This window comes from Alteromonas confluentis, from assembly GCF_001757105.1.
In the GTDB taxonomy this organism is placed as follows: domain Bacteria; phylum Pseudomonadota; class Gammaproteobacteria; order Enterobacterales; family Alteromonadaceae; genus Alteromonas; species Alteromonas confluentis.
Map to the genome: position 1 here is coordinate 1 of NZ_MDHN01000043.1, position 57,671 is coordinate 57,671.

Below are 57,671 nucleotides of genomic sequence, written 5' to 3' on the forward strand. Positions count from 1 at the left end.
AATTAAATTCACGCACAGCTAGTAGACAGCGTTTACGGTGTGGACTACCAGGGTATCTAATCCTGTTCGCTACCCACACTTTCGCACATGAGCGTCAGTCTTTGGCCAGGGAGTCGCCTTCGCCACTGATGTTCCTCCAGATATCTACGCATTTCACCGCTACACCTGGAATTCCACTCCCCTCTCCAAGACTCTAGTCTGCCAGTTCTAAATGACCATCCCAGGTTGAGCCCGGGGCTTTCACATCTAGCTTAACAAACCGCCTGCGTGCGCTTTACGCCCAGTAATTCCGATTAACGCTCGCACCCTCCGTATTACCGCGGCTGCTGGCACGGAGTTAGCCGGTGCTTCTTCTGTTGTTAACGTCACAGCTGGCAGGTATTAACTACCAACCTTTCCTCACAACTGAAAGTGCTTTACAACCCGAAGGCCTTCTTCACACACGCGGCATGGCTGCATCAGGGTTTCCCCCATTGTGCAATATTCCCCACTGCTGCCTCCCGTAGGAGTCTGGGCCGTGTCTCAGTCCCAGTGTGGCTGATCTTCCTCTCAGAACAGCTAGAGATCGTCGCCTTGGTGAGCCTTTACCTCACCAACTAGCTAATCTCACTTGGGCCTCTCTTTGCGCCGGAGCCGAAGCCCCGTTTGGTCCGTAGACATTATGCGGTATTAGCAGTCGTTTCCAACTGTTATCCCCCTCGCAAAGGCAAGTTCCCAAGCATTACTCACCCGTCCGCCACTCGTCAGCGATGTGCAAGCACATCCTGCTACCGTTCGACTTGCATGTGTTAGGCCTGCCGCCAGCGTTCAATCTGAGCCATGATCAAACTCTTCAATTAAATATATCGAAAAACTTTTATGAATCGTCGGTTGACACTCTTAACGAGTGCCCACACAGATTGTCTTGTTATACATTTTTAAAGAACAATGCTAAGTGCTTATTAAAAGCTTTGCTTAGCTGCTTCGAAGCTTTACCCCGAAGCGGGACGCGCATTTTACGCGCTTCGTTTTCAGTGTCAACATCTTTTTGAAAGTTTATTTCACAAGTTGTTTTCGTTGAAAACCGTCATTTGAGGTTAAGATAACTTCCTATAACGACTTCTTCGTGGTCCGTTTGACGTTCCCCGTCGAAGTGGGGCGCATTCTACGCTCCAGAGGTTTTTCGTCAACCCCTTTTTTAACTTTTTATCGGTTTTTCTCGAAACTCGCATTCAAACGCCTAGTTTTCCAACAAAAGTCTGATTTTCATTGGTCTTTCGTCTACTATTTCAACAGACCATTGTCCAAATTGTTACAAATGAGTAAACTGTAAGCAGCCTCCACGAGTTTCACTAAAATAATTAAAGGTAGGTTTATGAAAGTAGGCTTTATTCAATGCGCAATTATTAGCGCGGTATTTGCAATTGCTGGGTATATTGTTTTCTCTTCCGGTTCTCTGGAAGCGAGTTTACCCGTGACAGTTGCAGCTTCTCTATTAATCAGCGGTATCGTTACACCTTGGCTTGCATCGTTTCTAAGTAAGTCTTCGACTTCAGCTTCGGCTAGCTCTGATGTTGAAACTAAGACATCCGAAGAAACGGCCACTTTATATGTTGGTAACTTGCCATATAAAGCGAACGAAGATGCAGTTAAGGATTATTTCAAAGGTTTTATTGAGGTCCAGAGTGTTCGCTTAATGAAAGATCGTCGAACGGGTAAACGTAAAGGCTATGGTTTTATTGAAGTCATTACCCAGGATGTCGACCAGGCAATTATCGAACTCAATGATAAGGTGTTTTTGGATCGTACGTTAAAAGTACGTGCTGCCAGAGAAAAGGGTGAGACTGAATAACTGTCTCCGATTTTTAGCTTAATCTGTATTAAACAAGAAAGGCACTCAATGAGTGCCTTTCTTTTTATTACTTACTCTTGGTATCCGGCTCTACCGGTTGAATTGTTTCCCGACCACCTGATTTCAGTGGTTCTGCTGGCTGAATGGTTTGACGATCATCCGGTTGGATTCGTTCACGTTCATTCGGCATCGCTTCTAACACGCGCTGGTTAAACGTATGAAAACGGTTAATCGCAGACAGCAAATCAGGAACCTGCACTTCCTTCATTTCATTAATGAGACCGCTAATCAATTCATTAAAGTCCTCACCTGATGCCAGTTGCTGTGTTGCTGATTCAAACACGTTAAGCATTTTATCCAAATACTGAGCAACCGGACGGGCTTCGTCTCCATGTGCAGCCCCGGTGTCATTTTCCCTGTAATGCTGTATCGCACCATAAGTCTTAACGACTTCTGTTTGCTGAACTCTATTAAGTTGTAACGCATAGCCGGTCAGTTCCTGATCATCGAAGCCAAGCTCTAGCGCTTTCTCAAAAGCCTTATCAATGTCACCGCCAAAAAAGGTATCAGCCAGATCATTTACCGATCCTACCAAATCTGCAATCGCCGTTAACTCACCGTCATCAAGTTCACCTTTAAGTGAGAAACTGATCCCCTGCCGGTCAAAATACGCATAGGATTCCGTTTTTTCGGCAGCCAACGAAATAGATTGCTCATCGCTATCCCCTATTCCAGGCATGACTGTCGCACTGTAACTTTGCTGGTTCTGGTACTGAAACTGCCGCAAACTTTCAAAGCTTAGCGTTACTTCATCACCGTCCCGGGTGCGTATCATTAAACTCGCTGATTCAGAATTCGAACTTCTCATCTCCATTGATGACTCGAGCGCTGATAACTGTGCTGGGTCTTGAGTTTGCCCCAGTAAGTTAGACTCTAACTCATCAATTCGATTAGAAATTAGATCCCGGCTGCGTCCGATGCCAGTCGCGATCTCGTCATTTAGCATTCCACCAAGATCACGCTCAGCCATCGCTATTCCGCGAGCAACGCCTTCCCGAGCCTGTGAAAACAGACTGTTAAGCTTGTCATCATCAGCACCGCCCCTGGCTGCGCCTTGAATAACGCCACCCACAAATTTCATAACGTTTTTTGCCACTTCTTCAAAATCAAATAACGATGCTTGCTTTTGCTCGCCCTTGTCATCGCTTTTTCTGGCAAATTTTCCACGTTGACCATCAACAGAAACTTCCTGCTCCATTGACGAACTATAGACTTTGAGACCAATGGTGGTTTGCGAGCTGCTCACACTCACCATCGCCGTATTGCGCTGCTGAAATTCTGCAGCTTGACGGAGTCCTTCTTGCTGTAACTGCTTTTGAATAGCTTTATTCGGATCTTCAACGCCTGTTGATTCAGAAACGGTTGGTTTCTGCTCTTTTACAGGTGGCGTCTTGTCACTAACAAATGCCTTAATTTCACCCACGTTCATAATAATGTCCTCACTAACCTCAATTCTTTATCGGCAGCTTTTCGAATTTGTTTAATTTTAATACGATCTCAGAACAGTGATTGCACTATATTGCAGAGACACTACAATGCGCAGCCCGGAAACAAATGAAGTATTAACCAATGAGTACGATTATGCACAGCCACGAATACCTGACACAGCTTGAAGAAAAGAAAGCCAGATTAGGTCATCTTTTGAATGAGTTCGGCAACCATGAGTTGGTTGTAATCCCTTCAAAAGAAACAGGCTACCGCATGCGTGCTGAATTCCGGGTATGGCACGAAGGCGACGACCTTTTTCACATCATGTTTAACAGTGAAACAAAGGAGAAGTATCGGGTTGATAGTTTTGCTCCAGCATCGCAAACCATTAATGAGGCAATGGACATACTGATCAGTCAGCTGCGTCCGTCGAAGACTCTTAGAAAGAAGTTGTTCCAAATTGATTACCTCACTGGGTTATCTGGAGAACTGGTGCTCAGCCTTTTATACCACCGTCAATTAGACGAAGAATGGGAAGCTGCCGCTGAAAACCTCCGCTCGTTATTATCTAAGCGCTTTGGCACTGTAAATATTATTGGCCGAGCCAGAAAACAGAAGAAGATTCTAGGTAATGATTTTATTATCGAAGAGTTACCGGTAAATGCGCGCACTTATCAGTTCAAACACATAGAGAATAGCTTCACTCAACCTAACGCTGAAGTTAATTGCAAGATGATCGAGTGGGCAATGTCGCAATGTGGAAGCAGTGACGGTGATTTACTGGAAATGTACTGCGGTGCTGGTAATTTCTCCTTGCCCATGGCCAGTAAGTTCAGACGAGTGATTGGCACCGAAATCGCTAAGCCATCGGTTAATGCAGCGCAATTTAATATTGATGTGAACGAAATCGAGAATGTGGATATTGTGCGCTTGTCGGCAGAAGAATTTACCGAAGCTTTGAAGACGGGGAGAACATTTTCGCGCCTCAACGGTATCGACTTACAAGCTTATAACTTCACTACGGTACTGGTAGACCCACCACGCGCAGGCTTAGATGAAGATTCATTGAAGATGATTCAGGACTACCCTGAAATTATTTACATTTCATGCAACCCTGAAACACTGGCGGAGAATTTGAAAATGCTGACGCAAACCCACGAACTGGTTGCGACCGCCCTGTTTGACCAATTCCCTTTTACCCACCACATTGAAGCTGGCGTAAAACTGGTTAAAAAGCCGGTCTAGGCTTTACTTCTTTCACCTCTGGGGCGAAACACCTTCGCTCCAAGTTGCACAAATCTTAATTGCGCTTTTACCCTGTTTCCAATTTCCTGACGCAAAGCGACATCCACTTCGAGGGCTTCTGCACCAGCGCTGAAAACCAACCGTACCATGGCTTCTGCCTGCAAACTCGCAAGGTGATGCTCTACGTTCTGACTTTCTACAATGTAGTCAGAAAGTTCCTCGATAAAATGCTGGATCTCACGTAATACGGCCATGCGGTATGCCGTTGAAGTACCGGTATGTTCACGCAAAAGCAAACGAAACACGTTGGTATTGCCGGTAATAAATTCCATAAAGGTATCGACGGAAGTATCGATAACCCCGCCTCCAGACGCGATTCTGCGACGGGCCTGACGCATAAGTTGCCGCAGTGCTAAACCGGCTTCATCGACGAGAGTAAGTCCTAACTCATCCATGTCTTTAAAATGACGATAGAAAGAGGTGGGCGCGATACCAGCTGCCCGGGAAACTTCCCGCAGACTGATGGCCGACAGGCTGCGCTGTTCATCCAGCAATCCGAATGCCGCATCGATAATGCTCTGGCGGGTTTTTAGCTTTTGCTCCTGACGATTCAACGTCAACTCCTTTATGCGCGTGCAACTTTCCATGGGTAGTGTAACCGAATCAGCCTGGCAGCGAGAAATGCTGATTAAAAATATTCCAAGTAAAAACAAATAGACCGCCGATCCTTGCCTTACAAAAGCAGCAACTCATGCATTGTGCACTATACTTAATGCTTAAAATATTGGTTTTCCCTTGCCTGTGGTATGGGAAAAAGCTAAATTAGCGTACAGTTGTAAGCCGAGTTGTTAAGATGAAGAAACCACCTATTATCCTCACCAATATTCTTGTTTTCGTAGTCACCGGCGCGATCGCTCTACTGGCGGTGCCTCTGTGGGCGGTCACCATGGGATTCGACACTGTTGAAATCGTTACGGCTATTGTACTTTTTTATTTTACAGGGATGTCGATTACTGCGGGATACCACCGCCTGTGGTCACATAAAACTTACGATGCCCATATTTCGGTAAGAATCATTCTGGCCATTGGTGGTGCGATGGCACTACAAAACAGTATTCTGCACTGGTCGTCTGATCACCGTGTGCACCACCGTCATGTCGATGACAACGATAAAGACCCCTACTCTGCCAGAAAAGGATTGTGGTTTGCTCACATGGGTTGGATGCTCCGGGAATACCAAAAGCATCGCTATGACGACTACAGCAATTGCCGGGATTTACAAAAAGATCCAGTGGTGATGTGGCAGCACAAATACTATTTGCCGATTGTCTTGGTTGCAAACTTTGGCATAACCGGACTATTAGGCTGGATAAACGGTGACGTGCTGAGCATGATTTTGTTCGCCGGTGTATTCCGTTTGTTCATGGTGCACCATGTCACTTTCTTTATAAATTCTCTGGCCCATTTTTGGGGTAATCAGCCATACACCGATAAAAACACCGCCCGTGATAACGGCATTTTGGCCTTCTTCACATTTGGTGAGGGCTACCACAACTATCACCATATCTTTGAATACGACTACAGAAACGGCATTTATTGGTGGCAGTTTGATCCAACAAAATGGCTTATTCGCGGCTTATCTTTTGTAGGGCTAACTACTAACTTGCGCCGCGTGCCTGAAGAGCGAATTGAAAAGGCCCGGGCAGCAATGCAATTGCAGGAAGCCAGCCAGCGACTTTCCGCGTTACCTGATGCAGATGAACTGCTACAAAAAGTGCAGGCGGAATACGACTTACTAGTGCAAAAAATGTCTGCCTACTACGCGGCGAAAAAACGCCTTATGAATGTTCGTAAACGGTGTTTAAAACGCAGCGTTGAGCGCCTTGAGATCGACTTTCATTATAAAGAACTGAAGCATGCCTTAGCGCTTCAGAAAGAAAAGTGGCTCCAGTTACAGACACTTGCGCCACAACTTGCATAGCTTTAACTTAAAACGCCGCTTCTTGCGGCGTTTTTATCTTCTGACTGTTGCAAAATCAATAATATAAGCAACAATTAGGTAATGAGTCACTCTTGCGGTTTTCTGCATTTAATAGCGGAATTAAGAGTCCAGGCAATTAAGATATTTGTACGGATTATGCATGACCGAAGAACAACTCTTTACCTTCACACCTGAAGCAGAAGACACATCAAACACGTCTAGCCAATCAGCGGAATGGCTTGTACTCAGCGTTGAAGATGACCCTGGTTATCAGCAATCTTTGAAGTTAGGTCTCAACGGATTAACCGTGCGAGGTCGCCCCATTCGATTTCTCACTGCCAACTCAGCAACGCAGGCTTCCTCTGTGCTTGCCGAGAACGATGGTATCGCGGTAATACTGCTCGATGTCGTGATGGAGCAGGACAATGCGGGCCTTTTTCTGGTTAACACCATTCGCACTATATTGGGAAACTCCCGGGTAAGAATTATTCTATTGACCGGTCAACCCGGTATGGCGCCACGTCAGGACACGCTGAAAGAATATGATATTGATGAGTACTGGAATAAAGTTGATTTAACCGAAGAGAAACTTCGCGGAATCGTTTCAAGCAATATCAAAACCTGGTCGAATCTGACTGAGCTTTTTATTGCAAAACGTGGTTTGCAGATGATTGTCGACGCATCCCGCGCGCTCACATCGAAGCAGGATGTCAGCGATTTCACCTACACGGTATTAAAAGAAGTGTCGCGAGTAATAGGCATTCCCGACACGGGTGGCATGGTGTGCGCCAGTAGGCCGTCGATGGCATCCCTTGAGCAATGTGAGGTGGTTGCAACGTCTGGGGAGTTCTCGCAGTCAAATTCGCCGTTACTGGCAAACTTGCTAGAAGAGCAACAATACAGTGAACAAACAGGGCTCATCGAGGCTATTAATGAAGCGTTAGCCCATCATGAGCATCAATTTTTCGAAAACTGGTCGATTCTTTATTTCGATACAGCAGACGTAGACAACAACCAGTATCTTATCGTTGTAAAGTCACCTAAACCTCTTGAGCCCAGCCATATCACGCTGCTTATGGTTTTCAGTGAAAACATCAGCAATGGATTCGTTAACCTGGCGCTCATGAACAAACTTTCTATGCTGGCCTATTATGATGAAGCGCTTGGTGTACCCAATAAACACTGGTTGGAGCGCGAAATTAGCAGCATGTCTACTTATGACAGATCGTCAACCTCTCTGGTTTTCTTAAGTATCCTTGATTTTTCTACCACTGAAATCACGCTCGGAACCAATTTCAGTTCATTGATTGTGTCTACGGTGTTGGAAAAAATTAAAGCCACTTGCCAAAAAGCCATGACGATATGTTATCTGGAGGATGGACGTTTTGCGATCCTCTATCGAACAGATCGCCTGACCCAGGAAAGTAATCTGGACAGATTGGCCTCTCAGACGGTTGTCATAGATGGAGTTGTGCAGCGTATATCAAATAACATCAGCCATGTTGGCGTTCAGGATCTCGATGCGCTGGATCTGAAAAAATCGATTAAAACCGCCCAGCTTGTGCACAACAGCCCACGGCTTAAATTGGGCGCCGTTTATGCCATTACGAAAGCACATATTGACGATATAAACGCTCGTCATACATTGCTCAAGTCTCTTTCAGACGCACTGGATGATGGCTCCGCATTCTTCCTCGAGTTTCAACCTAAAGTAAACTTACACGACGGCCGCCCTGTGGGGGTTGAAGCACTTCTACGCTGGCAATTCCGAGAAGGCGAAGTGTTGCCTCCAGGTGCATTCATCCCCCTTGCAGAAGCCTCTGGTCTTATCACCAAACTCGACAGCTTGGTGATGGAATTAGCAGTAAGTGCAGCAAGAGAACTTGCCGAGTTGGGCAACCACTTTGCGGTAGCATTTAATGTTACCCATGCGGATGTGATGTCTCCCTCTTTTATTCCTCACTTGGAACAACTTCTAAAAAGACACCAGGTAAAGCCTGAGCAGATAGAAATAGAAATTACCGAAACGCAGGCGATGGCTGATTATGAGGGCATAAACCCTATACTGGAAACTTTGATTAATATGGGAATCACCATAAGCATTGATGATTTCGGAACAGGCTACTCATCACTTGCTCACTTAAGCACGCTTTCTGCATCGACGTTGAAAGTTGACAAGAGCTTCGTTGATACCCTGATGTTGGGCGAAAGTAATTCGAATACGCATATCCTGGATATGGTTTATCGTTTGTCGCGCCAGTGTCATTTCAAGATCATTGCAGAAGGGATTGAGACCGAGACTCAACGAGACGCACTAATTAATAAAGGCTATGAAACAGGACAGGGCTTTCTCTTCAGCAAACCACTGCCGCTGCCAGCATTAATTGATTGGCTGAAAAAGGCAGGTTAAATGAATCGTTCTCTTTGGCGGAGAGCCAGTCTTTTTTACGTTGCCAATTTATTTCTGTCTCTATCAACTGGCTACATTGTTTATCAATGGTTTCATAGTGAATCTATGGAGCAGTTGTCAGCCGATCACACGGCAATGATTTCGTCGGTTAACACCGCGATTAGTCAGGAAATGGGCGACATCACAAACATCATTCGGCTTGCCAATGAACACCTTATGGAAGCTATCGATAATGACAGTGATGACGATTCGAGGGCAGAAATTTTTCTGCGCATAGGCAGTGTTTTAAGCAATGTTTCGCAAATACGATGGATAGATTTAACCGGGAAAGAAACCATACGAGTTAACTTTACTGAGAATGGCGGCCAGATAGTGCCGGAGAACGAACTGCAAGATAAATCATCCCGTTATTATTTTATTCAGGCAAAAGAAACGTCGCCCGGCGGTATCAGTTTGTCCTCTATCGACTTGAACATCGAAAATGGCCGACTTACCTTACCTTACCAGCCTACTATTCGGGTTAGCCTACATACTTTCCCGAGACATCCGTTGGGAGAAGGTTTTCTGGTCTTTAACTTCGACATGACCGAGCTGTTCCAACGTTTGCGTAATTTTGAAGAGCCACAAAGCCAGCTACTCATCGCTGCCGGTGAAACGCAGTGGCTCATTAACCCTGACAGTAGCCTTGAATGGTCATCAAGTAAAAACAGCGAGCCAGCAAGCCTCAAAGTAGCGCAACCGGAACTCTATGAAAGATTGGCTGAGTACCATGTACTGTCACTGCAACGAGGTGAAAATGATGCCATCTTTAGCGCCGCGTTATTACCCATTCGCATGAAACACACGTTCAGCAGTGAAGAGCTGTATATCCTTGCCCGTACGCCGGGACAATACTATACCCTGCTGATGAAAGATGCGTTGCTGCCAGCCATACTCACATTTTTGGGTACATTTGCGTTAGTCGCATTATTTATTCTGCGAGATATTCGTCATCAGGAGCACGTAAACGTATTAAACAAGCAGCTTCTGGCAGAAAAAACAGAATTAAAGACTGCCCTTGAGCGTCAAACCCAATTAAGAGACGAGCTGGTAGAATCTGAGAAGATGGCATCTCTGGGCATGCTGGTTGCGGGCGTCGCCCATGAGTTAAGTACGCCTGTGGGCGGCACAACAATGTGTATCAGCACATTGGAAAATAAACTTGAGCGGCTAGAGCAGCAAATTTCGTCCGGGCTTACCCGCTCGGAGTTAGATAATTACCTGTCAGCGACAAAAGAATCCCTCACGATATCGCGGCATAACCTGGAGCGCATTACAGACCTGATAAAACGGTTCAAACGTTTAGCCGTAGACCGGGGCAGTGAATCGCCCGTTAGATTTAACCTCATGCAGGTGATTACTGATCTGATTCGAACGCTGGAATCGCAAGCGAGTAGCCGTCGAGTATCCATCACCCACAACATTCCCGGGGACATTCAGCTAAATAGTTTCCCAGGCTTGTTCTCTCAAATTCTGCAGAACCTGATTACCAATGCAATTCATCACGCCTTTTCCGATATGCCGAGAGGGGAAGTCGTGGTAAGTGCCATTAATAAAGAAGACAGCATTGAAATTAGAGTAAAGGACAACGGCAGCGGTATTGCTGAAGAGGTACAAGACCATCTGTTTGACCCCTTCGTAACCACCGCAAGAAATGATGGTAACACCGGCCTAGGCATGCACCTCGTACATCAGTGGGTGAGCGTGCTTGATGGTCGTATTGTGTTCACAACAAAGCAGAATGAAGGCACCGAATTTGTGATGACGTTTCCAGTTACTTCCGCACCACAACACGAGGTGCCCGATAACCAGGATTGATGCGCTGAAACTTTGTCTTTCGTATCAAAATGTTGCTAGACTTTGTAAGACTCCAACCGTACCAGCAACGTACCTTCCGGAATTCATCGGGATCCAGACACAGTGAGCACAATAAATTATGACTAAAAAAGCAGCCAAAGCGGCAGACCCCAGTTATCAGTTTGATGCAATCGTAATAGGCACGGGCCCTGGCGGCGAAGGTGTGGCGATGCAACTGGCCAAAGCAGGCAAAAAAGTCGCGGTAATCGAGCGATATGAAGCCGTTGGCGGTGGTTGTACGCACTGGGGAACCATTCCATCCAAAGCATTGCGTCACTCGGTTAGCCGTTTAATTGAATATAATACAACCTCATTATTTTCTGAAAATCAGGTTGCTCGCCATGTCACCTTTCAGGACATCATGAAACACGCAAGTGGTGTGGTGAAAAAGCAGTCTCGATTACGTACGTCGTTTTATGACAGAAACCGGGTTAGCTTGATCCACGGTGAAGCCAGTTTTGTTGACGCCCACACTTTGCAAATCATTCGCCCAGACGGGTCGAAAGACACGATTACTGCACATCAGATTGTTATCGCAACGGGTTCTCGCCCTTACACACCGAAAGACATCGATTTCGATCATCCGCGCATTTATAACTCCGATACCATTTTGTCACTCAAACATGAGCCACAGAACATCATCATTTATGGTGCCGGTGTAATCGGTTCTGAGTACGCCAGTATCTTCCGCGGTATGGGCGTAAAAGTCGACCTGGTCAACATGCGCGATCGATTGCTATCGTTTCTCGACGCCGAGATCTCTGACGCACTGAGCTACCACCTTTGGAACAACGGTGTTGTGATTCGACACACTGAGACCTACAAGTCGGTAGTGGGCCATGACGACTGTGTCGTGATGGAACTTGAATCAGGCAAGCGCATGAAAGCGGATTGCCTGTTGTTCGCTAACGGTCGAACAGGTAATACCGATATGCTTAACCTCGACGCGATTGGCCTTAAAGCCGACTCTCGCGGTCAGTTACGGGTAGACGAGAATTACCGCACTGACATTGAGAACGTATTCGCGGTAGGTGATGTTATCGGGTATCCCAGCCTGGCATCTGCGGCATACAACCAAGGACGTTCTGCAGCGGAAGCGATGCTTTCTGGCAAAGCAAACTCCGGGTTGGTTGAAGATATCCCTACCGGCATTTATACCATTCCAGAAATCAGTTCTGTAGGCAAAACTGAACAAGAGCTAACCGCAATGAAAGTGCCGTACGAAGTGGGACGCGCGCAGTTCAAACATCTGGCCAGAGCGCAGATTGCATCGACAACGGTTGGTAGTTTGAAGATTTTGTTCCATCGCGAAACCAAGGAACTGTTGGGTATTCACTGCTTTGGTGAACGTGCCTCAGAAATTGTACACATTGGCCAGGCCATTATGCAGCAGAAGAATGGTGGCAATACGCTGGACTATTTCGTTAATACTACCTTTAACTACCCTACCATGGCGGAAGCATACCGGGTAGCAGCCCTTAACGGTCTGAATCGTATTTTCTGATCTCAGCTTTAATCAGGCACAAAAAAACCGGCTTTATTGAGCCGGTTTTCTTTTATCTGGATAAATCTTACTGATTCATCGCAAGATTGTTTTTTGCCTGCAGTGCGTCTCTGTGCGCAACGATATCGATTTGCATTTTTTCAGCATCGAAAGTCATTGTTGCAATAGCATAGTCGCCAAAGTTTTCGCTCGCCTGCTCTGTTACTTGTTGTTGTGCATCGCGGTAACGAATGTTGTTGCTGATTTTATCAGACATACATTGGTTATTCATTTCGAAAGATTTCGCATCCATACATTCGAAAAGCTGGCTGTTACCAGACTCCGCATGCGCAACGCCAAACGACATTAAAAGCGACAGGCCAATAAGTGATTTACGCATGTGATTACTCCTGTGTTACAGTGGATACTACTGTTATGATTCAGCATACTGTAAAAACGTAAATTCGTCAAATTTGGATCACGCGAATATTACAGGAATATGACAAAGTGTCACATAAGCTAGAAAATCGATAAGAAGCCTGACAATCGTGCGCTTACGGTACCTTAACAGCCAGTTAGAGTTAGGAAAAAGCGTTATAATTTACACATTTATAACACTGCCAATTTCCTAAAAACAAGCGTCTATTGCGTTAATCCTACATTGAAATCTTGAGCAGATTAGCGATCCGGTCTTAAAAATACCAAATTATCCCGCCACTAAAGTATAAATACGCATACTGTTGAATTAAGCACCATACCTGTTTAGTGCGACGCGTTTTCAGCTTGTTTACTAAGCAAATACTGGTGTAAATCGTCGAACGGCATAGGCCGGGCAAACAGGTAACCCTGCGCTTCATCACAGCCCAGTTTTATCATGAAGCTGGCCTGCTCACGCTTCTCTACGCCTTCGGCTATTGTAATTAAACCGAGTTTGTTTCCTAGCGTTACGATTGTTTCAGCGATCACTGCGTTTTCTTTGGGCTTAAGATCCATAACAAATGAACGATCTACTTTTAGCCTATCTAAGGGCAGCTTCTGCAGATAACTCATGGAAGAAAAGCCGGTTCCAAAATCGTCAATGGCTGTGGCAACACCATAAGCTTTCAGTTCGGTAAGCGCGTCAATGACAATCTGCGGCTCATCCATTACCACACTCTCAGTAATTTCAAGCTCAAGGCGATGCGGCGCACAACCGTACTTAGTCAACGTTGCTTTGATTTGATCAACAAAATGACGATCACGGAACTGCGGAATAGATACATTGATCGCCATGCGTACCTTGTCAAAACCCAACTCTGTTAGCGAGTTAATACGCCTACAGGCTTCTTCTAACACCCAGTAGCCAATATCGACGATGAGACCGGAATATTCTGCCAAGGGAACAAACTCAGCCGGAGAAACATATCCGCCCTGCCCGTCAGGCCAGCGAAGTAAACCTTCCACACCGATAACCTCTTCGCTCACTAAATCGACCTGTGGCTGAAACCACAACTCCAGTAATCGAGCCTGAAAGTCGCTACGCAATTTTCTGATCATAGCTAATTGACGGGTAGTATTTCGCTCAAACTCTAATTGGTAATATTCGTAATTGTCTGACGTGCTCTTCTTAGCCCGATTAAGCGCTATGTTGGTACGTTTTAGAATTTCAATACCCGCACATTTCTGCGGACCCGAGCGATACATACCAATGGTGATATTTACCGGTAGCACGTTGTCTCCGGCGACGAAGCTTTCTGCGAACACCGCATTTATTGTCTGAGGCGAAACCTGCGTATCAGAACCAATTAATCCGAAGACATCGCCGCCAATACGGCTCTTAATAACTCGCTCATCAAAACTTGCTTCCAGACGTTCAGCGATGGCTTTGAGTAACTGGTTACCCGCTTCCTGACCCAAACCATCATTGATATCGGAGAAGTGGTTAATATCGATAAATGCCACACACAAATCGGCGGCCCCAAGGATAGAGGGGCGATCTAACAGGTTGATAAATTCATTGCGATTGGGCAAACGGGTTAGCCAATCTCGGAAAGCAGCATTGCGGAGTTCATGAAACAGGTTTACGTTTTCATAGCCCACCGAAATACTGGATAGAAAGACCTCAAGTAATTGGCGATCTACCGCTGTGAGCTCTTTGCTCATACTCATAAACACAGCGGCTTCAAACCCAGAACTGCTTAAATAGAGTATTGAGTTTCCGTCTTCAATAATGTGGCGCTTTAAGCGCAGGCAACGGCTGATGTTTTCGACAATAAGCGGATCGGAAATTACGTCAACTGGCTCATTGATATAGGATGCATAGTCGCCTGCGGCACCCAGAATATACACACCATTATCATCTCTATCGAGAACGGACCCGGCTCTTGCGCAAACCAACCCTTCTGCATCTAAACCAAGAAGCGAACTAATTTGCGTGACTACACCTTCACAAAACCCTTTAACCGAATGCTCTTCAAGCAAGTTCGCCGCAGACGCAACGATTTTCTGTAAACCTAACCGACTTTGGTTAATGGTGAGAATTTGTTGATATGAACGCAGCGAGGCATAAACGGTAGTCAGTAATTTGCTGCGCGTTAACTCCGTTTTAGTTTTGTAATCGTTAATGTCGTAATTGCGAATGACAAATTCTTCAGGGGCATAGCCCGGCTGCCCGGTACGCAGAATAATTCTTGGTTCAGACAGGCCTAGCTCCTCTCGCATGTATTGCACCACGAGGAAACCGGCATCGTCAGATTCCATAACCACATCAAGCAGAATAATCGCAATATCGCGGCCATTTTCTTTGAGGATTTGCTTGGCCTGCTCACCTGAGTAGGCATGCATGAAGTGCAACTTCCGTTCGCTAATGATCAAGTCGGCAAGTGCAAGCTTGGTTACCGTATGAATTTCTTCGTCGTCATCGACGATCAGAACATTCCATTCCTTATGAATTTGAGGCTCGAGCTCTGGATGCGCTCCCTCATCTAAAAAAACCAGTTCATCATTGTCGTAACTTGCCGATGACATTCATTATCCATCTTTTTTTACCACCTAACTTAAGCCTACTCGGTAGTTGCATATTTGCAAGTTTATGGGCGATTTGCTTAGTAAGAATGTGAAGCGTAAAGTTAATATTCGTCTTAACCTAATTCTTAGCTATGAAAGTCACTGATTCGGGTAATTCCTCCGCCGCTGTTCCCTTAAGTACAGCGACGCTAAAACAAGCGCCACAGAGCAGCGCATCAGAGAATGTGAAACGCAGCAGCTCTGCTTCGCGTTCTGCAACAGACAATGTTCAGCGCATCCAGTCGCTGTTCGCCAGAGTTGGGATTAGCCCCTCGATGATCATGCCGGATGAAGACACCCGGCAGCGAGCAATTAAACGTAGAAACGACATTCAGGCATTAGCAAAAATCCGTAATCTGCAAGCCGTAATGGAAGCGGCAATGGGGGTCAGCCTCACCGAGACAAGCGAAGAAATGGTGGACCCAGACTGGTTCTACGCCTTCTCGCAACTCGCTGAAAATATTTACTCACCCGCAATGCAGACCTTATGGGGCAAAATATTCGCGGTGGAAGTGAGTAAGCCGGGTTCATTCTCCCTGCGAAGTTTGGAAACGCTGAAGGCCCTTACTCAACGAGATGCTGCCATATTCTCAAGAGCAGCTTCGCTGTCTTGCGTTCGACAAGGCGACAGTGAACCCCGTATTCTCACCGGTTACCATCAGAAACCCGGATTCTGGGCGTTTCTCGGCCAGCGACAGCCCGAATCGCTGAATTTGGCCAGTTATGGTGTGAGTTATCCTGACTTACTGGCCCTTACCGATATGAAATTGATTTTTGCCAGTGAAATTGAAAGTGGTGAATTAGAACAAGGCCAGAGCATTAAATGGCGATGTGGCCAAGAAACGTTTCATCTTGTGCCAAACCGCCAAGGATTAGCATTGGTGTATTATAAGTTCACCAGTACAGGGGCTGAACTCGCTCGACTCATCTCCAGACAGAGCGCAGCGGCGTATGTAAATGCATTGAAAGAGCGCTTTAGTGGCCCTTTTACTATCGAATAGCCAATAAATGAAAGGCAATAAAAAAGCGACCGTAGAAAGGTCGCTTTTTTATTCGCTTAGAGAAGGTTAAATACCGTCACCAAATTCGTGCAATCCACACTCACGTTTCAGGCCAAAGAAGCGCGTATCTTGTTCGCTCATGCCTTCTTGTAATGACTGGGTAGTATGCCAGTCACCAATCGACACGTAGCCTTCGTCCCAAAGCGGGTGATACGGCAACTCATGCTCTTTCAGGTAGTAGTGCAAGTCTTTGTTAGACCAATCGATGATTGGATAAACCTTAAATTGTTTTCCTACCTTTTGCAGCACCGGCAATCTTTCGCGGGTGTCAGACTGGCTGCGGCGTAAACCCGCAAACCAAGTGCCCACTTCCAGATCTTTCAGCGCCCGTTGCATGGGCTCAACCTTATTCATGCGGTTGTATTTCTCAATCCCTTCAACACCCTGTTCCCAAAGTCGACCAAACCGTGCTTCCTGCCAGGCCGCAGACATCTCTGACTGGTACACTTTCAGGTTAAGGTTGAGTCTTTCCGTTAGTTCATCAATAAACTTGTAGGTTTCCGGAAACAGATAACCGGTATCGGTCAGCACTACCGGAATATCCGGCTTAGCTGACACCAGAAGTTTCAGCATAACGGCAGACTGCGCGCCGAAGCTAGAGGACATCATGGGTTTACCGGGCAGCATTTTCAGTGCCCAGGCAATACGGCCAGCCGCGTCCATGCCCTCCAGCTCTGCGTTAATGTCTGCAATCTCTGCTGCGCTGGTGTCCAGCGTCAGCTTCGATGTGGTGTCGGTCAGGATATCACTCATAGAAGTCTCTTGCTGAGTCAACCACAGGGGCAATGACGCCCGCGCGAATGACGAAGTCACCGAACGCTTCACCGCTTTCGCGTTCTTTTGCCCAACGGCCAATTAAGGTATCGAGTTCAGAAAAGATTTCGTCTTCACTGATATTTTCCTGATACATCTTAGGAATGCGGGTACCTTCACGATTACCGCCAAGGTGCAGGTTGTATTTACCCGGGCCTTTACCTACCAGGCCAATTTCAGCCAGCATGGCGCGACCACATCCATTCGGACAGCCGGTGATACGGAAAATAATGCTGTCGTCGGCTACGCCGTGAGATGCCAGTAACCCTTCCATACGGCCTACCGCTTCTGGTAGATAACGCTCTGCTTCTGCCATTGCCAGCGGACACGTTGGCAGTGATACGCAGGCCATGGAATCGAGTTTCTGATTCGATGTATCGTCTTCGATCAGTTTGTGATCACGGGCAATTTTTTCAATCGCCGCTTTCTGATCAGCAGGTACGCCCGCGATGATCAGGTTCTGGTTGGCGGTTAATCGGAAATCACCTTTGTGGATCTTGGCGATTTCAGCACAACCTGTCTTCAGCGGACGACCCGGGAAGTCCAGAATACGACCGTTCTCGATGAACAGTGTCAGGTGGTAGTTACCATCGATACCTTCAACCCAGCCGAAGCTGTCGCCACGGGTAGTAAATTCGTATGGACGTGATTCAGCAAAGCTCACACCAGCACGTTTTTCTACTTCGGCTTTGAAGTTATCAGCACCTACACGCTCAAGGGTGTATTTGGTTTTCGCATTTTTACGATTAACCCGGTTACCCCAGTCACGCTGTGTGGTGACAACAGCAGCGGCAACATCCAGCGTATTTTCCAGCGGGATAAAACCAAAGTCAGTCGCTTTACGCGGATACGTAGATTTATCACCGTGGGTCATAGCTAGACCACCGCCCACCAGCACGTTAAAGCCTACCAACTTGCCGTCTTCAGCAATGGCAACGAAGTTCAGATCGTTAGCGTGTAAGTCAACATCATTCTGCGGCGGAATGACCACGGTAGTTTTAAACTTACGTGGCAGATAGTTATCACCTAAGATCGGCTCAACCGGCTTCTCGGTGGTTTCTACTTTTTCGCCGTCCAGCCAGATTTCGGCATAAGCACGGGTTTTCGGCAGCAGATGCTCAGAAATTTTCTTCGCCCATTCGTAAGCTTCAGCATGCAACTGAGACTGAATCGGGTTACTGGTACACAACACGTTACGGTTTACGTCACCGGCAGTGGCGATAGAATCGATACCGGTTTTATTCAGCGTCTGGTGCATCAGTTTAATGTGTGGCTTAAGCACACCGTGGAACTGGAACGTTTGACGCGTTGTTAAGCGGATACTGCCGTACATGGTGTGCTCTTCAGCAAACTTGTCGATAACCAGCCATTGCTCAGGGGTCATCACACCGCCCGGAAGACGGGCACGCAGCATCACATTGTGCAGTGGTTCAAGCTTTTGCTTACCACGTTCTGCACGAATATCGCGGTCATCCTGCTGATACATACCGTGGAAACGGATCAGCTGGAAGTTATCTGCTGTGAAACCACCGGTTAAATCGTCTTTCAGATCTTGCTCGATAGTACCGCGCAGGTTATTACTTTCGCGTTTCAGGCGCTCGTTGTCAGCCAGTTTGCCTTCAACGATAAATGGCGATTTTTCGTTACTCATTAATAGACATCCTTCTGATAACGTTTGGCTTTGCGCAGGGCAACAATGTAGGCTTTGGCGTCTTCTTCAGACTTGCCACCGTGCTCCTGGATGATGGAAACCAGTGCAGCTTCAACATCTTTTGCCATGTGTGTTGCATCACCACACACATAGAAGTGAGCACCGGCTTCAAGCCACTCCCACACTTCTTTACCGTTTTCAGTTAAACGATGCTGAACATAAATTTTTTCTTTCTGATCGCGGGAGAATGCCAGCGTGATCTTGTCAACCAGACCAGATTTCACGTAGCCCTGCCACTCAACCTGATAGAGGAAATCCTGAGTGAAGTTAGGGTTGCCGAAGAACAGCCAGTTTTTACCTTCTGCGCCCTGGGCATCTCGTTCCTGCATGAATGCACGGAATGGCGCGATACCCGTACCCGGTCCCACCATGATCACAGGCGTATCGGTATTTTCAGGCAGACGGAAGTGATCATTCTTCTCGATATACACTTCAACTTCGGCGCCTTCCTCTAATCGTTCACAAAGGAAGCTAGATGCGCCACCCTGGTGACGTTTACCAAAGGCTTCGTAGTCAACGTGTGCCACGGTCAGATGCACTTCTTCTTCTACTTCATCCTGACTGGAGGCAATAGAGTAAAGACGCGGCGTTAACGGGCGGAACGCATCAGCAAATGCCTGAGCATCGATTTTCGCCGGGTGTTCACGCACGATGTCGATAAGCTGGCGTTCGGACAGATAAGTACGCAGTTGCGCTTTATCTTCCATCAGCGCAGCCAGACCTTCTGAGCCTGTTGCTTCCTGATACGCTTTTACAAACGTTGGATAGCTTAGTGTTAACTCCAGTTTACTGGTCAGCGCTTCAGATAATGAAACGGTGGTATCGCCCACTTTCACTTCTTCAGAGCCAGACAAACCTGTGAGTTCCAGGAATTCAGCAACCAGTTCGGCAGAATTCTTAAACCAGATACCCAGAGCATCACCGGCACGATACTGAATGCCTGAATCTTCCAGGCTGATTTCGATGTGACGGATATCTTTTACCGAATCTCGGCCAGTGATTTTCTGCGATTCAATCAACGTGGCTTTAAACGGTGACTTTTTGGTGTACATCTGTTCTGCGCCAGATGGTGCAGCAACGCCAGACTGAACAGTCACCACGTCATGAGTACCGGCAGACGCAAAATCGTCTTTCAGGGCCGCAACCAATTGCTCGCCCCAGGCTTTGGCAGCGTCTTCGTAATCGACGTCGCAATCAAGGCGAGGCACGATGGCCTTTCCGCCAAGCTTACCTAAACGCTCATCGAAGTCTTTACCGGTTTGGCAGAAGAACTCGTAGCTGCTGTCACCAAGACCCAGTACCGCGAACTTCAAGCCATCCAATTTAGGTGCTTTCTTGCCGCCAAGGAATTCATGGAATTCAATTGCATCATCAGGCGCATCACCTTCACCATGCGTACTCACGAATACCGCAACGTGCGTCTCGCCTTTAATACTACGCGGCTTATAGTCGGCCATACTGACTAGCTTACTGGTGTAACCCGCAGCTTCAGCCTGCGCCTGGAAACCTTTTGCCACGCCCATGGCGTTGCCGGTTTGCGAACCTACCAAAATAGTAAGCGTTGGTGTATTCGCCGGTGCAGCTGCTACCGGCGCCGCGGCTGCGGGAGCAACCGCTCCGCCCTGCGCTGCTGCCATACCAGCAACATAACCACTTACCCAGGTAAGCTGATCGCGGTTTAAGCCTGCAATGGCCTGCGTAATCGCATTCCACTGTTGCTCATTGAGCACCGCACCGGGTGCTCCGTTCTGATTAGAATTCACTGACATAGTTAATTAACCTTTTTAATATGCCGTCAAAGGTATCGATTTTTATTGAGAAGAGAAAAGAATAAATAACACTTTTTTATGCTCTAAAGTTTCTAAAACTGTGAAATTTACGCTCTCTGGAATATAAAAAGAGCCGTAAGCGATACTTACGGCTCTTATAGATTTGAAGATTTACCGCTGATGCAAAAAACATCAGCGGCATTTTAATCATCAGAAATGAATTTCTACACCTGCAAACGCACCATCGAACTCCATATCGGCGTATACGCCATCGAGATCATCAATATCGACAGACACATTGCGGTAGCCTGCCTGAATCGTCATATCCACCGCTAAGCTTTCAATAAATGAATAAGTCAGTGCAATTTGATAGTCGCTTAATGTGTGATCATCGAAAGACAGATAACTGCCTTCCGCATACGCGCCAAGACCGGTAAACGGTAAGCCTACCGCCACACGAGAATAGGCCATGGGAATGATACCGGAAAACGCCTGCTCACCTTGCGTTTGCGAGTCTGTGTCGGCAACGTAAAGCGTACCGTCAACGTACTTCGCGTTAACGCCAACATCGAAGCTCACCAAATCGTTGTCGAACAATTCATAGTAAAGAATGATGTCTGTGGTAGACATTTCTACTTGCGTGTAAATGTCGTTACCCACTGTATAGACATCACCATCGAAGGTGAATGTCGATGTAAGTGACGTATTGCCATCGCTATCGAGGGTAGTATAGCTCAGCTTAATATTCGGTACAAAAGGGAGCGGATGTTCAACGGCTGCGTAAAACGAAGAGTTCGCGTTGCTATCGAAGTTGAAATCTGCCATTGCGCTGCCATCGGAAAACGTACCGTCATCAGCAAAACCACCTGACGGGCTTGTATACCAGCCTTGACCACCCAGATACAATCCAGCAACGGTGTCCGCCATTACCGGTGATGCAGTAAAAGCCGTTGCGAGTGCTACAGCTACTATGCATTTTTTCATGAATTATCCTTGATTGAGAAGTTCAGTCAGTTCAATAAGCGCTGCATTAGCGCGAGAAATATAATTTGCCATGACCAGAGAATGATTAGCCATCATGCCAAATCCATTGCCGTTAAGAATCATTGGGCTCCACACAGTTTGCTGTGTCGCTTCCAGTTCACGAATGATCTGACGCAGGCTTACCAGTGCATTCTTATCTTCAAGTGTATCGGCAAATTCGATTTCTGCCGCTTTTAAGAAATGCAGCAACGCCCAGGTCGCGCCGCGGGCTTCGTAAAAGTTATCATCCAGTTTCCACCAGCTCGTCTGTACAACCCGTTCTGACACTGCCGGTGTAGACTGTCGGGCATTCTTGTCACCGGCCAAATCGGTGTTCATTTTGGATGACCCAACGCTTGCACTTAAGCGCTGAGAGTATGAACCTAAACGCTTTTCTACTTGTTTAAGCCACTCTCTAAGATTGTCGGCACGGGTATAAAACTGACTGTCACCAGCGGCCATATCGCCCAGTTCAGCGCGGTATTTATCCAGTGACTTAATCCCATTGCGATAGGAAGACTCTGCCGAAGGCAAAGCCCAGCTGCGACTATTTACGTTGAATTCAGGCTGCGCTTTAGTGAGATGTGGGTTTTCTATAGACTGTGATTGAGAGCGGCTAAAATCTTTGCGCATTGAGAGCGACAAATCTCTGATCATTTCCAGCGCGCCGTATTCCCAAGCGGGCATATTATCGAGGAACAACCCTGGTGGCATAACATCATTAGAGATATAACCGCCCGGCTTATCGAGCAATGTTTCTGTCACCACAATCATTGTGGTTGTCATGGTATAGCCAGGAATTTCAGTTTGTGAAGGACTTGGTGCTTGTTCAGCCACGGCTTGTCTAACATCAAACGTGTCAGGTTCAACACTCCAGTACACGCCTATTAACCAGAATATTAAAAACAGAACAACAACAGTACCAATAATGGTTCGGGTGTTCAGGTATTGTTTAATGCTCAATGTATAGATTCCTTCTCAATAACAAAGTGGGTGATGTTACTCATCACCCACTTTTAATTACCTTATGACTGCACTTTAGCATTCCAGCCATAATTTTTCGCCATGATTTGCGTAAGTTTTGCAGATCACGCCGTTTGTGGACGTTTCGTTCGCAACACTAACCACACAGCAAGAGCTACTAGCAGAAATGGCCAGAACGTTGCGACACCGGCAACCAATAACGCAGCGACACCAGCAACAGCGGCGATGGCAAGGGCGCCAAAAAGACTAAAGGCAACAATAACGCCGATAATTACAAATACAACGCCAACCGCCGAAGCTGCAGCAAAATTCTCAAAGGGTGACAACATTTCATCTCCCATCATTAAATGAATACCCCACCAATCGCTGAACAGATTACCAAAGGCATAAGTCAGCAATATGGCGATGATGATAGCTAAAAATGCATTTTTCATTATGACCACCGTGGTAACAGAAATGTGGCGGCGATATAGGCCATCAACACGGGTACACTAAGAATGAAGAGTCCAGCAACCGCAGCAGCACGAACCCAAACAGCATCAACAGACAGATAATTTGCAAGCCCTGCACATACACCGCTGATCATGCCGTTATTAATGTCGCGGTAAATGCGCTTATCAGTTTCTGGTAATTTCATTGTCTTCTCCTGGCGATAACGATGCGCCCTGCGAGGGCGCGTATAAATGGTTTTAGTAAGAAATTAGGCGGCGCGTTTTTTCTTCAGTGCCGCCAGTTCTTCTTCAATGACGTCGTTGGTTTCCAGCGCCTTGAACTCGTCTTCCAACGATGTAGCCGATGATGAACTACCTACCACATCATAGGCATCAACTTGCGCTTCCAGATGCTCAATACGCTGCTCATAGCTATCCATTCGCGCCATGGCGTTTTCTACCTGCGTACTGTGCGTTACGCCGCGCGCTTTAAGGCGAACACTGGCGTTGTCTTTTCGCGCCACCAAACTTTTCTGTTTCTGACGGGCCTCAGCCAGTTTCGCGTGTAGACGTTGCGTATCTTCTTGCACCGACGTGAGCATGTCGCTCACCTGCGTTTTCTGACTTTCGATAACGTCCAGTTTTTCTACATAACTATTTTTCTGTACCAGAGCGGCGCGCGCTAAATCGTCCTTGCCTTTATCCATGGCCAGTTCCGCTTTCGCCATCCAGTTGTCGATGTCTTTTTGCAGCGTGGCAGCCTGACGATCGAGATACTTCTGCTCGGCAATATATTTCGCCGCCACTGAACGCATCTCCACCATGGTTTCTTCCATTTCCTGAATGATTAGGCGAATCACTTTTTCCGGATCTTCCGCTTTATCCAGCATCGCGTTGATGTTTGATTGAATGATGTCTGACATGCGTGAGAACATTCCCATTGTCTTTCTCCTTTACCTGTTTCATGTTTGTTCGATTACAGAGAGACTATTACAATCGCTGTGCCAAATATTTAACCCACTGTATTAATTGACTTTTTCACTTATCACTTTATTTTTAAACGTGTTATCAAAACTGAGTACTGAATAATTTGGTTAAATTAACCACTGGAAATTAGCCAATCTGACGAACACTAAGGTATTAACAGGCATGGTATTAACTGACACGGCATTAAGTGACTTTGCAATAAGCTGAGCCGAAGCATGGTTAAAAGACAGAATAGGATGAATAGGGAAAACTTAGGAAACGGTAATACTAAAGGGTTGAGGATGGTGTTCGGTTTGTACTGATGTCATGGAGCGGATGACAGAACTGTGCAGATAAAAAAACAGGCAATCAATTATGATTGCCTGCATGGTCGTTCTTTTGCACTAGGTTGATGCTGTTTTCGCATCTTACAGCAAGCCATAAGCTTACTCTTCTTCAGATTCAGAATGTTCAGATTTTAATTGTGTCTCGCTTGCAGCCAGGTCAGTAACACTCACCGAACCTGCTTTTGTTTCATTCGACAAACTAAAGTTATAAGTCGCATTGGCAACAGATTGCTGCACGCCATTGCTGATTTCTTCAGTTGCCATAGTGACAGCTTGATCGATCATCCGGCTTAAGAATGACTCGATCGCACTTTCCTGCGCCATCGCTTGTGAACTAAACATCGCAGCTGACATCACGGCACTGGCTAAAATCATTTTCGCTTTCATCGTGTTTCCCTCTTGGTAACGTTGTAAATAGTGCCGTACTCACTGCGACGACAAGTTACCTAAGAGATAGCGAGAGACGTGCCAACTAAGAGAATTTATTTAACCATTTGAATTTTAATGAGTTTACAAAAAAGTCACGCCCACCTCAAAAGAACAAAAAACGAACAACACAACTAAGTGGTGAAAAAAACCAATGCAATTAGTCTATTCCACCACCCGGGAATCGTTAAAGGCTTTCGCATTGGCCTGTGCTTGCTCAACTTGCTCAAGCGCATTCATCAGAAGATTAGGATCACGCTCTTTACCGGTGCCATTCTGGCTTAAATAGCGACGCCAGATGCGCCCGCCAGCCTGCCCCTGAAACAACCCCAACATATGGCGGGCCACGTGCCAGGGTTTAAACCACTCATCGGTTTGACGCTCAATATATTGCTGCATGATGTGAACAATTTCGCTACGCGTTTTCGCCTGCGCTTCGTCACCGAAAACCACCTTATCAACGGATGACAGCAAGTAAGGGTTAGAATAAGCTTCCCGCCCCATCATCACACCATCAACCTTACCTAAGTGCTCAAGGGTATCATCGAGGGTTTTCACCCCACCGTTAATGCTAATGTTTAGTCCTGAATGTGTTTCTTTGAGTTGATACACACGGGGGTAATTCAGCGGCGGAATTTCACGGTTTTCCTTGGGGCTCAAACCCTGCAGCCAGGCTTTGCGGGCATGCACAATGAAAGTATCGCAGCCTGCATCGGCAACAATATCGACAAACCGGGCAAAGCCTTCGTACTCGTCCATATCATCAATACCAATACGGCATTTAACCGTTACCGGAATATCTACCGCCGCCTGCATGGCCTTTACACAGTCGGCAACCACTTCAGGTTGTGCCATCAGGCAAGCGCCGAAAGCACCGTTCTTTACCCGGTCTGACGGACAGCCAACATTAATGTTTACTTCATCGTAGCCACGGGCCTGCGCCATTTCAGAACACCGCGCCATATCGGAGGGATCGCATCCGCCTAGTTGCAGCGCCACAGGATGTTCTTCTTCGTTAAATGCCAGATAATCGCCTTTGCCGTAGATTAGCGCCCCCGTTGTAACCATCTCGGTATAAAGCAGACTGTGCTTTGTAATTTGGCGCAGGAAAAAGCGGCAATGTTGATCGGTCCAATCGAGCATTGGAGCGACTGAGAATCTTCTGTCGATAGTTGAATGAGCCATAGTTCTATTTAAATCTTTTACATCAGCCACTTATGGCATTCCTCAGAAAAATTTTGAAACGTCAAAGTTGAGCATTTCCACTGGATTTAGTCCCGTTTCTGGGAACATGGAGCCCAAATAGTGGAATTATTTTTCCTTTAGGCGCACTCGATAAATGGGTGAAAATCAGATGGCTAATATTAGCATAAGTAAAGGAATGAGAAAAAACGGTGTCTCATATACAGCAAGGGTCAGACAGAAAACGAACTAACTTGAACGGACCTTTCGAATTAATTGACGCTCTATAGAGGACTTCCAATCATTGATCCAACCGCTAAGACGGCTAGTGATAGCATAGAGCAAAGTGGTCGTGAGCATTTCTCATGAGAGTGTTTTAGGCCTCATCATTCAATAGCTCCCAGCCAAGGAAAATGTAAAAGTTCGTTTTTCAGAACCATTGCCATTGACTAAAATGGTTACAAATACCATACTATGCAGCAAGTGGATTGAGCATTCTCGGTCGGCGTCAAAACCTCGGTGGATTCATCGGGGTTTTTCGCTTTTTGGACTAGGGTAAATTCTCATCCCAACGCCTTCGAAAGCAGTTCCTAAGCTTTTTCTTCCCCCTTCGCAGTAAAACTTTTCTCGAAGGATATCAAAAGCCCTGTTTGCTTGTTCAGGCCTAAGTGTATGAAGCCCTATGGGCCTCGCGACCAGATCAGCTAGTTGTAACCCTGAAGACATGACTTTTTTGTCAGAAAAAATTATTTCGTAGGGAAGTTGCAGATTTTGTTTGTTGTTGCCATCGCAGATTCGACGAAACTCCAGTTCTAAATCTCGATCCTCCTTGTCGCCCCTGCACTCAACAACTATGTGCGTTTTCTTTTCGCTCTGGCCTTTCTCAGCAAGAAAACCATTCAGCGCTTTCATACACATGCCCAATGCTATGTAATACGCATTATCGTCTGGGTTGGAACGCAGTTCTCTTTTATCAATAGTTGCGCTTATTAAGATAAAATTAGCGACCTCGATTATTTCAGTCAGCTCATTAAGAAAGTGCTGGTGATGCTCCCTGCCTTTAAATATGTTAAAAGCGCCCTTTCGTCGCCTTATTTCGTTTTCATGAAGCACCACTTGGTCATGGCCGAAGTGGTTGAACTTAAACTTTTCTAAAGCAGGAACAATCACTTCACTGTAGTGGCGTTTGTGAAATACACAAAATGCCAGAACAAAAATGGGGTAATTTTCGTCAATACTCTGAAGGCTGTGATCACCACTTTCATCCACGTAAACGATGTATTTAGAAAAGTCACTTTCATCTAACGATTGTGGGTTGTGACTTTTCAGCTTTTTAAGGTTTTCTTCATCAATCTCAAAAAGCGGCAACTCATGCTGGACGGGCTGTTTTTCATCTGTCATTACCGAGTACCTAGTTCAGTCAATACAAACCAAAGGCAATTGAGAGCAAGATTGGCGGCTAGGCCATATAACCATTCGCCATGCGCTTTCAGTAATTCGAAATTGCTTGTAAATACCATACAACAGTCCCTGTTTTGTTTGTCCACCCCAAGGTCAGTGTACAATACACCGTTAAAATCATCTAACCTATTAGGCTCACTATGGTTTTAAGCGCAAAGATATATTTGCAATACGGTTTCTCAGAGAAGAGTAATCAACAATATTCAGGTTTGATTTTGAATTATCTAGGCTTTCTTTCACTGAATCCAATTCGTTAAGAAAAGTTCTTAGAACTACCTTTCTAATCCCTACGGCCTTCGATAAAGCTCTGTTAGCAATATTTATTCTCACGCCACAGATTGGTCTGCTCAATTGATCTTCCAATCGCGCAACTCTATTCCGTAACCCTCCAATCACTGAAGAATCTGAAAATTCTTTTGGAAATACTTAAATGCTGAGAGTTCTGCTGTGCGCCGTCACTAGGTGCTTTGCTCTTCGATGTGCCGAAGCTCTGCTTTCGTTCATCTTTAAATTTCGCACGAAGCTTTTTGAATTCGACGATGAATTGGGAATTGATTGGATGTTCAAGTTTAGTATTATCAACGGCCTGCTTTTCATTTTTAGTCTCAGATTTTACGTCCACCTTGTCTAAAACTGCGGGTCGCCTGGGGATGCATTGATGAGACTTAGCCGGCTTTGAAAATGTTGTACTTGCAGAGCTTACATTACTAGGCGAAGTCTGCTCCTGAGTTTTCTAAAGTCCCGATTTGTCAGGTATTTAATGATCCGCGATTTTATCAGACGCGAACAACTGGGTAATGTGAAATCTCCAATGTTATTTTTTCTGCAAACGGCGGCTCAGCTTGCCATGTCATATTTAAAATAACCTTAAAATATCAACATAATGATTAGCTTATGTCGATTGTATCAACATATAAATTCTTTATGTTGAAAAGACCTCGATATTTCGACACGTAATAGACTTATGTCGATGCTTTCGACATATAAAGAAGTTATGTCGATATGATTTGAAATAATCGATACGCAATTAGATTGTGTATGGAAAAAGCCAAAAGCGAGCCATATGCCTAATTATGTGCTGTTGCCATTGTTGATAATGGTCCTCGCCATCACGCAGGGCGAGCAGAACCTTCTCACTCTTACTATATTCCTACTTTGCACTGCCACTTTTGTCCGCATCAATACTGGCCTGAATTAATGGCGTGATGGTTGAGCCCTGTATCACGATGGAAAAAATCACCACAATGTAAGTCACCACCAGCATCAGACTGTGTAAGTCCACATCATTTATCATAAACTCACGACGCGGAATAGATGCCGCCATAGCCAGTGCAAGTCCTCCTCTCAGGCCACCCCAGGTAAGGATTTTTATCGCATTTCTATCGTAATCCCGTACTTTCTTAAATACGCTATAAGGCACGCCAACGCTGATAAAACGGGCAAGGAGCACTAGCGGAATAGCAGCCAAACCGATAAAGATTTCCAGCTTGGTAATGGGTAACGTAACAATCAGTAGGCCAATCACCAGGAATAAAAGCGAATTCAGGTAACCGTCTATGCCGTGCCAAAAGCTTTGTATGTGATGCACGTTATCGGAGTGGTTTTTCACCGCTGACTGCGTACGAGTTACATTTCCGATAAAGATTCCGCTAACGACCATGGCCAGCGCACCAGAGACATCCATTAAGTTAGCGGTAGCAAAGCCTGCCGTAGGAATGCAAAAAGTGATGAGCAGTCGCAGGTTGCCATCTCTTGAGTTCAGAATTAAAAAGTGGCCCATATAGGCCAGTACGAAACCAAACAGGATCCCTCCTCCGGCTTCAAAGAAGAATAATTCAGAAATGCCTGAAACCGTAGGTGCAACACCTGAGAACGCTACCGCGAACAAGGTTTTAAACAGCACGAGTCCTACCCCATCATTGAATAAAGACTCCCCCTCAACCTGAATAGATATCCGCTCAGGAGCCTGCATTTTTTTGATGATCGCAAGCACGGCTATGGGGTCTGTGGGACTGATTAACGCACCAAATAACAAACAATAAATGAGCGGTATACTCACCCCACATATTGTCAGTAAATACCAGCCTACCCAGCCGATTAAAAACGTAGAAGCTAGCGTAGAAAAGATGACCAGCGCAGTTATTTCCCATCGCTGCTGACGCATGGCAGCCAGATTAATTTCCAGTGCGCCCGCAAATAATAACAGCCCCAACATGCCATTGAGTAGCAGCTCTGTGAAGTCAATCTGACCGAATGTATCAGACAACATTTGCGCGGTTTCGTTACCGGCCAGCTTAATTGCCAAAATAAGTACCAGCGACAGCACGACTGCGCCACTGGTAATAGCAATAGTGGTTTGCATTTTAAGAATGTATTGATTACTGAAAGCAATAAGCACAGCGGCGGCGGAAAGAAAGCACAGTAAATACCAGGTGCTGATCATAGAAGTCCTTACATAGCGAATTGGACAAAATTAGCTTCTCAGGATTCAGCATAATGCCTATTGCAGGCGTCAAAGCTATCGCTTGGGTATCTCAGACTGATTGCGAAATTCGAAAGAGGCGTAACTTATGTCGGAAGTGATTACATGTTGCGCCTTTACAACATCACTGGCTATCAGCTTAAGATTACTGACTCAATTTTCTCGCTAACTGACGCTTTAATGCCAACCATTCGGACAAAGCACTCGTCAGTCTAGTGACACTGTCTGACACTATTAACTCAATTGCAGCTTGAGCTTTTCATAAATTATAAAACGTAAAATTGCAGACACCCGATATAAGGGACACGCGTTTAAAGCATTTTCACTTCTCGCTGCGGGAACGGTATTTCGATATTAGCCTGCTGCAGACCATCATGAATGGCCTTATTTAATGCATAGCGAATTTCGAAATGGCGGGTAGTCAGCGCCCATACACGTACGCCGAAATTGATACTGCTGTCGCCAAAATTATCGACACCAATGGCTGGGTTCTTTTCAGAGGAGATACCGTCTACCGTAGCCACCGCTTTCTCAAGCACACTGATAACTTCATCAACATTACTGGAATAGGCCACGCCCACTTCCAATTCGATAAGCATTTGTTCGGCGGAATTATGCAGTATCTCCCCCACGATGAGTTTATTGGGGATTTGAATATGAACATTATCTTCATTGATAAGGATGGTGTAAGGCAACATGACTTTATCGACCACACCCGAAACACCCTGTACCTGAATCGTATCGCCTAACACAAAAGGACGGGTGATTATGATGGTAAAACCGGCGGCATAATTCGCCAACATGCCCTGTATTGCCAGACCGGCACCGAGGCCGACCGCACCAATTGCCGCGATGAAAGGTGTAACACTGATCCCGATGTTACCGAGCGCAATGATAATAACCATTGCCAGGATGAGAATTTTACAAGCCCCGCCGGTAAAGCGGCTTAGCGTGATGTCAATTTCACGCCCAATCATCAGGTTTTCAACGAGAGTACCGATTTTGGCTGCAACCCACCAGCCAACCAGTAATATGATGATTGCACCTACGATTTGAAAACTGTAGGTAACGGCAAATTCTACAAGTGTGTCGTAAATTGCCTGCGCTTGTTGTAATTCTGCTTCCATGTTGACTTCTGGTTAACGCTTTAAAAGTTTAAGAATAACCAACAAAATACCGAACAACAACATAGCCATCGGTCGTATCTGGCGTTTGTTACTCACTACCCGTCTTTAAGAGAGCTCACCTGTTTTTTTAAACCAATGCAGCTGAGTATGTTTACATAGCTCCAGGTTAGATTGCCTGCACTGAGCATTTCACCACTCTGATAATGAAACTGTTCAGACATGCTATCGTTTTCACCACAGTGAAATTGAACGCGGCGAAGAAAAGCATCACCTAAACCAATGAGCCCATGAATGACCTTCCTGAACCCAACAGAATCCATAAGGTAACGTTCACCCTCATTAATCTCGCATTGGCTTTCACCGTAAGACATTGCCAATCGCAAAAACGGAAGATTGAGTCGGGTAACCTGAAGCGCCTGCTTTTCAGAAAAAAGTAGTGCCGCTTGATAGCAAATGCCTGCCATTGTCCCGGTACATAAAAACCAAGGATTGCCCGTTTCCACCCCGTCTGTGCCACTGTAGCGATCTTCTGGGTAACGTCCGATACCCGGTGCTAAGGTTTCGCTATGTGATGAGTGCCGCGTTTTGTTTACTGCAAAGAGTGAGTCAAATGTCTGGTAAAGTGCATAAGCGGTCGCTAAAACTTTATCATCGGTTGCAGTTAAATAAGATGCAGAAGCGGATAGCGACTGGAATACCCCCAGCAAAACGGCGATATCCAACCCAGAAGTCTTGTAATCTAAACCACCGTTTCGATTTAACGTAGCCAAATAGTAACCCGCGTCCTCACACCAAAATTCAGCCATAGCGGCTTTTATTGCCTCGGCTTGTTCAACATAGCGCCCTTGCGCCGCTTCGTCTCCAAGCTTAGCGGCCAATTCCGCCCCTTCGCATAGTGCTACGTGCTGCAGAATACGAGTGTAAAAATGGTCCCCTTTCACTTCTTCCCACACATCGAAGCAGCAGTCCTGCCAGTGAGCCGCAATAAACTCAAGATCGGTTTTGATTACACCGCCATTTGCTTGGTAGAGCAGCGAGAGGTCATCAACGGTTTGTCCTTTTGAAAGACAATAGTGCGCCCAGCGCGTCAGCGTGAGTGCTCGCTGAGCGGGTCCATCATTTTGCGGCCGGCCCCACTCTTCCTCATATGCATCGCCATCGACATAGAACTTGGGTTCACCAACATGACCGCTGGGATTAGGGGTTTGTTGGTTAAGCACTGAAAACTCGATATAGTCTTTCATCATCTGCTCGAACTTCGCGCTCATACCGAAAGCATGCGTTTGCGCTAATCTCACTACCTCCCCCATCGTTCGTGCCGAATCTCGGGTCCAGTGATAGTAGTAATCGGGATTGGAGCGAGATGGCGAGGCAACAACGGCACCCGGCTTGCCATCTGCTGGCGATATATTCGCTAATATGCCGTACAACATATTTTGTTCGGCGTGGTTGAGCCATTGTTCGAAAGTTGGCAATTTATGGTCTTGAGACGGTGTCGATGCTTGCATTTCTGAAGTGTTCATCGGGGGTTCCGAGTTTAACGAGTTGATGGTTTATACCCTCAGGACACCGCGACGATCAGCTAATCACGACCAGATGAGTTGAATCGCTTAATCATTCCGACCACTCAATCTCCGCAGAGCCTTCCTATCACAATATTCCATAGTGCACTCGGCGTAAGTGACCTCCCACTTTTACACATCACTGTAATAATTTTCTCGAAAACGCCGGTAAAGCCAGAGTGGATATTCTGCCGACACAGAGATAACACATTGAAGTAGCGTAATAAGTCAGTGAATTCTTGCCTGGGCATACTCCTTGCTGCCTTAAGTATGAAGTACCTCTTTCGTTCCACGAACTCTTTTCAGAAGGTATCCCATGAACTTAAATATCGACGGGCGAATTGCCCTTATCAGTGGTGCATCAGGTGGTCTTGGCCTTGCATCTGCGAAATGTCTGGCTGAAGAAGGTGTGCGTCTGTTTCTCACCGACATGAACGAAGAAGCACTTCGCGCGGCGGTGGATGAACTCCACGAATCTGTTGTCGGCTTTTATAAAGCCGACCTGACCGACGAAAGTGATATCAACACGTTGGCTGACAAAGTAAAAGCCGTTGGCGGTGCAGATATTCTGGTACATCTGGCAGGGATTACTGGAGCCAAGGGCGACCCGTTAACGATGAAAGATGAAGACTGGATGGAATGCTGGAATATTAACTTTATGTCTGCGGTAAGGGTATGTCGGGCTATCGTACCTGGCATGGTTGAAAAAGGCTGGGGACGGGTTGTGCTCACCGTATCCGAAAACGCTGTTCAACCTTATCCAGACGAAGCCGTGTACAACGCATCCAAAGCCGCCTTACTCAGTTATACCAAAGCGTTGTCACTTCCCTATGGCCCGAAAGGTGTTTTGGTTAATGCAGTTATGCCCGCCTTCATCGAGAGTCCAATGACCGATGGCATGATGGAAAAGCTGTCTGAAGAACTCGGCGTGTCACAGGAAGAAGCGGTTGAACATTTTCTCGAAAAAGAACGTCCGTACCTCACGCTCAAACGCCGGGGCCGCGCTGACGAAGTAGCGGCGGCGGTAGCATTGCTTTGTTCTGACCGAACCACTTTCACCAACGGTTCTGCCTGGCGGGTAGATGGTGGCGCTGTCGCGGCAATTAATACTTAATAGGAGATAAATATGTCAGATTCTAAAGTGTCCCACCTTCCCGACCCTGAATACATTAACGATGACTATGTCGGCGCAGGAAAATTGAAAGGTAAACGCGTGTTAATCTCCGGTGGCGACAGTGGTATTGGTCGAGCTGCCGCGCTGCACATGGCCCGGGAAGGTGCCAAAGTGGCTATTATTTATCACTCGGCTGAAGACAAGGCTGCCGAGACCAAGCAGGCCATTGAAGCTGAAGGTGTAGCTGTGTTGGTAATACAAGGTAACACCGGCGATAGCGCCGACTGCGATCGCGCGGTTGAAAAGGTCGTTTCTTCCTGGGGCGGAATCGATATTCTGGTGAATAATGCGGGATTTCAGAAGGCCTACCATAACCTTGAAGAAGTAAGCGACGAAGATTGGACGGCCCACTTTGATGTGAACATGGCAGGTATGTTTTACCTAAGTCGTGCCGCACTTCGCCACATGCAATCGGGTTCTGCCATCGTTAACACCGGCTCGATAAATGGTTATGTCGGCAATAAGGCTTTATTGCCTTATTCATCTACAAAAGGAGCAATCTCAGCATTTACTCGCTCGCTAGCCAAGCAATATATGGACAAAGGCATTCGAGTTAATGAAGTTGCACCAGGCCCCGTCGCTACTGATATTCAATCTGTATTCGAAGACTTCGACGAAGACATGTTAAAGAATATGGCGGCCCCGATTGGCAGAGTAGGACAACCTCGGGAACTCGGCCCTGCCTATGTATTTCTCGCCAGCCAGGATGGGGCATTCATCACCGGTCAAACGCTTCACGTAAACGGTGGCATGATGGTTGGCGCCTAAAAACTTAAGCTTAATCACCAGTAAATTCTTTACAAGCGCCCGTTGTTAATAACGGGCTTTTTTTTAGCTGGCTCAGTGGCAAACTTTTCTCACGCCAAACCTCTTACTTGTCATCTCCCAATTTAATTCTTGTCTTTATTCTCTCGCGTTCCTATTTTTTCCGAGCAATTCAACTACATTCCCTGTACACTCCTGCAAACAAAAATGAAAATCATTCTTATTTAGATTAAATTATCCCCACTTAGGACTCTCATGAAATACTCTTCCTTGTCGGTAGCCGTACTCAGCGCCCTTGTCTGCACTTTTCACGCTACAGCCTCATCCACAGATGACGTTGAAAAAATTGAAGTAACGGGTCGTGCCCAGCAATTCTATTTAGACAGCCAGACTCGCATTGGTACCAAAACCGATGCTGACATCATGGAAATCCCTTTGTCTGTACAGGTACTCACACGCCAACTCATTGCCGACCAGGCTGCTCGCGACATCACTGACATGTACCGCTCAATTGCGGGGGTCAGTGAATTCAGTTACTCAGGTGTTACCTTTCGGGGATTCCGCGATGATGCCAATGTGTTCTACGACGGCGTACGTGGCGACCCCTTCTCCGGCTTTAGCGTACCGCAATTGTTTAATGTTGAGCGTGTGGAAGTACTTAAAGGCCCGGCTGCAGCGCTTTACGGCGGTGGCGAGCCAGGCGGTATGATCAACTATGTTAGCCGTAAGCCTTCATTCAACGAATACCGCAATGTTACGGTAACTGGCGGAAACTTCTCGCTGGCAGGAGCATCAACAGAACTCACTGGTGCTGTTAATGAATCAGTTGCCTATCGCTTTGGCGCTTTTTACGAGACTCAAGACAGCTTCCGTAGTAATGCCGATTCGGAAAACATTGAGCTGGCTGGCGGCGCCCTGTTTGTATTGGGGAACAACACAGAATTGACCACCACCTACGACTACATTGTGCAGAACCTGGGTGGCAATCGCCTTCGCGGCGTTCCGGTAGATGATGATGGTAACTTTTTGGTCGACCGCAGTTATAACGCCAATGAAAAAGGGGATTACCAGGATCTTGAAGCACTGGTATTGCAAGCCAACCTTGAGCACGACTTTAGCGATAACCTCACTTTCAATGGTACCTTGCGGTATTTAGATAACGAACGAAATCAGGGATATCACGAGTCAAGAAGCTGGATTGACGTTAATGGCGATGGCGTTGCTGACATCAATGACGAGACGATTCGTCGGGAGTATCGCAAACAGCTTCGTGCAAACGACGAACTAAGCCTTACCCTGGATTTTGTTTATGACTTTGAGGCTGCAGGTATTGCGCATCAACTTCTGTTCGGTGGCGATTGGCAACATGTCAAAACCGACTACGACTATTTCCGCGCTCGCTACGAAGCAGATGGTGTGGCGAATCTCAACATTTTTACCCTTAACTATGGCGAAACAGACCCAACGACTTACAACCTGACAGACATGAATCGAGATGGATTGGAGCGTCAGCGGGCCAGTTTTTACGTTCAGGATAAAATGCAGTTCAGCGATAACTGGGCACTCATGTTAGGCGCACGGTTTGATTATTTCGATGAGCAGAGCATGGATACCGACACGGCCTACAACGACAGTGATGTTACACCGAGAGCAGGACTCATTTACACGCCAACAGACGAAACAACGGTTTACCTGAATTATTCCGAGAGCTTTAACCCGGTAGATCCTTCTCAGTATGAAGAGTCTGTCGCCGATCCGCTTTCACCAGAAACCGGTAACCAGGTTGAGCTGGGTCTGAAACAATCCTGGTTAAATGGCAGCATCATGACCACCGCCGCCATCTATCAAATTGATAAAGAAAATCTGGTTATCAATAACCCGGACTTTATTGACGGTGAAAACAACGATATTGAACCCGCCCTTATCAACTTCGGCCTGGTAGAAAGTCAAGGTGCAGAATTTACCCTGGTAGGCGACATCACCGACAACATAAGTATTACGGCTAACTACGCCTACAACGATACTTTGCTGGAAGAAGGCACGATTAGCAATACCTACGATGGACGCCGTTTTGCTAACACCCCTCGCCACCAAGCCGGATTCTGGGCGCGATATAATATTGCGGTGATCGACTCAGCATTCGCCATGGGCGTAGACTACGTGAGCGAACAAGTTAGCCTAAATGGTCAGCGGGTTAAACCATTCACCATTTTTGACGCCAGCTGGACCACACGTTGGGACAACGTACTGCTAAGTGTTAACGTTAAAAACCTGTTTGATAAAGTTTATGCCGTAAGCGGATTCAGTGAGCGTAACGGGCACTTTCCTGGCGAGCCTCGTGAGGTGGTTGTTCAGCTAAGCTATGACTTCTAAAGCTTATAAATGAATAAACAACGCTGGTATCGATGGCACAGCCTGGCGGGTCTTCCGCTGGCTGTGTTGTTGTGCTTCATTATGCTAACCGGCACCTTGGCTGTGATGTCACACGAGCTTGACTGGCTGACTAATCCGGCCGTTCGGGCACAACCATCGAACACGCCACTAAACTGGCCTCAGTACTACCGCGCTGCCCTCTCATCTTCTGACGGTAACCGCATTTATCAACTAGCAGCACCGCTACATGATGGCTTTGCCGCAGATACGCTGCTGTATGATGAAAATAACCAGCGCTATCACGCCTATATCGACCCGGTTACTTATGCGCATAACGGGAATGGCACCTGGTTCAACTGGCAAACTCTGTTACGACGAATTCACCGTCATTTAATGATGCCGCTGAATATTGGTTTACCGATTGTTAGCCTCACCGCGTTTCCGCTTTTGCTCTCGCTCGTTTCAGGTTTGATCCTGCACCCCAAATGGTGGAAAGGGCTGTGGAGATTGCCCCGAAAGCAAAATTCACGGGTATTCTGGGGAGATTTCCATCGCTTCAGCGGGTTATGGAGCAGTTGGCTACTTGTGGTGATTAGCATTACCGGCATTTGGTATTTTGCTGAAAAATACGGTTTGGGCGCGACTTATCCGAAAGATGGCAGCGTTATTAGCGAACACGCCAAGCATAATCCTGTTCGTGTTTCTCCTGAAATCTTCGACAAGCTCATTACTACAGTGCAGCGCGAGCGACCCGAGTTGGAGATAAAATCCGTCTTTTTTCCCATCAAAGCAGGCCAGCCTGTACGCGTTGAAGGCCAAACAAGCACGCTGTTAGTGCGTAACCGCGCAGACAACATGGTATTCGACCCCGAATCCGGTAATTTGCTTTCCCAGCGCATCGCCGGTGATCTGTCGTTTCACGTTAGGATCTCTGAAGCTGCTGACCCGTTACATTTCGGTGTTTGGGGCGGTTATTGGAGCAAAACGCTGTATTTTTTCTTTGGCTTATTGCTAACCAGCCTATCGGTTACCGGAACGATTATTTACGCCCACCGGGTAACGAAATGGCGACGCAATGAAACGCCTGGGTTACTTTCTGTGATTGGTATTGGCTTTCGTGGCAGCAGAAAAACAGGCTTACTCAGTGCCGTATTGCTACTGATATGTTTAGCATTGACACTCGAAACATTGCTTGCCTGAATTTATTGTCTGAAAAACAATAAAGACGATTTATTCGATTTGTACGGCAAGCGACTTCCCCCCAGCATTGGGCATCCGCTAGGATAAACACGCACCAATGAAAAAGACTCCATAATAAAAATCATAACGATAACAATAAAAGGAAATGAACATGCATTTCACCCAACGTTTGTCCGACAGAGAAAAACCTCAAATGCCTGGCCGGAACTTGCTTCTCGCCAGCATCACCGCCCTGATGTCCACTGCGGCCTGCGCTGAAGCGCTACCGGATACCTTGCAATACGAAGATACTTTTAACCTCGAATATGCCGCGTCACCTTTTTTCAGTCACGACGGCAACTCCGTTTTCTACGAACGTCGCTCCATGGACATCATGAAAGACCGAACGCACAGCACATTGTGGCAGGTGTCTGTAGACGGAAAACGCCATCGTCCGGTACTGGCCAACAATGCCAACGTGCGTGCTGCCACACTGTCACCCGACGGCAATATGCTGGCTTACGTTTCGGACCAAAACGGCAGTAACCAGATTTACGTGCGCTACCAGGACACCGGCCAAATCGCAAAGCTAACGACGGTTGAGTTTATGCCAGGTAACTTAACGTGGTCTCACGATGGTAAGCATGTTGCGTTTACTTTATTCACCCCGACCCACGACAAGCCGCTTTTCACTGGCATGCCGAAAAAGCCTAAAGGCGCAGAATGGGCCGAAACCGCCAAAGTCATTGATACCACCAGCTATCGCTCAGACGGTCGCGGCTATTTGCCTGCTGGCTTTAACCAAATTTATATCCTTCCGGTATCCGGCGGCACACCTCGTCAATTAACAACGGGGGCGTTTCCTAATGACGGTAAACTCGACTTCAGCGCCGATGATAAGCGCATCTTTTTCTCAGCCAACCGCAATACAGATTACTCGCTAGAGCCACTTACCAGCGACATATTCTCAGTAGATGTAAACTCAACCGAAGTCACTGCTGTAACCTCGTTGCCTGGCCCTGAGTCGTCGCCCACATTAAGTCCAAACGGAAAATACCTGGCGTTTAATCAGGTTGAAGATAATAAAATGAGTTATCAGAACGGCGACATTACCGTGCTGGAACTGAAGTCAGGCACAGTCACGCGACTTACTTCATCGCTGGATCGGTCGGTTCAGCAGTTTGAATGGAACAGCGACAGTGACGGGCTGGTATTTTCATACCTCGACCATGGTCAAACGCGTTTGGCTGAAGTAAATCTAAAAGGCAAGATTACAACGCTTAAAGCAACGCTTGGCGGGCAATCTCTGGGCCGCCCTTATACCTCTGGTCAATTCGCAGTTGCAGACAATGGCACAATCGCGTTTACCACCGACGATCCGCTGCGCCCTGCCGACATTGCTGTTACCACAAAACGTGGTACGTCTACCCTCACAGATCTTAACAGTGATGCACTGGCGCACCTTAAACTGGCGAACGTAGAAACGATGCCAGTTAAATCGTCTGTTGATGGTCGCGACATTGATGCCTGGATTGCGCTACCGCCGAACTTTGATAAAGCAAAATCCTACCCGTTAATTCTGGAAATTCACGGCGGGCCGCACGCGGCATATGGCCCCCACTTTGCCATGGAAATACAGCTGATGGCGGCACAGGGCTACGTGGTGGTATGGTCTAACCCTCGCGGCAGTTCATCCTACGGCGCCGACTTCGGCAACCTCATCCACCACAACTATCCGTCAGAAGATTACAACGATTTGATGGATGTGGTTGATACCGCGATTGGCAAAGGCTTTATTGACGAGAAAAATCTGTTCATTACCGGCGGCTCTGGTGGTGGCGTGTTAACGGCCTGGTCGGTAGGAAAAACAAACCGTTTTGCAGCGGCAGTGGTAGCAAAACCCGTGATCAATTGGATTAGTTTTGGCCTGACAGCCGATGCGTATCCTTACTTCACCGAATATTGGATGCCGGGCAAACCCTGGGAAGCATTCGACCACCTGTGGGCACATTCACCGCTGTCTCTGGTAGGCAATGTAAAAACGCCCACCATGCTGCTTACCGGCGAGTCGGATTACCGCACGCCGATTAGTGAATCGGAACAGTTTTATCAAGCGCTACGCCTGCAAGGAGTGGATGCCGCCATGGTACGCATTCCGGGTGCTTCACACGGCATTGCATCAAAGCCTTCTCGTCTAATTCAGAAAGTGGGCAACATTATGGCGTGGTTTGAAAAATATCGTACCAAAGCAGAATAACTAGCAGTCAGCTAATTTCGCCCTGAAATGCATCAGCCCGGCAGAAGCCGGGCTGTTTTATATTCTTTAAAGTGGCTGTGGCTCAGAGAACAAGAAGCCTTGGCTGTAATCAATTCCCAGTTCCAGTAACTTGTCTTGCACCGCCTGCGAATGCACAAACTCGGCAATTGATTTAATACCACTGTTTTTGCAGAAATATGCAAATGCTTTCACGATTTCATAGCTTTTACTGTCGGTATCGATTTGTTTGATATAGCGGGCATCAATTTTCAGATAATCGATTTCCAACTCCAAAATGCGTTCAAAGTTAGAATACTCGGTGCCGAAATCATCGATTGCCAATTTAAAACCGATGCGTTTTAAATCGCGTAATTGCTTAAGATGATTGTTCTTACTGGAGCTACTTATCCCTTCGAGCACTTCAAGAATAACGCGTTCGGGTGCCACACTGTAGGTGTTACAAAGTTCATTTAGAAAATTTGAAAGGTACTGCCCGTTCAAATCATGCTCAGTAATATTCACCGAGAAGATGTAGTCCTTTTTACTCATTATTCTGAACGCTTGACGGGCTATTTGTTGAGTGATTAAAGGTAACATCCCGGCAACCTGCGCCGCTTCAATAAAGCTGTAGGGCGAAATAACCTTGCCGTCATGGATGATGCGCGCGAGGGCTTCAAAGTGGGTTATTCGTCCATTGTGGTTGTTGCGTATTCCTTGGAAGAACGGTACCAGCAACTCGTTATTCAGAGCGGTATGAATAAGGTTGTTCGCCTCGACAAAAACATGGCGCTGTGAAGCAACCCGTTGTCCGCATTCCTGCTCCAGTACCACACAACTGAATTTACCTTGGGCTTGGCTTTGTCTGAGTGCCGAAGAAGACAAACGCAGTAAATCAGCATCCCCTATACAGCCCCCAAAAGACAGTGAAATATAAACACTCACGTCCCCCGCCGTTACCTGTGAAAACGAAAAATGTTGATGAAGCGCCCGGGCAATTTCTACCAGATCGGTGGGCTGATTAAAGAGCAACACAAACTTTCCAGCATCAATACCCACGTAGCAATCGGCCTCGACTAACTTCATGATCTGACTGGCCGTTTCTCTTATCAAACCGTCGCACGCATCGAAGCCATACGCTTCATTAAAATAGCGCAGGCCATCAAGTCGAATGGCTAACATCCATTTCTTGCCGCCCCTGGCCAGTTCTTTTGATAATAAGGCTTTATTCGACAGGCCGCTCAGTTGGTCGGTGCTGGCAAGGTAATGATTCTCAGCCTGCGTTTTCTTTAACTCGGTTAAGTCGGTATATATGGCAGTGTAATGATGGGTTCTACCACTCTCGTCTTTAACCTGGTTTACCGACGACCATTGCTCAAGAATACGTCCGTCAGCATGACGGTTTTTGATCTCGCCACGCCAGTTACCTCGGGTGGTTACTTGCTCCCAGAAAGCCTGGAAAAAACCGGCATCATGTTCACCACTTGAGATGAGTGAAGGGTTCTTACCCAATGCCTGTTCACGGGAATAGCCAAACATTTCGCAAAAGGCATCATTCACTTCCACGATTTTGTGCGCTGCGTCGGTGACAATCATAGCTTCTGAAGAATAGCGGAATATCGATGACAACATATCCAGCGAACGGTCTTGAATACGCCGTTCTAATTCTGCCGCCACTCGATAGGCTGCCATTTCAAACAGCAGCACAATTTCGTCCATGTCATCGATGGGCCTTTTGTTTAGGGCAACAATAATGCCCAGCACCTCGCCCTGGGAACTGTGCAAAGGCACACCGATATAACTTTCAGCGCCATAGTCGATAACCATTTGATCTTTCGGGAACATGCCTTGCACATTGGCGGGAAAGCAGCATATCTGATCATGAGACACGAGATGACAAGGTGTATCTGCCAGCGAATAAGTCATGTCTGGCTGAATAATGCCGTTATCGCAAACTGCCAGCGTTGAACAGGTGTTCATTTCATTGTGAACTTCGCCCACCATGATGTAATCGCATTCACAAATTTCGGCCAAGCCCAAAACGATGTGATTGAAATACGCTTGCCCACGGGTCTGGCCTACATATTCTGAAAATCGACGAAGCTTGGAAGTTAAATCATGCATGGGTTAAAGAATCATTCCGTAGAGAAATTTGTGGCGAGATTTGACACAATACTCGCGCAGATAAAAATGTCATTCAACAAGGCCTAATCCTTTAAAGCACTCGTCGGATGTTTCATTTATAACGATAAAAATCGCGCACGATAGCATAAGCGATTCGTTGTTAGTTGACCTGTATCAAGCTTTTACATGAGTCAAAAGGACACATCGATTACCTTGATAAAATCGCCGGTGAATGACCAGATGAAAGCCTGAAAAGCCCATTTCGTTGCTTTTTTGCAACAGGTATATTTCTCTCAACGTCTTTTAGAAATAGCAATCTAGTTGTATTGCCAGAAATGACTAAGATGATGTTTTGGCTGCTATAAACAGAAAACCCGCTCAGTAACGAAATTCTTGTGCTTTAGTAATCGGTAAAAGCGTATTTTTCTGCGATCAATTTTGCCTGTTTAACCGTATACTGGTTTCAAATAAGAAATCGACTGCTGCTTGTATGGCATACCCGGGTTAGGTAAATTTAAATTACAGCAGTTTCCCCGCTTTTTCAGAGAGATTCATGGCAGCCACAAAAGATTTACGCAGAACAAAAACACTTCTGTTTGATATCCTGCGCCCTGAAGCAGGTTTTTTCCAATTGGCCATTGGCTACGGCCTGATGATCGGCTTGCTCACCCTGGCCGTTCCGTTTGCAGTACAAACATTAATTAACACTGTGGTGTACACAGCCTCTATCAGTGCAGTACTGGTTATAAGTGGCATCTTGTTTTGCACGCTTTTGCTTTACGGGTTGTTCAGCGCCCTTCGCACCCGGGTTATGGAATACTACGAGCGCCGTATTTACAGCCGGTTAACGGCTGATTTAGTGTTAAAAACCATTCAGGCCCCACATCAGTTCTTTGAGGGGCGGAAAAACACCACCATCACGCACCGTTATTTTGAAGTGATGACCTTTCAAAAAAATATGCCTTCTTTGATGGTCGATGGCTTTGCATTGCTCTTACAAATGCTGGTGGGTTTAACATTGGTTTCGTTTTATCACCCGTTTTTATTCGCCTTCAACGTGATCATTGTGATCATGATGTACCTCATTTGGCGCACCTTGAGCACGCAAGCAAAGACCACGGCTATCGACTTATCCGACTCTAAATACGCCACAGCGAAATGGCTGAGTGATATTTCTTCTGCGCATGTGTTTTTCAAATCCAGACGTCACATTGAACATGCCGCCGATAAAACGGAATCTGTGATTAACCGGTATGTGAGCTGCCATTCCGACCACTTTACCTTTACCTTCTCACAAACCGTGCTGTTCCTTATTATCTATGCGCTAGCAAATTCAGCACTGCTTGGTCTAGGTGGCATTCTGGTGGTTCAGGAGCAATTATCGGTGGGTCAACTGGTTGCCGCCGAGCTCATTATGTCGGCAGTCTTCCTCGGTATTTCCCGTTTCAGTGTGTATTTGAATTTGTATTACGAATTGTATGGCGCCGCTGAAAAATTGAATGCGGTACTGAGTTTGCCGCAAGAAGAAGTGCATTCTTCAGGCCAGAAACTGAATGGTCACAATGCGCTGAGTTTTCAGCAAACCGTATTAACACAAGCCGATGAATCGGTATTGCTGGACATGGCGCTGAAAGAAAATGGTAAGTACTTCGTCATTACCTCACAGGCGTGGCAGCAACGTAAATTGATGACTGTGCTTAAGCGCTATGAATCCCCCGATACGGGATGGATTGAGTTGGGTGGTCTTTCTCTCTCCGATTATCAGACCAGTGATTTGCGACAGGCCATCGCGATGGTTGATCGTTCTCTTATTATTGAATGTTCAATTCTGGAATATTTGCGGCTAGATGCCAGCGACATAAGCGAAAAAGAAATATACGAAGTATTCAGGCACCTTCAATTGCAAAGTACATTAAAACGGCTTGAGGACGGGCTGCAAACGCAGCTTTCTCAGCTTGGTCATCCGTTGCAGCCGATGGAGTTTTTATTATTAAAAACCGCTGCAGCCATACTGTCTAAACCGGGTGTGATTGTGTTGAACCAGCATTTTGATGCCATTCCTGAAGCCATTCGCGGGATTATCCTGCGCTACCTCGATACCTTGCCGGTTACGGTGCTTTATTTCACCAGTAATCCAGACAGAACCGTATTCGACGGTACCGTTGTGCTGTCTGAAGACTCATCGCTGATAACCCATCTACCGGAATCAAGCCAAGGAGACAGCCATGAGTAACGATCAGCATCTCTTCATGAGCAAGATGTCGACATTACAGGCGCAGCAGGTGCCCACCTGGTACAAGAAGGTAGCTTGGTCATTGTTCCTCATCGTGTTTGTTGCTGCCGCAATTCTCTATTTTGCGCCATGGCAACAAACCGCTTACGGCACCGGCGTTATCAGTACTCTGAACCCTGCCGATCGGGCGCAGCCTATCTCAGCGTTGGTACCGGGCCAAATTAAAACCTGGCATGTTCGCGAAGGACAGAAGGTGAAAGAAGGCGACCCCATTGTGACGCTGGTCGATACTGACAAAGCGCTGGTTGAACGGTTACAGGCTCAGGTTAAAGCAGCAGAACTGGAGTTAGAAGCCGATTTGATGGCCGTAGAGAATGCGAAGTCCAACCTTGCGAGACAAAAGCGCTTGCATGCGGAAGGGCTGGTTTCCGTGCGCGACATTGAAGTAACTGAAAACACGCTACAGGAGCGTCTTGCTGCCGCAGCACAGTCGGAGCAAGATCTAAACTCCATCAAATCATCCCTTGCCAGACAATCAACACAAACTAAATATGCGCCTCAAGATGGTACGGTCACCCGCTTACATTCAGGTGGTGTATCTACCCTTGTAAGCTCTGGCGCAGTGCTTAGTTACTTCATTCCCGATGGCGTAGAACGCATGGTTCGGGTGAAAGTAAATGGCCTTAACGCGCCGCTGGTAACGGAAGGCCGCCGGGTAAGATTACAATTTGAAGGCTGGCCGATATTTCAGTTTAGCGGTTGGCCGGGAACGTCAATTGGTACCTTTGGCGGGCGAGTGGCCATCGTTGAACCCGTTGCCGACCCGAACGGCCTATTTAATGTTTGGATTAAACCTGAATCTGGCAGTAAGCCGTGGCCTAGTGAAACCTTTGCACGTCTCGACAGCCGGGTAAACGCCTGGATCTTGTTAGAGGAAGTCAGCTTAGGTTATGAGCTTTGGCGACAACTTAATAATTTCCCGCCGGAAAACGTGCGAACCGGCACCGAACAAACAGTGACAAAGTAGTAACGATGAGTAAGCGCTTCTCTCTAGTAATTGGGCTTTCAGCATTTTTGGTCAGTCACGGTGTGTTGGCCAATGAGCCTGTTACCGCCGAAAAAGTATTGCAGTCGATCTTAACCAACCACCCAAAGTTGTTGGAATTAGAGGCCAAAAATGGCCAGCGTCTGCAGGATATGGCTTACGCTGAAGCTGCTTTCGATATTCAACTGGAACAAGACACTGCGCTGCGCACCAGCGGCTATTACAGCGGCGATTACTTGTCTCAACGGGTAGTGAACCCACTTGGTGCTGCAAACGCCAAGTTCAAAGCAGAATACCGCATCGGTAACGGCGATTTTCCCTATTACGAGCGCGAATATGAAACCTTATCCGGTGGTGAGGTAAATATTGGTTTTGCCATGTCGTTATTGAAAAACCGGGAAACCGATAAAAAACGTATGGCAATAGAAGATGCCAAAGTGGGGCTTGCTCAGTGGGATGCAGAAGCGACATTGGCACTCAACGAACTCGTGTACAACGGACTTTCCGCTTATTTGGACTGGTACGAATGTCACCTTAATGAACAAATTTACGCTGCACTGGTTCAAACAACAAAACGTCGCGGTAACGCCATTGATACCCGGGTACGGGAAGGCGATTTAGCCCGCATTACCCAAACAGAATTTGAAGTAACGGTAATGCAGCGTGAATTGGCGTTACAGGCAGCCAGCCGCAAAGCCGCTCAAGCCAGAGAGAAATTAGCTTACTACTATCGCGACAATCAATTTCAGCCCATAAACAGCGCGCAGCTGAATGAAGTGCCAGATGCTATCGCTTGGCCATGGCAAGCGGGAAGCGTTAACCCAGCATCGTTAAACGGGCTTATTCCGCGACATCCGGCGCTACAAAGCCTTCGTGCAGAGTGGCAACTGGCCAAAAACAAATACCGGCTGGCAGAAAATGCGCTTCTGCCTACCTTGGATATCGAAGCAAAAATAGCGCGAGACATCGGCAACGGCCCAGAAAATCTCACTGGCACAGAAAGCAAAGTGGGATTGCAGTTCTCCATGCCTTTAGGCCGTCGTCAGGCAAAAGCTGAAGCCAGCAAAGCGTCATTAAAACTTCGCGAAATTGATGCTGTTATTCAAGCTACAGAAGATGCTCTCAAGCGCGATATGGCCGTTGGCTTGCAAGCCCTGCAATATGGTCAGAATATGTTGGTTCTACAGCAGAAGCAGGCAGCACTAAGCGAAGCACTGTTCAGCCAGGAGCGGAAGCGATTTGAAATGGGCGACAGCGACTTGTTCCTACTCAATAGCCGGGAATCCCAGGCAATTTCTGCCAGATTAGATGCGGTAAAAGCAGAAATAGAAATCATGCGGGTAGTGTTAGCGGTGTATTTTCAAACGGGGCTGCTTGCCGACCCCTCTCTCATTACAGACATGTAAAAAGCAGCCACCCCGAAGGGTGGCTTCCTCGTATCGATGACGGGCACTGCCAGCGATACAGAAATGCCGAGGGTACGCAGCATTTCCTGCGTGCTGAAACACAGCACTATTCAGCCACATCGGGTTAGTTAAGGGATAAACCGACACCAGACTAAATGCGTCTTAACAGTGCACTACCTTTTCACTCCCCTGAAACGACGAGTTCAGGCGATCTGCACTGGGCTATAGTAAAAATATCCGCAAAAAAGACATCGATGTCAACATGGTTGCAACATTTTTTTAACGAAAGCATTTGCTATTTAGCATGTGGTTATGTCATAAACAGACATATGCACCGGTCTAGCTGGTATCAGGGTACAGTGCACTGGCAGTAAAAGTGGCGAGTTACAACGCAACGTTGTTAAATTATTATTCGCTAAAAACATGACATCGAAAGACAGTTAAAGCACCGTTCTGTCTTTATCCACATGGAGATACTAATGCGTAAGATTTTAATCAGCCTCGCCCCATTATTGCTGGCTTTTCAGGCTTATGGTTCGTTACTGCCTATCCCTGTACCGGAAGAAAAAAAGGTCCGGGTATTTGTAGTGACAGATGCAAAAAATGAAGCTGACGATCAGTTCGCCATTGTGCATGCCTTGTTGTCGCCAAAACTAGAAGTCAAAGGCATTATTTCATCTCAGTTTGAGAACACATCTCTGCAAATGGGTCGGCCGGCAGGTTCAATGAAAGCGGGACTCATAGAAATCAATCACATCCTCTCGCTGATGGATATGAGTGAAGACGTTGCCGTTTACAGAGGCTTAGACCTCGCCCTTGAGTCCGCAAATGGGATTGAAAACGAAGCCGCCAGAGCAATTATTACTGAAGCAAAGAAAGACGACCCTCGACCGCTATTTGTCATTTCTTTTGGTCCCCTTACCGACATGGCTAACGCGCTGCTGCTAGCACCAGAAATCGGTGAAAAGGTCACTTCGGTGTGGATTGGTGGTGGCGATTATCCGAAAGGTGGTTGGGAATACAACCTTTCCAACGACCCCGTCGCTGCAAACGCAGTGTTTGCATCCAATGTAACCAACTGGCAAATTCCCAGAGCCGTGTATACCACTATGCGAACAAGCCTTGCTGAACTAACCGTTAAGGTTGCGCCCTACGGAAAAATTGGTGAGTATCTGGTTCAGCAGATGCACGAGTTCAATGCCTGGGCATCGGCCAGATTCCCCGATATTAACTGGCCGAAGGGCGAATCCTGGAGTTTAGGCGATAATCCTGCTGTTACAGTGCTTCTTGATGAACACGAATACGGCTATCGAGAACAAAGCGGCATACAATTCGCGAAAGAGAGTTTCGAGTATGTGCAGCATGATGAATTGAAATCGTTTCGCGTATATACCTTTGTTGACCCTCGCTTTACCCTGGAAGATATGTTTAGCAAAATTCAACTGTTCGACCAGTTAGACAAGCAGTCGCGGAAATAATCAGCTACACCTGAATAATGAACTTACACACAAACATATTAAATTTTGAGCCGATTGGGCTTACAATTGCAACGAATAAGAATAATTTATGAGGGAGTTGTGTGTGCTCCCATTGCCCTGCTATTGGAAAGTGAACAATGAGTAAAGCAACAATTGGCGACGTGGCAAAGGCCGCGGGTGTTTCGAAGAAAACTGTTTCCCGGGTATTAAATAACGAGCCCGGTGTTCGTAAAACCACCCAAGATGCCGTTAATGCCGCCATCAAAAGTCTGGATTACGTACCAAATCTGAACGCCAGACGTTTACGCACTAATCAATCTTACCTGATTGGTGTGCTTTACATTGACTATCCAAGCAACTTTTACGGCAGCCTCATTCTTAACGGAGCCATAAAAGCCTGCGATAAACTTGGTTACGACTTGCTCATACGCCCTTTTGAAAGCGGCTACGATGCACAGATGATTTCCGCAGCACTGAAGCACATGGTTGAGCGGTCTAATGTCGACGGTTTCATTGTTGTGCCACCGTTGTGTGAAGACGAATCGGTTATTCAAGCGCTGGAAGAAACCGAAACTCCCATCGTAAAAATTGCCTCTTTAAATCAAGACAGTCATATCTCTATTCACAGCGACGAAAAGGCAGGCGCTCAGCTAGCGATTGAGCATTTGGTCAATCTTGGGCATAGCAAAATAGGCTTCCTGAATTATCTGGTGGGTCACGCTGCCGGTAAATGGCGCTATGAAGGGTATAAAGAGGCGCTCGAAATGCACGGTATCGAAGAGAATGCCAACCATGTGTGTCAGTTTCGTTATGGCGAAACCACCCTGGAACAAGCCTGTAGAAAGATGCTGAGCCAAGCCGACAGACCCACTGCCATTTTTACAGCTAACGATGCATCTGCAGCAGTGGTTTATCGTATTGCATCCCAACTTAAACTGCGTATTCCTTACGATTTGAGTGTGGTGGGCTTCGATGACGACCCCGCTGCGATGAATCTTTGGCCACCGTTGACGACTGTCAGTCAACCAGTTGCAGAACTGGGTTATAATGCCGCTACCATTCTGATAGAGCAGTGCATTCGTCATAAAGCGAAAGCCGCACTGCCACTGTCGCTACCCGAGCTGGTGATTCGAAACTCCACCGGCCCATTACCGGAATAAGTGTGCCATTACGATCTGAGAGCCAGCTAGAAACAGCGCTTCAAAGAAGAAAACGACATCAACATATTACCAGTTGGGTGATGGTATTCAGTGTACTGTTACTCATTGGTGTATTTACTTACACAGCACTGAATTTTGATGCGTTATACGACCCGTACCGCAGTGTGTACCCTCGACTGAGTACGGTTTTTTCGCCATTAAATATGGTGGTGATCACCGTGCTTGCCTCGTTAAATGGCTTCAGTATTTACAAACTTCGTCATGCGAAGGCACAGCTCGCACTCAGTGCCTACATGCTAGTGGCGGACATGAAAGCAAATAATGAATCCCATCCCGCGTTTCTGAATGATTTTCTTAAAGCCGCAGGGCTGCCACTAAACTATTCGCTTTCTATGGTAAAGAAAATGAACATGCGACATTTTATGTCATCTTCAGGGGCAATTACTCGCGCTATTCGCCGACATGAAAAAGAATGGATTGCACTTAGCAAACAGGCTTGAGTGGAGAAATGAAGGCGTGTAAAGCGCTGTCACAACGTAAGCTGTGACAGCAAATGTCATCAGCTAAGTCCCAGATGGCTTGCATGAAATTGCAGGTGCTCGTCAATAAACGAAGTAATGAAGAAATAGCTGTGGTCGTAGCCCTCATGCATATTTAGAGTAAGCTGCGTGTCACTCTTTTGCGCAGCGTTTATAAGCGCCTGAGGCTTCAATTGCTCTTCAAGAAACTGATCTGCTCTGCCCTGCTCTACCAGCAGCGGAATATAATGCTGCTTTTGCGCTAGTAATACTGAAGCATCGTACTCACTCCAGGCCGACTCATCGTTACCAAGATAACCGCCAAGGGCTTTCTTACCCCACGGGCAATCTGACGGATTTGAAATCGGGCTGAATGCCGATACCGATACATACTGCTCAGGATTCCGTAAACCAATTACCAGTGCGCCATGGCCGCCCATGGAATGCCCGCTTATGGCTTTTTCACCGGTTACTGGCAGATTAGCTTCCACAAGTGCAGGCAGCTCTTTAGTGATGTAATCATACATCTGGTAATGCGAACTCCACGGTGCCTGTGTCGCATTCACATAGAAACCAGCTCCTAGGCCCATGTCGTAAGCCTGATTGTCATCGTCTGCTACTCCCTCTCCCCGAGGGCTGGTGTCGGGCGCAACAATCGCCATACCAAGTTCTGCCGCCATTTTCATTGCGCCGGCTTTCTGCATAAAGTTTTCGTCTGTGCAGGTAAGTCCAGACAACCAATACAGCACGGGTACTGGGTTTTCTTTGCTGGCAAATGGCGGTAAATACACCGCGAAAGTCATTTCGCAGTTTGTGGTTTCTGCTGCGTGACGGTAACGACAATGACGTCCACCGAATGCGCGATTCTCACTAATAAGTTGCATAAATTTCTCTATATTGCGGCTAAATATTGCTAAATCCCGATTTCACAGTAAAGGGTGTAATGGATTTTAAATCAACATCGTTTACACTAACGGCCAAATTTCAGAGGTAAATAACAATGCTTAAAACGGTTGGCTATAATCTGCGTGGCACTGTGTCAGTGCTTGGCTACTTTTTCAATACTGTTTTCTGGTTTATCCCGATTTTTATCTTATCGCTGCTCAAGCTACCGCCAATTGCACTTTGGCGCCGCGTGGTTTCGTACCCACTGGACGCGTGTGCAACCGCGTGGATAGGTGTGAACAACCTGAACCAGCGCCTGCTGGGCAGTACGAAATGGACGGTAAACGGAATTAGCACACTAAAACCAGACGACTGGTACCTGGTCGTGGCCAATCATCAGTCTTGGGTAGATATTCTGGTTCTCCAACGGATTTTCAACCGCAAAATTCCATTTTTGAAGTTTTTCCTGAAACAAGAACTCATCTGGGTCCCTGTACTTGGCCTCGCCTGGTGGGCGCTCGACTTTCCGTTTATGCGTCGTTACAGCAAATCGTTCCTGACGAAAAATCCGCATCTAAAAGGCAAAGATATGGAAACCACCCGGAAAGCTTGCGAGAAGTTCAAATCCAAGCCTGTCAGCATCATGAATTTCGTTGAAGGAACGCGGTTTACAGTAGCCAAACATCAGCGTCAACAATCTCCTTTCACGCATTTGTTGAAGCCGAAAGCCGGTGGCATCGCATTTGTGCTTAGTGCCATGGGCGAGCAGTTACATAAACTCATAGATGTCACCATAGATTACCCCGGCGGTGTGCCTAGCTACTGGGACTTTGTCTGCGGCAAGGTGAAAGAAATTCGTGTAAATGTGGCGGTAACGCCCATTAAAGAAATCATTGAAGGCGGCTTTTTTAACGACACGTATTTTTCTGATCCGGCGCAAAAAGCGCGATTCCAACAGTGGCTGAATGAGCGCTGGAAAGCAAAGGATGCCCACCTTGACGCATTAAACTCAACGCAGGCTCCGCTATGAGAAAGTTGTTAGGTCCTCTAATATTTCTCATTCACACACCGCTTCAGATCTTAAACCTGGCTTTCTGGGCGTCGATCATCATCCTATGCGGCTTATTGAAACTGGTATTGCCGTTCCCGGCGATTCGTACACTTTTAATCGGTATTATGCACCCAGCCATGCAAGCGTTTGGGGCGTGCAGTGTGCTGCTGATTAAACTTTTTAATCCGGTCACGGTAGATGTGCGTATCGATGGCACCTTATCGCCACGCAATTGGTATCTACTGATATCAAATCACCTGAGTTATCTGGATATTGTTCTTCTGATTAATCTATCGAAAGGTCGTATTCCCCCGCCCAAATTTTTCCTCAAAAAAGAGCTTATCTGGCTACCTTTTGTCGGTTTGGGTGCATGGGCTCTGGAAATGCCTTTTATGCGGCGATATTCGCGCAGTTACCTGGAAAAATACCCTCATCGAAAGGGCCAGGATATTGAAACAACCCGACGCTCTTGCGAAAAGTATAAGGCACAACCAACAACCGTAATCAATTTCGTTGAAGGCACGCGTTTTACTGCCGTGAAACATAAAAGTAAAAAAAGTCAGTTTGCTCATTTATTGCCACCAAAAGCAGGGGGAATCGCATTTACTCTTGCTACCATGGGCCACCTTTTTACTAACTTGCTGGATATCTCGTTGTTGTATCCTGGCGACGTCAAACACCCAATGATGGCGATGTTGAGCGGTCAGATGCGGCGAATCATCATCGACGTCAATGTACTCGATGTGCCGGAGGCAGTCCGGGGGGATTATTTCAGCGATGACGCATTCCGTGGCCGGTTTCAAACCTGGCTTAACGAATTGTGGTCAGAAAAAGACACCCGAATTCACCAGTTACTGGAGCCCTGAACGTGCAAATTGCATCTTCGATCAGAGAAATCTTCGTCCATACTGTTAAGGACATTTTTCCCGACCTCACCACAGACACGATTCTCTACAACAGTCTTGGTATCATAGCGATATTCTTAGTCGCACTCACGTTCTATGTTATCAGTCGCGTGATCCTGAAAGTGCAGGTGGCGATGTTGGTGAAGAAAAGCCGCAACAGTTGGGATGACGCACTGTACAGCCACGGTTTCTTCCGGCGACTCACTCACCTGGTGCCCGCACTGGTCATCTTTTTGCTCACACCCGTACTGATAAACGAAGACAATCTGATATACGGCTTCATGCTTAAAGCTTCTCTGCTTTACATGATGCTCACCGCCCTACTCGGTATTTTTGCTTTATTAAATACCGTGCAAGACGTCTACAACGCGTCTTACCTGGCGAAGCGCGCTTCAATCACCGGTTTTATTCAAGTTGCTAAACTCGCTTTTTCAGTGATTGTGCTTTTACTGTGTATTTCACTGGTGGTGAACAAAAGCCCGCTCATCATCATGTCAGGCTTAACCGCACTGGCTGCGGTGTTGCTGTTAATTTTCCGCGATACCATTTTAGGGTTTGTAGCGGGGATCCAAATCGCTGCCAACCGTATGTTTAATACCGGAGACTGGATTCAAATTACCAAGTTTGAAGTAGACGGTGAGATCCTTGAAATTGGTCTGACAAACGTGAAGGTTCAGAACTGGGATAAGACCATTTCCACATTACCGAGTTATTCACTGACCACAGAAGCGGTAAAAAACTGGCGTGGCATGCAGGAGTCTGGCGGTAGACGCATCAAACGTGCGGTGTATATCGATATTCATTCGGTAAAACTGTGCGATGCAGACATGCTGGATCGATTTCGCCATATTCGTTACATCACTGAGTACATCGACAACAAAGTCAGTGAATTGCAGGCATATCACAAAGACAGTTCCATCGATGAAACCGATTTATTGAACAAACGCAGTATGACGAATATCGGTACATTCAGGGCCTATCTTGAATCGTACCTGAAAAAGCACAAAGACATTAATCAGTCGCTTTACCTGATGGTTCGCCAACTGCCACCGAATGAACTCGGATTACCACTGGAAATCTATTGTTTCAGTAGCAAGAAAGAGTGGGTGCAGTATGAGAAAGTTCAGGCTGATATTTTCGACCACATTCTGGCTATGATGCCCATGTTCGGATTACGCGCGTACCAACGCGACAGCCACTTAATGAATTGGGACCCGTTCGCCAATGCGCCCCATCCTGGCATTCAACACAAAGCCGATGTGACAGAATCGGACAATGAAACAGAAAAAAGTAGCGAACGATAACTTGCTAACTGTCAGATACAAAAAACGGCGCTTTCTGCGCCGTTTTTGATATGCGAAATATTCAGAGTATGGCGTAAGCCATCAATACACAGACCACCAGCCCAGATACGCCAAAAAAGCCATACTCCACTTTTTCCTGCATGCCCTCAGCACCGGCTTTGGCTGTCATAAAGCCCATGATGATGCTGGCTAAACCCAGTGCAAATGCCATCACACATGCACCGAAACCTACTGCTGTAATCCACTCGCTCATATTCTCAAACCCTTAGATTCATTTCGTTACAACTCTGCGCTACTCAGAGCATTAACGAAAGGCATAAACTGAACACTTATTATGCATCAAATTTTACTTATTGCGTAATCTAAATGCACTGCTAACCCGGTTATTTGATCTTGGTCAATTACGCTAATTAGTTCGTAATTTCGCTAATTTTCAGTTAACGAATAACCTATTCACCCCGACAAAAACAACCTAATTCATTGAATTAGAATGAAAATTAAAATTGGCCTCAGCATTGCTATCTCTAGCGCAACACACAGTAAAACTCATAGCCTCACGGCACCATAGATATTTGAAAGGATGACACCATGAAGAAACTTGCTGCTATTGCCATTGCCACTGCATTAACCACAACCCCGGCGTTTGCCGATATCGGGGCAGGCAGCTGCGATATCAGCATGCAGGGCGACGTGAGCTGGCAAAAAGGCGTGTTAACACTGAATACGCCTGACGACCAGGAAATTGTCATTACCCCAGCCCATCACCTTTCGCTGAATGGTCAAACGGTTTCACTGAACAACAGCCAGCAGCAATACGTCACCAGCTATTATCAGCAAATTGAAATGGCCGTACCGATGACGCTGAACATCACCTACGATGCCCTGGAGTTAGCTGGCGGCGCCATCAATGAAGCATTCGGCGAATTACTGGGAGCCGATAACGGACTTGTTGAAGATCTGGATGAAATGTTTACCGATCTGCGCACCGAAATGAACACTCACTTCTATGACGAAGACGGAGAAATGCGCATTTCCAGTGAAGATTTCGACGATAACGGGTGGGTTTCTGAGCGCTGGGAAGACAAGTACGAAGAAAAAGTTGAAGATATCATCGCCAACTCAACGGGTCGTCTGCTCATCGCTGTAGGTAAGGCCATGCTGGCAGGCGACGACGATTTTGAAGAATTCGAGCAGCATATGGAAAACTGGGAAGAAGACTTCGAGCAACGGGTTGAAGCCAAGTCTTCTGCTATCGAGGCCCGTGCAGACGAACTGTGTGAAATACTGAAAAAAGCAGACTACGCAGAAAACAAAATGCAGAAGCATATTCCAGGCCTCGAAAGCCTGAACATGCTGACCATTGAACGCGGTGAAGAAATGCTGATGTAGTGGTTATTGTTGGCCAGGCAGCCTGCGAGCGATTTAATGCGTTTGTTTGCTGCCGACATTTACCATTGCTGGATGCAATGACAATTACTGCGAAATGTCTTGTACAAACGATACCTTATTACCTTCGGGGTCTGAAACCTCAGCCAACTTAATTACCCCAGGATATTCAATTATGTCGCCGATGGGTAAGCCGTTTGACTCGCAAAAATGGTGATGCTTATCAATATCAGTAACTGTGATAACAACGGATGTGGAGCCCGCTTTTTCAGGGTCAACCGACAACTGAATCCATGCACCTTCCAATAATTGCCATTCTGCAACACCATCCATTGGTATAATGTCGGGCTCCCTCTCAAACAAGCGAGTGTAAAAGTCGAGAGCTCTATCGAACTCCTTCACTGGTAAAACAGAAATAACACCATTGATATTTTTTGTAGTCATATCATTTCCTTATAAATGACTGATAGTACGATGTGTAAACTGGGAAGCTAATGTACCCCACGCCGCGGATGAAAAACTCAAGAATCGCATCTTTGAAAATCAATCTGAGAGCGTTTAAGAGAAAACGGCCAGTGCTTTCTGCTACCTCTTCCATCCTGACTACCCTAATTCGTTCTTATGATAATTAGTATTTCATCGTTGTCGAAACAACTTGGCATATAACCCCCACAAAAGGAAAGTAATACATGGGTAAAATCCAAGCGAAGCGACAGAGCCCCTATGTTACTGTCCCAGTGAGCCTATGAGCCTGTTCGCTCTAAAGCCTGCTGCTCTAACCGCTCCGCTAACCATACTTTGATGATTGATTGACGAGTCACTCCTATTCGATTCGCCTCCCGATCTAATGACTCGATCATCCACGTTGGAAAATCAACGTTAATACGTTTTTGCTTTTGTAATGGGCGATTGCTTTTTGAAAGATCTAAATGTTGAAGAATTTCTTCTCCATCCTCAAAACTCTTATCAAATTCGCTAGCTTTCATACAACGTCACCTCCACTTTTCTTGCCCGCCGTACAAATATGATTCGGATATTATAACCACGATAAGTGATTACAGCAGTCCAGTGCTTTTTGCCAATAAGACCTATAACAACGAATCTTGGTTCATCTTCAGTTTTCGCGGGAATCTCTACTAACATAGAATCATCCCAAAGCTTTTGAGCCTCGAGAAAATCTATCCCGTGCTTTATGAGATTAGATTGGCTTTTTTGTTCATCAAATTCGAAATGCTGCATGATTAAAAAATATACCTTTTTTAATCACCTTACAATGTGTTTAATGTGAGGTTCAGCTAACAGCACTCAGCACTCTTTTACTGGATTGGCGATCTCCAATGGGCTGTTTGTCAGCACAGTCAGCGCCTCGGCTACTGAGGTACCGGCATCGTACAGGCTAGCTTGTTTACGGATGCGACGCTGCATTTCCTGTTTAACGGAAGCTGGTTCTAAAACCTGCAGTGAGTCTGCAAACATCGACAAATAGTTGGCAATGTAGAAGCAATCGTCATTGTCACTTTGAAAATGCTTTGGCATAACAATCTGCGCCGACAGTTGCCACACTGTGGCATTCACCTTGCTGACCTGCCACTGTGTTCCCTGTTGGGATTCAGTCAAAATATCCTTAACCCAGCCGTGACAGCGAATCACCAGTTTGCGTTGGTGCTGATAGTCAGTAAGTTTTACGGCAATAAAATCTGTGTCGGT

Annotated in this window: 47 protein-coding genes and 1 rRNA gene (1 of these 48 running past the window's edge); 22 read left to right on the forward strand and 26 right to left on the reverse strand. The window is 46.5% G+C overall.

Annotated features, from left to right (window positions below; genetic code table 11):
* Window positions 1-839, reverse strand: a 16S ribosomal RNA gene (locus BFC18_RS20345); the annotation flags it as partial.
* A gap of 515 nt (window positions 840-1,354) precedes the next feature.
* Here BFC18_RS20345 and BFC18_RS20350 point away from each other — a divergent pair.
* Entirely contained in the window at window positions 1,355-1,831 is a 477-nt protein-coding gene (locus BFC18_RS20350; protein ID WP_070127603.1) for an RNA recognition motif domain-containing protein, read from the forward strand.
* A 67-nt stretch (window positions 1,832-1,898) separates the two neighbouring features.
* On the opposite strand, the gene BFC18_RS20355 is transcribed toward BFC18_RS20350, so the two are convergent.
* Complete coding sequence (locus tag BFC18_RS20355) at window positions 1,899-3,320, reverse strand: DUF5610 domain-containing protein (RefSeq protein ID WP_070127604.1); 1,422 nt, start codon at window positions 3,318-3,320, stop codon at window positions 1,899-1,901.
* Between the two features lie 140 nt (window positions 3,321-3,460).
* On the opposite strand from BFC18_RS20355, the gene trmA reads away from it, so the two are divergent.
* Window positions 3,461-4,564 carry a tRNA (uridine(54)-C5)-methyltransferase TrmA gene (gene trmA, locus BFC18_RS20360; protein ID WP_070127605.1) on the forward strand — a complete coding sequence of 368 codons (1,104 nt, stop codon included), beginning with the start codon at window positions 3,461-3,463 and terminating at the stop codon, window positions 4,562-4,564.
* On the opposite strand, the gene fabR is transcribed toward trmA, so the two are convergent.
* Window positions 4,561-5,178, reverse strand: a complete 618-nt coding sequence (gene fabR, locus BFC18_RS20365; RefSeq protein ID WP_070127606.1) for an HTH-type transcriptional repressor FabR — start codon at window positions 5,176-5,178, stop codon at window positions 4,561-4,563. The genes trmA and fabR overlap by 4 nt on opposite strands.
* 239 nt (window positions 5,179-5,417) lie before the next feature.
* Here fabR and BFC18_RS20370 point away from each other — a divergent pair, with 239 nt between their 5' ends.
* The 4 genes from BFC18_RS20370 to sthA all read left to right on the forward strand — a co-directional run bounded on the left by BFC18_RS20370 (window position 5,418) and on the right by sthA (window position 12,355).
* On the forward strand, window positions 5,418-6,545 hold the full coding sequence (locus BFC18_RS20370; protein WP_070127607.1) for an acyl-CoA desaturase: 1,128 nt from the start codon (window positions 5,418-5,420) through the stop codon (window positions 6,543-6,545).
* 160 nt (window positions 6,546-6,705) lie between these two features.
* Window positions 6,706-8,955, forward strand: coding sequence for an EAL domain-containing protein (locus BFC18_RS20375; protein WP_070127608.1), 2,250 nt, complete (start codon window positions 6,706-6,708; stop codon window positions 8,953-8,955).
* Window positions 8,956-10,812: a sensor histidine kinase gene (locus BFC18_RS20380; RefSeq protein WP_070127609.1), complete on the forward strand. Its 1,857-nt coding sequence runs from the start codon at window positions 8,956-8,958 to the stop codon at window positions 10,810-10,812.
* A 118-nt stretch (window positions 10,813-10,930) separates the two neighbouring features.
* The gene (gene sthA, locus BFC18_RS20385; protein ID WP_070127610.1) at window positions 10,931-12,355 is read left to right on the forward strand and encodes a Si-specific NAD(P)(+) transhydrogenase; all 1,425 of its coding nucleotides are present in this window, start codon (window positions 10,931-10,933) and stop codon (window positions 12,353-12,355) included.
* Window positions 12,356-12,422: 67 nt separating this feature from the next.
* Here the strand turns inward: sthA and BFC18_RS20390 are convergent, their stop codons facing one another.
* Window positions 12,423-12,734: a pyridine nucleotide transhydrogenase gene (locus BFC18_RS20390; RefSeq protein WP_070127611.1), complete on the reverse strand. Its 312-nt coding sequence runs from the start codon at window positions 12,732-12,734 to the stop codon at window positions 12,423-12,425.
* A 362-nt stretch (window positions 12,735-13,096) separates the two neighbouring features.
* On the reverse strand, window positions 13,097-15,340 hold the full coding sequence (locus BFC18_RS20395; protein ID WP_070127612.1) for a bifunctional diguanylate cyclase/phosphodiesterase: 2,244 nt from the start codon (window positions 15,338-15,340) through the stop codon (window positions 13,097-13,099).
* Window positions 15,341-15,471: 131 nt separating this feature from the next.
* Here BFC18_RS20395 and BFC18_RS20400 point away from each other — a divergent pair, with 131 nt between their 5' ends.
* Window positions 15,472-16,380: a TIGR03899 family protein gene (locus BFC18_RS20400; protein ID WP_070127613.1), complete on the forward strand. Its 909-nt coding sequence runs from the start codon at window positions 15,472-15,474 to the stop codon at window positions 16,378-16,380.
* Between the two features lie 66 nt (window positions 16,381-16,446).
* On the opposite strand, the gene BFC18_RS20405 is transcribed toward BFC18_RS20400, so the two are convergent.
* From BFC18_RS20405 to BFC18_RS20475, 14 genes are all read right to left on the reverse strand, one after another.
* On the reverse strand, window positions 16,447-17,193 hold the full coding sequence (locus BFC18_RS20405; RefSeq protein WP_070127614.1) for a phosphoadenylyl-sulfate reductase: 747 nt from the start codon (window positions 17,191-17,193) through the stop codon (window positions 16,447-16,449).
* Window positions 17,186-18,904, reverse strand: a complete 1,719-nt coding sequence (gene cysI, locus BFC18_RS20410; protein WP_070127615.1) for an assimilatory sulfite reductase (NADPH) hemoprotein subunit — start codon at window positions 18,902-18,904, stop codon at window positions 17,186-17,188. Before cysI ends, BFC18_RS20405 begins: the two co-directional genes overlap by 8 nt.
* Window positions 18,904-20,733: an assimilatory sulfite reductase (NADPH) flavoprotein subunit gene (locus tag BFC18_RS20415; protein WP_070127616.1), complete on the reverse strand. Its 1,830-nt coding sequence runs from the start codon at window positions 20,731-20,733 to the stop codon at window positions 18,904-18,906. The genes cysI and BFC18_RS20415 overlap by 1 nt, the downstream gene beginning before the upstream one ends.
* Window positions 20,734-20,943: 210 nt before the next feature.
* Complete coding sequence (locus BFC18_RS20420) at window positions 20,944-21,717, reverse strand: TIGR04219 family outer membrane beta-barrel protein (protein WP_070127617.1); 774 nt, start codon at window positions 21,715-21,717, stop codon at window positions 20,944-20,946.
* A 3-nt stretch (window positions 21,718-21,720) separates the two neighbouring features.
* Window positions 21,721-22,713 (reverse strand): DUF2333 family protein, encoded by a 993-nt coding sequence (locus BFC18_RS20425; protein WP_070127671.1) that lies wholly within the window; start codon window positions 22,711-22,713, stop codon window positions 21,721-21,723.
* A gap of 131 nt (window positions 22,714-22,844) precedes the next feature.
* A complete protein-coding gene (locus tag BFC18_RS20430; protein WP_070127618.1) occupies window positions 22,845-23,174 on the reverse strand; it encodes a hypothetical protein in 330 nt (109 codons plus the stop codon).
* Complete coding sequence (locus tag BFC18_RS20435; RefSeq protein ID WP_070127619.1) at window positions 23,174-23,377, reverse strand: PspC domain-containing protein; 204 nt, start codon at window positions 23,375-23,377, stop codon at window positions 23,174-23,176. The genes BFC18_RS20430 and BFC18_RS20435 overlap by 1 nt, the downstream gene beginning before the upstream one ends.
* A gap of 63 nt (window positions 23,378-23,440) precedes the next feature.
* A complete protein-coding gene (gene pspA, locus BFC18_RS20440) occupies window positions 23,441-24,112 on the reverse strand; it encodes a phage shock protein PspA (RefSeq protein WP_070127620.1) in 672 nt (223 codons plus the stop codon).
* Between the two features lie 471 nt (window positions 24,113-24,583).
* A complete protein-coding gene (locus BFC18_RS20445) occupies window positions 24,584-24,871 on the reverse strand; it encodes a hypothetical protein (RefSeq protein WP_070127621.1) in 288 nt (95 codons plus the stop codon).
* A 204-nt stretch (window positions 24,872-25,075) separates the two neighbouring features.
* Window positions 25,076-26,095 (reverse strand): tRNA dihydrouridine(20/20a) synthase DusA, encoded by a 1,020-nt coding sequence (gene dusA / locus BFC18_RS20450; RefSeq protein ID WP_070127672.1) that lies wholly within the window; start codon window positions 26,093-26,095, stop codon window positions 25,076-25,078.
* 522 nt (window positions 26,096-26,617) lie between these two features.
* Complete coding sequence (locus BFC18_RS20455) at window positions 26,618-27,493, reverse strand: DUF3800 domain-containing protein (protein WP_070127622.1); 876 nt, start codon at window positions 27,491-27,493, stop codon at window positions 26,618-26,620.
* A gap of 1,210 nt (window positions 27,494-28,703) precedes the next feature.
* Complete coding sequence (locus BFC18_RS20465) at window positions 28,704-29,993, reverse strand: cation:proton antiporter (RefSeq protein ID WP_070127673.1); 1,290 nt, start codon at window positions 29,991-29,993, stop codon at window positions 28,704-28,706.
* Between the two features lie 353 nt (window positions 29,994-30,346).
* Window positions 30,347-31,162, reverse strand: coding sequence for a mechanosensitive ion channel family protein (locus BFC18_RS20470; RefSeq protein ID WP_070127624.1), 816 nt, complete (start codon window positions 31,160-31,162; stop codon window positions 30,347-30,349).
* Window positions 31,163-31,257: 95 nt separating this feature from the next.
* Window positions 31,258-32,685 carry a glycoside hydrolase family 15 protein gene (locus tag BFC18_RS20475; RefSeq protein WP_070127625.1) on the reverse strand — a complete coding sequence of 476 codons (1,428 nt, stop codon included), beginning with the start codon at window positions 32,683-32,685 and terminating at the stop codon, window positions 31,258-31,260.
* Between the two features lie 355 nt (window positions 32,686-33,040).
* Here BFC18_RS20475 and BFC18_RS20480 point away from each other — a divergent pair, with 355 nt between their 5' ends.
* The 5 genes from BFC18_RS20480 (at window position 33,041) to BFC18_RS20500 (ending at window position 40,472) form a co-directional block, all read left to right on the forward strand.
* The gene (locus BFC18_RS20480) at window positions 33,041-33,838 is read left to right on the forward strand and encodes an SDR family NAD(P)-dependent oxidoreductase (RefSeq protein ID WP_070127626.1); all 798 of its coding nucleotides are present in this window, start codon (window positions 33,041-33,043) and stop codon (window positions 33,836-33,838) included.
* Window positions 33,839-33,850: 12 nt separating this feature from the next.
* A complete protein-coding gene (locus tag BFC18_RS20485; protein WP_070127627.1) occupies window positions 33,851-34,666 on the forward strand; it encodes an SDR family oxidoreductase in 816 nt (271 codons plus the stop codon).
* A 252-nt stretch (window positions 34,667-34,918) separates the two neighbouring features.
* On the forward strand, window positions 34,919-37,036 hold the full coding sequence (locus BFC18_RS20490; protein ID WP_070127628.1) for a TonB-dependent siderophore receptor: 2,118 nt from the start codon (window positions 34,919-34,921) through the stop codon (window positions 37,034-37,036).
* A gap of 9 nt (window positions 37,037-37,045) precedes the next feature.
* Window positions 37,046-38,236 carry a PepSY-associated TM helix domain-containing protein gene (locus tag BFC18_RS20495; RefSeq protein ID WP_070127629.1) on the forward strand — a complete coding sequence of 397 codons (1,191 nt, stop codon included), beginning with the start codon at window positions 37,046-37,048 and terminating at the stop codon, window positions 38,234-38,236.
* A 193-nt stretch (window positions 38,237-38,429) separates the two neighbouring features.
* Window positions 38,430-40,472: a S9 family peptidase gene (locus BFC18_RS20500; RefSeq protein ID WP_070127674.1), complete on the forward strand. Its 2,043-nt coding sequence runs from the start codon at window positions 38,430-38,432 to the stop codon at window positions 40,470-40,472.
* Window positions 40,473-40,538: 66 nt separating this feature from the next.
* On the opposite strand, the gene BFC18_RS20505 is transcribed toward BFC18_RS20500, so the two are convergent.
* Complete coding sequence (locus tag BFC18_RS20505) at window positions 40,539-42,593, reverse strand: sensor domain-containing phosphodiesterase (protein WP_070127630.1); 2,055 nt, start codon at window positions 42,591-42,593, stop codon at window positions 40,539-40,541.
* 553 nt (window positions 42,594-43,146) lie between these two features.
* On the opposite strand from BFC18_RS20505, the gene BFC18_RS20510 reads away from it, so the two are divergent.
* The 6 genes from BFC18_RS20510 to BFC18_RS20535 all read left to right on the forward strand — a co-directional run bounded on the left by BFC18_RS20510 (window position 43,147) and on the right by BFC18_RS20535 (window position 50,415).
* Complete coding sequence (locus tag BFC18_RS20510) at window positions 43,147-44,826, forward strand: ABC transporter transmembrane domain-containing protein (RefSeq protein ID WP_070127631.1); 1,680 nt, start codon at window positions 43,147-43,149, stop codon at window positions 44,824-44,826.
* Window positions 44,819-45,853, forward strand: a complete 1,035-nt coding sequence (locus BFC18_RS20515) for an efflux RND transporter periplasmic adaptor subunit (RefSeq protein ID WP_070127632.1) — start codon at window positions 44,819-44,821, stop codon at window positions 45,851-45,853. Before BFC18_RS20510 ends, BFC18_RS20515 begins: the two co-directional genes overlap by 8 nt.
* A gap of 5 nt (window positions 45,854-45,858) precedes the next feature.
* Window positions 45,859-47,277, forward strand: a complete 1,419-nt coding sequence (locus tag BFC18_RS20520) for a TolC family protein (RefSeq protein WP_070127633.1) — start codon at window positions 45,859-45,861, stop codon at window positions 47,275-47,277.
* A 479-nt stretch (window positions 47,278-47,756) separates the two neighbouring features.
* Entirely contained in the window at window positions 47,757-48,755 is a 999-nt protein-coding gene (locus tag BFC18_RS20525) for a nucleoside hydrolase (protein ID WP_083273221.1), read from the forward strand.
* A gap of 137 nt (window positions 48,756-48,892) precedes the next feature.
* A complete protein-coding gene (locus tag BFC18_RS20530; RefSeq protein ID WP_070127634.1) occupies window positions 48,893-49,915 on the forward strand; it encodes a LacI family DNA-binding transcriptional regulator in 1,023 nt (340 codons plus the stop codon).
* 2 nt (window positions 49,916-49,917) lie between these two features.
* Complete coding sequence (locus BFC18_RS20535; RefSeq protein ID WP_070127635.1) at window positions 49,918-50,415, forward strand: hypothetical protein; 498 nt, start codon at window positions 49,918-49,920, stop codon at window positions 50,413-50,415.
* 59 nt (window positions 50,416-50,474) lie between these two features.
* Here BFC18_RS20535 and fghA read toward each other — a convergent pair whose 3' ends face one another.
* Complete coding sequence (gene fghA / locus BFC18_RS20540) at window positions 50,475-51,317, reverse strand: S-formylglutathione hydrolase (protein WP_070127636.1); 843 nt, start codon at window positions 51,315-51,317, stop codon at window positions 50,475-50,477.
* A 116-nt stretch (window positions 51,318-51,433) separates the two neighbouring features.
* Between fghA and BFC18_RS20545 the strand changes: the two genes are divergently transcribed.
* Genes BFC18_RS20545 through BFC18_RS20555 form a run of 3 tightly spaced genes read left to right on the forward strand, consistent with a single transcriptional unit; the run spans window position 51,434 to window position 54,578 of the window.
* Window positions 51,434-52,348 (forward strand): acyltransferase, encoded by a 915-nt coding sequence (locus BFC18_RS20545; protein WP_070127637.1) that lies wholly within the window; start codon window positions 51,434-51,436, stop codon window positions 52,346-52,348.
* Window positions 52,345-53,235: an acyltransferase gene (locus BFC18_RS20550; RefSeq protein WP_070127638.1), complete on the forward strand. Its 891-nt coding sequence runs from the start codon at window positions 52,345-52,347 to the stop codon at window positions 53,233-53,235. The genes BFC18_RS20545 and BFC18_RS20550 overlap by 4 nt, the downstream gene beginning before the upstream one ends.
* Window positions 53,236-53,237: 2 nt before the next feature.
* Complete coding sequence (locus BFC18_RS20555) at window positions 53,238-54,578, forward strand: mechanosensitive ion channel family protein (protein WP_083273222.1); 1,341 nt, start codon at window positions 53,238-53,240, stop codon at window positions 54,576-54,578.
* 61 nt (window positions 54,579-54,639) lie between these two features.
* On the opposite strand, the gene BFC18_RS20560 is transcribed toward BFC18_RS20555, so the two are convergent.
* Window positions 54,640-54,831 carry a hypothetical protein gene (locus tag BFC18_RS20560; protein WP_070127639.1) on the reverse strand — a complete coding sequence of 64 codons (192 nt, stop codon included), beginning with the start codon at window positions 54,829-54,831 and terminating at the stop codon, window positions 54,640-54,642.
* Window positions 54,832-55,166: 335 nt separating this feature from the next.
* On the opposite strand from BFC18_RS20560, the gene BFC18_RS20565 reads away from it, so the two are divergent.
* On the forward strand, window positions 55,167-55,967 hold the full coding sequence (locus BFC18_RS20565) for a DUF2884 family protein (RefSeq protein ID WP_070127640.1): 801 nt from the start codon (window positions 55,167-55,169) through the stop codon (window positions 55,965-55,967).
* Between the two features lie 84 nt (window positions 55,968-56,051).
* On the opposite strand, the gene BFC18_RS20570 is transcribed toward BFC18_RS20565, so the two are convergent.
* The 4 genes from BFC18_RS20570 to BFC18_RS20585 form a co-directional block, all read right to left on the reverse strand.
* Window positions 56,052-56,408, reverse strand: coding sequence for a VOC family protein (locus tag BFC18_RS20570; protein WP_070127641.1), 357 nt, complete (start codon window positions 56,406-56,408; stop codon window positions 56,052-56,054).
* A gap of 299 nt (window positions 56,409-56,707) precedes the next feature.
* Window positions 56,708-56,950: a type II toxin-antitoxin system BrnA family antitoxin gene (gene brnA / locus BFC18_RS20575; RefSeq protein ID WP_070127642.1), complete on the reverse strand. Its 243-nt coding sequence runs from the start codon at window positions 56,948-56,950 to the stop codon at window positions 56,708-56,710.
* Entirely contained in the window at window positions 56,940-57,203 is a 264-nt protein-coding gene (locus BFC18_RS20580; protein WP_070127643.1) for a BrnT family toxin, read from the reverse strand. Before BFC18_RS20580 ends, brnA begins: the two co-directional genes overlap by 11 nt.
* 66 nt (window positions 57,204-57,269) lie before the next feature.
* A protein-coding gene (locus BFC18_RS20585) for a WYL domain-containing protein (protein ID WP_083273223.1) crosses the window boundary here: on the reverse strand, window positions 57,270-57,671 show its 3' end. Its footprint extends 756 nt past the window's final position; only the last 402 of its 1,158 coding nucleotides appear in the window; its start codon lies off the right edge, out of view; its stop codon occupies window positions 57,270-57,272.

Bases quoted from the DNA above. Each gene is read 5' to 3' on its own strand.
- BFC18_RS20495 (WP_070127629.1), top strand. From the start codon at position 37,046: ATGAATAAACAACGCTGGTATCGATGGCACAGCCTGGCGGGTCTTCCG.
- BFC18_RS20560 (WP_070127639.1), bottom strand. From the start codon at position 54,831: ATGAGCGAGTGGATTACAGCAGTAGGTTTCGGTGCATGTGTGATGGCA.
- BFC18_RS20350 (WP_070127603.1), top strand. From the start codon at position 1,355: ATGAAAGTAGGCTTTATTCAATGCGCAATTATTAGCGCGGTATTTGCA.
- BFC18_RS20390 (WP_070127611.1), bottom strand. From the start codon at position 12,734: ATGCGTAAATCACTTATTGGCCTGTCGCTTTTAATGTCGTTTGGCGTT.
- BFC18_RS20510 (WP_070127631.1), top strand. From the start codon at position 43,147: ATGGCAGCCACAAAAGATTTACGCAGAACAAAAACACTTCTGTTTGAT.
- BFC18_RS20355 (WP_070127604.1), bottom strand. From the start codon at position 3,320: ATGAACGTGGGTGAAATTAAGGCATTTGTTAGTGACAAGACGCCACCT.
- BFC18_RS20490 (WP_070127628.1), top strand. From the start codon at position 34,919: ATGAAATACTCTTCCTTGTCGGTAGCCGTACTCAGCGCCCTTGTCTGC.
- BFC18_RS20525 (WP_083273221.1), top strand. From the start codon at position 47,757: ATGCGTAAGATTTTAATCAGCCTCGCCCCATTATTGCTGGCTTTTCAG.
- BFC18_RS20520 (WP_070127633.1), top strand. From the start codon at position 45,859: ATGAGTAAGCGCTTCTCTCTAGTAATTGGGCTTTCAGCATTTTTGGTC.
- BFC18_RS20530 (WP_070127634.1), top strand. From the start codon at position 48,893: ATGAGTAAAGCAACAATTGGCGACGTGGCAAAGGCCGCGGGTGTTTCG.
- BFC18_RS20565 (WP_070127640.1), top strand. From the start codon at position 55,167: ATGAAGAAACTTGCTGCTATTGCCATTGCCACTGCATTAACCACAACC.
- BFC18_RS20480 (WP_070127626.1), top strand. From the start codon at position 33,041: ATGAACTTAAATATCGACGGGCGAATTGCCCTTATCAGTGGTGCATCA.
- BFC18_RS20455 (WP_070127622.1), bottom strand. From the start codon at position 27,493: ATGACAGATGAAAAACAGCCCGTCCAGCATGAGTTGCCGCTTTTTGAG.
- fghA (WP_070127636.1), bottom strand. From the start codon at position 51,317: ATGCAACTTATTAGTGAGAATCGCGCATTCGGTGGACGTCATTGTCGT.
- BFC18_RS20505 (WP_070127630.1), bottom strand. From the start codon at position 42,593: ATGCATGATTTAACTTCCAAGCTTCGTCGATTTTCAGAATATGTAGGC.
- BFC18_RS20435 (WP_070127619.1), bottom strand. From the start codon at position 23,377: ATGAAATTACCAGAAACTGATAAGCGCATTTACCGCGACATTAATAAC.
- BFC18_RS20380 (WP_070127609.1), top strand. From the start codon at position 8,956: ATGAATCGTTCTCTTTGGCGGAGAGCCAGTCTTTTTTACGTTGCCAAT.
- BFC18_RS20415 (WP_070127616.1), bottom strand. From the start codon at position 20,733: ATGTCAGTGAATTCTAATCAGAACGGAGCACCCGGTGCGGTGCTCAAT.
- BFC18_RS20485 (WP_070127627.1), top strand. From the start codon at position 33,851: ATGTCAGATTCTAAAGTGTCCCACCTTCCCGACCCTGAATACATTAAC.
- BFC18_RS20405 (WP_070127614.1), bottom strand. From the start codon at position 17,193: ATGAGTGATATCCTGACCGACACCACATCGAAGCTGACGCTGGACACC.
- pspA (WP_070127620.1), bottom strand. From the start codon at position 24,112: ATGGGAATGTTCTCACGCATGTCAGACATCATTCAATCAAACATCAAC.
- BFC18_RS20500 (WP_070127674.1), top strand. From the start codon at position 38,430: ATGCCTGGCCGGAACTTGCTTCTCGCCAGCATCACCGCCCTGATGTCC.
- cysI (WP_070127615.1), bottom strand. From the start codon at position 18,904: ATGAGTAACGAAAAATCGCCATTTATCGTTGAAGGCAAACTGGCTGAC.
- BFC18_RS20370 (WP_070127607.1), top strand. From the start codon at position 5,418: ATGAAGAAACCACCTATTATCCTCACCAATATTCTTGTTTTCGTAGTC.
- BFC18_RS20470 (WP_070127624.1), bottom strand. From the start codon at position 31,162: ATGGAAGCAGAATTACAACAAGCGCAGGCAATTTACGACACACTTGTA.
- dusA (WP_070127672.1), bottom strand. From the start codon at position 26,095: ATGGCTCATTCAACTATCGACAGAAGATTCTCAGTCGCTCCAATGCTC.
- BFC18_RS20400 (WP_070127613.1), top strand. From the start codon at position 15,472: ATGAAAGTCACTGATTCGGGTAATTCCTCCGCCGCTGTTCCCTTAAGT.
- BFC18_RS20395 (WP_070127612.1), bottom strand. From the start codon at position 15,340: ATGTCATCGGCAAGTTACGACAATGATGAACTGGTTTTTTTAGATGAG.
- BFC18_RS20550 (WP_070127638.1), top strand. From the start codon at position 52,345: ATGAGAAAGTTGTTAGGTCCTCTAATATTTCTCATTCACACACCGCTT.
- trmA (WP_070127605.1), top strand. From the start codon at position 3,461: ATGAGTACGATTATGCACAGCCACGAATACCTGACACAGCTTGAAGAA.
- BFC18_RS20375 (WP_070127608.1), top strand. From the start codon at position 6,706: ATGACCGAAGAACAACTCTTTACCTTCACACCTGAAGCAGAAGACACA.
- BFC18_RS20570 (WP_070127641.1), bottom strand. From the start codon at position 56,408: ATGACTACAAAAAATATCAATGGTGTTATTTCTGTTTTACCAGTGAAG.
- BFC18_RS20545 (WP_070127637.1), top strand. From the start codon at position 51,434: ATGCTTAAAACGGTTGGCTATAATCTGCGTGGCACTGTGTCAGTGCTT.
- BFC18_RS20580 (WP_070127643.1), bottom strand. From the start codon at position 57,203: ATGCAGCATTTCGAATTTGATGAACAAAAAAGCCAATCTAATCTCATA.
- BFC18_RS20445 (WP_070127621.1), bottom strand. From the start codon at position 24,871: ATGAAAGCGAAAATGATTTTAGCCAGTGCCGTGATGTCAGCTGCGATG.
- sthA (WP_070127610.1), top strand. From the start codon at position 10,931: ATGACTAAAAAAGCAGCCAAAGCGGCAGACCCCAGTTATCAGTTTGAT.
- BFC18_RS20475 (WP_070127625.1), bottom strand. From the start codon at position 32,685: ATGAACACTTCAGAAATGCAAGCATCGACACCGTCTCAAGACCATAAA.
- BFC18_RS20515 (WP_070127632.1), top strand. From the start codon at position 44,819: ATGAGTAACGATCAGCATCTCTTCATGAGCAAGATGTCGACATTACAG.
- BFC18_RS20420 (WP_070127617.1), bottom strand. From the start codon at position 21,717: ATGAAAAAATGCATAGTAGCTGTAGCACTCGCAACGGCTTTTACTGCA.
- brnA (WP_070127642.1), bottom strand. From the start codon at position 56,950: ATGAAAGCTAGCGAATTTGATAAGAGTTTTGAGGATGGAGAAGAAATT.
- BFC18_RS20430 (WP_070127618.1), bottom strand. From the start codon at position 23,174: ATGAAAAATGCATTTTTAGCTATCATCATCGCCATATTGCTGACTTAT.